At 67.6% G+C, this 57,671-nt stretch carries 50 protein-coding genes (2 of these 50 running past the window's edge); 36 read left to right on the top strand and 14 right to left on the bottom strand.

Features of this window, described 5'->3' with window-relative positions; translation table 11 throughout:
- The 3 genes in view from hemW to rph are tightly spaced (at most 14 nt apart) and all read right to left on the bottom strand, a layout consistent with a single transcriptional unit that may run on beyond the window.
- Positions 1-567, bottom strand: partial view of a radical SAM family heme chaperone HemW gene (hemW, locus tag AC1DOM_RS05795; protein WP_498961114.1) — the 5' portion only. It extends 597 nt beyond the left edge of the window; only the first 567 of its 1,164 coding nucleotides appear in the window; it begins with the start codon at positions 565-567; its stop codon lies off the left edge, out of view.
- Between the two features lie 14 nt (positions 568-581).
- Complete coding sequence (gene rdgB / locus AC1DOM_RS05790; protein ID WP_498961113.1) at positions 582-1,175, bottom strand: RdgB/HAM1 family non-canonical purine NTP pyrophosphatase; 594 nt, start codon at positions 1,173-1,175, stop codon at positions 582-584.
- Between the two features lie 5 nt (positions 1,176-1,180).
- Positions 1,181-1,909 (bottom strand): ribonuclease PH, encoded by a 729-nt coding sequence (gene rph, locus AC1DOM_RS05785; protein WP_498961111.1) that lies wholly within the window; start codon positions 1,907-1,909, stop codon positions 1,181-1,183.
- Positions 1,910-1,993: 84 nt separating this feature from the next.
- Here rph and AC1DOM_RS05780 point away from each other — a divergent pair, with 84 nt between their 5' ends.
- From AC1DOM_RS05780 to AC1DOM_RS05740, 9 genes are all read left to right on the top strand, one after another.
- Entirely contained in the window at positions 1,994-2,854 is an 861-nt protein-coding gene (locus tag AC1DOM_RS05780; protein ID WP_498961109.1) for a YicC/YloC family endoribonuclease, read from the top strand.
- A 21-nt stretch (positions 2,855-2,875) separates the two neighbouring features.
- Complete coding sequence (gmk, locus tag AC1DOM_RS05775; protein ID WP_498961298.1) at positions 2,876-3,493, top strand: guanylate kinase; 618 nt, start codon at positions 2,876-2,878, stop codon at positions 3,491-3,493.
- A gap of 104 nt (positions 3,494-3,597) precedes the next feature.
- Positions 3,598-3,897 (top strand): DNA-directed RNA polymerase subunit omega, encoded by a 300-nt coding sequence (rpoZ, locus tag AC1DOM_RS05770; RefSeq protein WP_498961106.1) that lies wholly within the window; start codon positions 3,598-3,600, stop codon positions 3,895-3,897.
- Positions 3,898-4,018: 121 nt separating this feature from the next.
- Positions 4,019-6,205: a RelA/SpoT family protein gene (locus AC1DOM_RS05765; RefSeq protein WP_498961104.1), complete on the top strand. Its 2,187-nt coding sequence runs from the start codon at positions 4,019-4,021 to the stop codon at positions 6,203-6,205.
- 47 nt (positions 6,206-6,252) lie between these two features.
- On the top strand, positions 6,253-6,636 hold the full coding sequence (locus AC1DOM_RS05760) for a RidA family protein (protein ID WP_498961102.1): 384 nt from the start codon (positions 6,253-6,255) through the stop codon (positions 6,634-6,636).
- 17 nt (positions 6,637-6,653) lie between these two features.
- A complete protein-coding gene (gene recG, locus AC1DOM_RS05755; protein WP_498961100.1) occupies positions 6,654-8,762 on the top strand; it encodes an ATP-dependent DNA helicase RecG in 2,109 nt (702 codons plus the stop codon).
- Positions 8,763-8,776: 14 nt separating this feature from the next.
- Positions 8,777-9,709 (top strand): nucleoside hydrolase, encoded by a 933-nt coding sequence (locus AC1DOM_RS05750; protein WP_498961098.1) that lies wholly within the window; start codon positions 8,777-8,779, stop codon positions 9,707-9,709.
- A 148-nt stretch (positions 9,710-9,857) separates the two neighbouring features.
- Complete coding sequence (locus tag AC1DOM_RS05745; protein ID WP_498961096.1) at positions 9,858-10,103, top strand: type B 50S ribosomal protein L31; 246 nt, start codon at positions 9,858-9,860, stop codon at positions 10,101-10,103.
- A gap of 218 nt (positions 10,104-10,321) precedes the next feature.
- Positions 10,322-11,611, top strand: coding sequence for a citrate synthase (locus AC1DOM_RS05740; RefSeq protein ID WP_331713306.1), 1,290 nt, complete (start codon positions 10,322-10,324; stop codon positions 11,609-11,611).
- A gap of 46 nt (positions 11,612-11,657) precedes the next feature.
- Here the strand turns inward: AC1DOM_RS05740 and AC1DOM_RS05735 are convergent, their stop codons facing one another.
- Together AC1DOM_RS05735 and AC1DOM_RS05730 are read right to left on the bottom strand one after the other, a co-directional pair.
- Positions 11,658-12,305, bottom strand: a complete 648-nt coding sequence (locus tag AC1DOM_RS05735; RefSeq protein ID WP_498961094.1) for a hypothetical protein — start codon at positions 12,303-12,305, stop codon at positions 11,658-11,660.
- A gap of 84 nt (positions 12,306-12,389) precedes the next feature.
- Positions 12,390-14,882: a penicillin-binding protein 1A gene (locus AC1DOM_RS05730; protein WP_498961092.1), complete on the bottom strand. Its 2,493-nt coding sequence runs from the start codon at positions 14,880-14,882 to the stop codon at positions 12,390-12,392.
- 220 nt (positions 14,883-15,102) lie between these two features.
- Between AC1DOM_RS05730 and AC1DOM_RS05725 the strand changes: the two genes are divergently transcribed.
- From AC1DOM_RS05725 to AC1DOM_RS05655, 15 genes are all read left to right on the top strand, one after another.
- The gene (locus tag AC1DOM_RS05725) at positions 15,103-16,161 is read left to right on the top strand and encodes a pilus assembly protein PilM (protein WP_498961090.1); all 1,059 of its coding nucleotides are present in this window, start codon (positions 15,103-15,105) and stop codon (positions 16,159-16,161) included.
- Positions 16,161-16,859 carry a PilN domain-containing protein gene (locus AC1DOM_RS05720; RefSeq protein WP_498961088.1) on the top strand — a complete coding sequence of 233 codons (699 nt, stop codon included), beginning with the start codon at positions 16,161-16,163 and terminating at the stop codon, positions 16,857-16,859. The genes AC1DOM_RS05725 and AC1DOM_RS05720 overlap by 1 nt, the downstream gene beginning before the upstream one ends.
- A complete protein-coding gene (locus AC1DOM_RS05715) occupies positions 16,856-17,542 on the top strand; it encodes a type IV pilus inner membrane component PilO (protein ID WP_498961086.1) in 687 nt (228 codons plus the stop codon). The genes AC1DOM_RS05720 and AC1DOM_RS05715 overlap by 4 nt, the downstream gene beginning before the upstream one ends.
- A complete protein-coding gene (locus AC1DOM_RS05710) occupies positions 17,542-18,075 on the top strand; it encodes a pilus assembly protein PilP (RefSeq protein WP_498961084.1) in 534 nt (177 codons plus the stop codon). Before AC1DOM_RS05715 ends, AC1DOM_RS05710 begins: the two co-directional genes overlap by 1 nt.
- Positions 18,076-18,087: 12 nt before the next feature.
- Positions 18,088-19,980: a type IV pilus secretin PilQ gene (locus AC1DOM_RS05705; protein WP_498961082.1), complete on the top strand. Its 1,893-nt coding sequence runs from the start codon at positions 18,088-18,090 to the stop codon at positions 19,978-19,980.
- Between the two features lie 122 nt (positions 19,981-20,102).
- Positions 20,103-21,107: an AAA family ATPase gene (locus tag AC1DOM_RS05700; RefSeq protein ID WP_498961080.1), complete on the top strand. Its 1,005-nt coding sequence runs from the start codon at positions 20,103-20,105 to the stop codon at positions 21,105-21,107.
- A gap of 2 nt (positions 21,108-21,109) precedes the next feature.
- Complete coding sequence (locus tag AC1DOM_RS05695) at positions 21,110-22,024, top strand: DUF58 domain-containing protein (RefSeq protein ID WP_498961078.1); 915 nt, start codon at positions 21,110-21,112, stop codon at positions 22,022-22,024.
- A 7-nt stretch (positions 22,025-22,031) separates the two neighbouring features.
- Entirely contained in the window at positions 22,032-22,478 is a 447-nt protein-coding gene (locus AC1DOM_RS05690) for a DUF4381 domain-containing protein (protein WP_498961296.1), read from the top strand.
- Complete coding sequence (locus AC1DOM_RS05685) at positions 22,475-23,476, top strand: vWA domain-containing protein (RefSeq protein ID WP_498961076.1); 1,002 nt, start codon at positions 22,475-22,477, stop codon at positions 23,474-23,476. Before AC1DOM_RS05690 ends, AC1DOM_RS05685 begins: the two co-directional genes overlap by 4 nt.
- On the top strand, positions 23,473-25,260 hold the full coding sequence (locus tag AC1DOM_RS05680) for a VWA domain-containing protein (RefSeq protein ID WP_498961074.1): 1,788 nt from the start codon (positions 23,473-23,475) through the stop codon (positions 25,258-25,260). The genes AC1DOM_RS05685 and AC1DOM_RS05680 overlap by 4 nt, the downstream gene beginning before the upstream one ends.
- Positions 25,257-26,915 carry a BatD family protein gene (locus AC1DOM_RS05675; protein ID WP_498961072.1) on the top strand — a complete coding sequence of 553 codons (1,659 nt, stop codon included), beginning with the start codon at positions 25,257-25,259 and terminating at the stop codon, positions 26,913-26,915. Before AC1DOM_RS05680 ends, AC1DOM_RS05675 begins: the two co-directional genes overlap by 4 nt.
- Before the next feature lie 55 nt (positions 26,916-26,970).
- Positions 26,971-28,281 carry a dicarboxylate/amino acid:cation symporter gene (locus AC1DOM_RS05670; protein ID WP_498961070.1) on the top strand — a complete coding sequence of 437 codons (1,311 nt, stop codon included), beginning with the start codon at positions 26,971-26,973 and terminating at the stop codon, positions 28,279-28,281.
- An 81-nt stretch (positions 28,282-28,362) separates the two neighbouring features.
- Positions 28,363-30,354, top strand: a complete 1,992-nt coding sequence (gene tkt, locus AC1DOM_RS05665; RefSeq protein WP_498961068.1) for a transketolase — start codon at positions 28,363-28,365, stop codon at positions 30,352-30,354.
- 316 nt (positions 30,355-30,670) lie between these two features.
- On the top strand, positions 30,671-32,533 hold the full coding sequence (locus AC1DOM_RS05660) for a ZirU family protein (RefSeq protein ID WP_498961066.1): 1,863 nt from the start codon (positions 30,671-30,673) through the stop codon (positions 32,531-32,533).
- 69 nt (positions 32,534-32,602) lie between these two features.
- On the top strand, positions 32,603-33,349 hold the full coding sequence (locus AC1DOM_RS05655; protein WP_498961064.1) for a ZirU family protein: 747 nt from the start codon (positions 32,603-32,605) through the stop codon (positions 33,347-33,349).
- A gap of 103 nt (positions 33,350-33,452) precedes the next feature.
- Here AC1DOM_RS05655 and AC1DOM_RS05650 read toward each other — a convergent pair whose 3' ends face one another.
- Genes AC1DOM_RS05650 through AC1DOM_RS05630 form a run of 5 tightly spaced genes read right to left on the bottom strand, consistent with a single transcriptional unit; the run spans position 33,453 to position 37,317 of the window.
- Positions 33,453-34,073 carry an ATP-binding cassette domain-containing protein gene (locus AC1DOM_RS05650; protein WP_498961294.1) on the bottom strand — a complete coding sequence of 207 codons (621 nt, stop codon included), beginning with the start codon at positions 34,071-34,073 and terminating at the stop codon, positions 33,453-33,455.
- 8 nt (positions 34,074-34,081) lie between these two features.
- Entirely contained in the window at positions 34,082-34,771 is a 690-nt protein-coding gene (gene modB / locus AC1DOM_RS05645; RefSeq protein ID WP_498961062.1) for a molybdate ABC transporter permease subunit, read from the bottom strand.
- A gap of 3 nt (positions 34,772-34,774) precedes the next feature.
- Positions 34,775-35,542: a molybdate ABC transporter substrate-binding protein gene (modA, locus tag AC1DOM_RS05640; protein ID WP_498961060.1), complete on the bottom strand. Its 768-nt coding sequence runs from the start codon at positions 35,540-35,542 to the stop codon at positions 34,775-34,777.
- Between the two features lie 3 nt (positions 35,543-35,545).
- The gene (locus AC1DOM_RS05635; protein WP_498961058.1) at positions 35,546-36,409 is read right to left on the bottom strand and encodes an MBL fold metallo-hydrolase; all 864 of its coding nucleotides are present in this window, start codon (positions 36,407-36,409) and stop codon (positions 35,546-35,548) included.
- A gap of 20 nt (positions 36,410-36,429) precedes the next feature.
- Complete coding sequence (locus AC1DOM_RS05630; protein ID WP_498961056.1) at positions 36,430-37,317, bottom strand: S1/P1 nuclease; 888 nt, start codon at positions 37,315-37,317, stop codon at positions 36,430-36,432.
- A 108-nt stretch (positions 37,318-37,425) separates the two neighbouring features.
- Between AC1DOM_RS05630 and gap the strand changes: the two genes are divergently transcribed.
- From gap to AC1DOM_RS05605, 5 genes are all read left to right on the top strand, one after another.
- Positions 37,426-38,430 (top strand): type I glyceraldehyde-3-phosphate dehydrogenase, encoded by a 1,005-nt coding sequence (gene gap, locus AC1DOM_RS05625; protein ID WP_498961054.1) that lies wholly within the window; start codon positions 37,426-37,428, stop codon positions 38,428-38,430.
- A 239-nt stretch (positions 38,431-38,669) separates the two neighbouring features.
- Entirely contained in the window at positions 38,670-40,322 is a 1,653-nt protein-coding gene (locus AC1DOM_RS05620) for a sensor domain-containing diguanylate cyclase (RefSeq protein WP_498961052.1), read from the top strand.
- Between the two features lie 56 nt (positions 40,323-40,378).
- Positions 40,379-41,554 carry a phosphoglycerate kinase gene (locus AC1DOM_RS05615; RefSeq protein WP_498961050.1) on the top strand — a complete coding sequence of 392 codons (1,176 nt, stop codon included), beginning with the start codon at positions 40,379-40,381 and terminating at the stop codon, positions 41,552-41,554.
- A 61-nt stretch (positions 41,555-41,615) separates the two neighbouring features.
- Positions 41,616-43,661, top strand: coding sequence for a DUF3857 domain-containing protein (locus tag AC1DOM_RS05610; RefSeq protein ID WP_498961048.1), 2,046 nt, complete (start codon positions 41,616-41,618; stop codon positions 43,659-43,661).
- Positions 43,658-45,973 carry a tetratricopeptide repeat protein gene (locus AC1DOM_RS05605; protein WP_498961046.1) on the top strand — a complete coding sequence of 772 codons (2,316 nt, stop codon included), beginning with the start codon at positions 43,658-43,660 and terminating at the stop codon, positions 45,971-45,973. The genes AC1DOM_RS05610 and AC1DOM_RS05605 overlap by 4 nt, the downstream gene beginning before the upstream one ends.
- Here AC1DOM_RS05605 and AC1DOM_RS05600 read toward each other — a convergent pair.
- Positions 45,952-46,461, bottom strand: a complete 510-nt coding sequence (locus AC1DOM_RS05600; protein WP_498961044.1) for a GNAT family N-acetyltransferase — start codon at positions 46,459-46,461, stop codon at positions 45,952-45,954. The genes AC1DOM_RS05605 and AC1DOM_RS05600 overlap by 22 nt on opposite strands.
- 33 nt (positions 46,462-46,494) lie before the next feature.
- Here AC1DOM_RS05600 and pyk point away from each other — a divergent pair, with 33 nt between their 5' ends.
- The 3 genes from pyk (at position 46,495) to AC1DOM_RS05585 (ending at position 49,748) form a co-directional block, all read left to right on the top strand.
- Positions 46,495-47,967: a pyruvate kinase gene (gene pyk, locus AC1DOM_RS05595; protein ID WP_498961042.1), complete on the top strand. Its 1,473-nt coding sequence runs from the start codon at positions 46,495-46,497 to the stop codon at positions 47,965-47,967.
- A gap of 120 nt (positions 47,968-48,087) precedes the next feature.
- Positions 48,088-48,654, top strand: coding sequence for an energy transducer TonB (locus tag AC1DOM_RS05590; RefSeq protein WP_498961041.1), 567 nt, complete (start codon positions 48,088-48,090; stop codon positions 48,652-48,654).
- 80 nt (positions 48,655-48,734) lie between these two features.
- Complete coding sequence (locus AC1DOM_RS05585) at positions 48,735-49,748, top strand: class I fructose-bisphosphate aldolase (protein ID WP_498961038.1); 1,014 nt, start codon at positions 48,735-48,737, stop codon at positions 49,746-49,748.
- Between the two features lie 45 nt (positions 49,749-49,793).
- On the opposite strand, the gene AC1DOM_RS05580 is transcribed toward AC1DOM_RS05585, so the two are convergent.
- Together AC1DOM_RS05580 and AC1DOM_RS05575 are read right to left on the bottom strand one after the other, a co-directional pair.
- Positions 49,794-50,423 (bottom strand): DUF6498-containing protein, encoded by a 630-nt coding sequence (locus AC1DOM_RS05580; protein ID WP_498961036.1) that lies wholly within the window; start codon positions 50,421-50,423, stop codon positions 49,794-49,796.
- Positions 50,420-50,938, bottom strand: coding sequence for an O-acetyl-ADP-ribose deacetylase (locus AC1DOM_RS05575; RefSeq protein ID WP_498961034.1), 519 nt, complete (start codon positions 50,936-50,938; stop codon positions 50,420-50,422). The genes AC1DOM_RS05580 and AC1DOM_RS05575 overlap by 4 nt, the downstream gene beginning before the upstream one ends.
- Positions 50,939-51,117: 179 nt before the next feature.
- Here AC1DOM_RS05575 and AC1DOM_RS05570 point away from each other — a divergent pair, with 179 nt between their 5' ends.
- Positions 51,118-51,660, top strand: coding sequence for a hypothetical protein (locus tag AC1DOM_RS05570; RefSeq protein WP_498961032.1), 543 nt, complete (start codon positions 51,118-51,120; stop codon positions 51,658-51,660).
- 14 nt (positions 51,661-51,674) lie between these two features.
- Here AC1DOM_RS05570 and cysK read toward each other — a convergent pair whose 3' ends face one another.
- Positions 51,675-52,628, bottom strand: a complete 954-nt coding sequence (gene cysK, locus AC1DOM_RS05565) for a cysteine synthase A (protein ID WP_498961292.1) — start codon at positions 52,626-52,628, stop codon at positions 51,675-51,677.
- A gap of 219 nt (positions 52,629-52,847) precedes the next feature.
- Here cysK and AC1DOM_RS05560 point away from each other — a divergent pair, with 219 nt between their 5' ends.
- The 3 genes in view from AC1DOM_RS05560 to AC1DOM_RS05550 are tightly spaced (at most 1 nt apart) and all read left to right on the top strand, a layout consistent with a single transcriptional unit that may run on beyond the window.
- Complete coding sequence (locus tag AC1DOM_RS05560; protein ID WP_498961030.1) at positions 52,848-53,924, top strand: efflux RND transporter periplasmic adaptor subunit; 1,077 nt, start codon at positions 52,848-52,850, stop codon at positions 53,922-53,924.
- Position 53,925: 1 nt separating this feature from the next.
- Positions 53,926-57,066 carry an efflux RND transporter permease subunit gene (locus AC1DOM_RS05555; RefSeq protein ID WP_498961028.1) on the top strand — a complete coding sequence of 1,047 codons (3,141 nt, stop codon included), beginning with the start codon at positions 53,926-53,928 and terminating at the stop codon, positions 57,064-57,066.
- Positions 57,063-57,671, top strand: the 5' portion of a protein-coding gene (locus AC1DOM_RS05550) for a TrmH family RNA methyltransferase (protein WP_498961026.1). 288 nt of this gene lie beyond the right edge of the window; only the first 609 of its 897 coding nucleotides appear in the window; it begins with the start codon at positions 57,063-57,065; its stop codon lies beyond the right edge, outside the window. Before AC1DOM_RS05555 ends, AC1DOM_RS05550 begins: the two co-directional genes overlap by 4 nt.

The following is a 57,671-nucleotide window of genomic DNA, read 5'->3' as shown; positions in this document are numbered from 1 at the left end:
CGGTTGCAGCGCGAGCGCGCGCTCGACGTCGTTCACCGCCATTTCGAGGGTTTGATCGGGCAGCGCGTACATCAGGTCGAGATTGATGTTGTCGTAGCCCGCGTCCTGCGCCAGTTTCACCGCGCTGTCGGCTTCGCGGCTGTCGTGGATGCGCCCCAGGCGTTGCAGGCAGCCGTCGTCGAAGCTCTGGATGCCGAAGCTCAATCGGTTCACGCCCGCGGCGCGATAGCCTTCGAAGCGCCCGTGTTCGGCGGTGCCCGGGTTGGTTTCCAGGGTGATTTCCAGCCCCGGCGCGAAGCGCAGGCGCGCGCTGGCCTGTTGCAGGAACGCATCGATCGCTTCGGGTGGGAACAACGAAGGCGTGCCGCCACCGAAGAACACCGAATGCACCACGCGTCCCCACGCGAGCGGCAGGTCCTGGTCGAGGTCGGCGATCAGGGCATCGACGTACGCATTGAAGGGCAGCACGCCGCGTTGTTCGTGCGAGTTGAAATCGCAGTACGGACATTTGCGCACGCACCACGGCAGGTGGACGTACAGCGACAGCGGTGGCGTGAGCAGGGACATCGAAATACGAAGACTTACAGTTCGTGCAGGCGCGCGCGCAACGTGGCAAGCGCCAACCCGCGATGGCTGCGTGCGTGCTTGGTCGGCGCATCCAGTTGCGCGGCCGAGCGGTCGAGCATCGGGTCGAGGAAGACCGGGTCGTAACCGAATCCGCCCTCGCCTCGTGGCGCATGCAGGATGCGGCCGGGCCAGCGGCCTTCGGCGATGATCGGTTGCGGATCGTCGGGCGTGCGCAGCAACACCACGACGGCGTGGAAGTGCGCGGTGCGTTGCGCGTCCGGGACATCGCGCAGTGCGTCGAGCAACTTGGCGATGTTCGCCTGCGCGTCGCCGTGCGCACCGGCATAGCGCGCCGAATACAACCCGGGCGCGCCGCCGAGCGCATCCACGCACAGGCCCGAATCGTCGCCCAGCGCCGGCAGGCCGGTTTCGCGCGCGGCATGCCGCGCCTTCAACAGTGCGTTCTCGACGAAGGTCAGCCCGGTCTCGTCGATGTCCTGCACGCCGAATTCGGACTGCGCGTGCAAGGCCAGGCCGGCATCGGCGAGCAGGTCGCGGAGTTCGACCAGCTTGCCGGTGTTGCCGCTTGCCAGGACCAATTTGCGCACCGCGTTCACTTTTGCGCCAAGGCCTCGCGTTGCGCGGCGAACAATTGCGCGATGCCGGTTTCGGCCAGCGCGAGCAGGCGGTCGAGTTCGTCGCGGCGGAAGGCGTGGCCTTCGGCCGTGCCCTGCAATTCGATGAAGCCGCCGCCGTCGTTCATCACCACGTTCATGTCGGTATCGCAGCCGCTGTCCTCGGCGTAGTCCAGGTCGAGCACGGGCACGCCCTTGTAGATGCCGACCGACACCGCGGCGACCGCGCCGAAGATCGGATCCTTGGTGATTTCGCGCCGCTGCTGCAACTGGCGCACCGCATCGACCAGCGCGACATACGCGCCGGTGATGGCGGCCGTGCGCGTGCCGCCGTCGGCCTGCAGGACGTCGCAATCGAGCGTGATGGTGCGTTCGCCCAGTGCGTTGCGGTCGACGCAGGCGCGCAAGGCGCGGCCGATGAGGCGCTGGATCTCCAGCGTGCGGCCGCCCTGCTTGCCGCGCGCGGCCTCGCGATCGGAGCGAGTGTGCGTGGCGCGCGGGAGCATGCCGTACTCGGCCGTGACCCAGCCCTCGCCCTTGCCGCGGAGGAAGGGGGGCACGCGGTTTTCGACGCTGGCGGTGCACAACACGCGGGTGTCGCCGAAGGACACGAGCACCGAACCCTCGGCGTGGCGGGTGAACCCGCGCTGGAGGGAGACGGCCCGCAGTTGTTCGGGCATGCGGCCGCTGGGGCGCACGACGGTCATGGGGATTCCGGGGGGAACGCAGGATGCGGGCCGCTAGATTACCATCCGCCCTCCATCGCCCCGCGCGACGCCATTGGACAGCCCGTGATCCGCAGCATGACCGCCTTCGCTTCCGGCGAACGCCCGACGCCCTGGGGCACGCTGTCGTGCGAGCTGCGCTCGGTGAACCATCGCTTCCTGGAAATCGGCACGCGCCTGCCCGACGACCTGCGCGCGCTGGAACCGGCGATGCGCGAGAAGATCAGCGCGCGAATCTCGCGCGGCAAGGTCGACGTCGGCATGCGCTTGCGCGCGCCCGAAGGCAGCGAGGCGCTGCGCGTGGACACGGCCGTGGTCGAGCAGTTGGCCGACATCGCCCGCGATCTGCAGAACCGCTTTCCGACCCTGCAGATCGGCTTCACCGAACTGCTGCAATTCCCCGGCGTGCTCGGCACGCGGGCGACGGACACGTCCGCGCTCCACGCCGAAGCGCTGTCGCTGCTCGATGCGGTGATCTCCGATTTCGTCGCCGCGCGCGAACGCGAGGGCGCCAGCCTCGCCGCCGTGATCGCCGAACGCAACGCCGGCATCGCGCGCATCGCCGCCGATGTCCGCACGCTCGTGCCGGCCATCCGCGCGGCGCTGAAGCAGAAACTCGAAACGCGCCTGGCCGATCTCGCGCAGCCGGTGGATCCGGGCCGCTTCGAACAGGAACTCGTGCTCGGCCTGCAGAAACTCGATGTGGACGAGGAACTCGATCGCCTCGACAGCCACGTCGCCGAACTCAAGCGCGCGCTGGGCCAGAAGGAACCGGTGGGCCGACGCCTGGATTTCCTGCTGCAGGAATTCAACCGCGAGGCGAACACGCTCGGCAGCAAGTCGGTCGATGCGCGGACCTCGAATGCGGCCGTCGAGCTCAAGGTGCTGATCGACCAGATCCGCGAACAGATTCAAAACATTGAATAGCCGGAACATCGAATGAGCCACATGCGCGGAACGCTGTTCATCGTGGCCGCGCCCTCGGGCGCCGGCAAATCCAGCATCGTCAATGCGTGCCTGGCGCGCGACCGCAACATCCGCCTGTCGATTTCGTTCACCTCGCGCGACCCGCGCCCGGGCGAGCGGCACGCCGAGCACTATCACTTCGTCAGCGCCGTTCAATTCCAGGAGATGGTCGCCCAGGGCGACTTCTTCGAACACGCACTCGTGCATGGCGACTGGAAGGGCACGGCGAAGCAATCGGTCGAACCGCAACTGGCCGCCGGCCACGACGTGCTGCTGGAAATCGACTGGCAGGGCGCGCTGCAGGTCCGCAAGCAGGTGCCCGAAGCGGTCAGCGTCTTCATCCTGCCGCCCTCGCGCGCAGCCCTCGAAGAGCGCATGCGCAAGCGCGCGCAGGACAGCGAAGCCACGATCCAGCGCCGCATCGCCGCCGCGCGTGACGAGATGTCGCACTACGCCGACTTCGACTACGTGATCGTCAACGAGCATTTCGAGACCGCGGTCGACGAGATGTGCGCCATCTTCGTGGCCAGCCGCCTGCGCCGGCCGATGCAGCAGGCGCGCCACGGGGCGCTGATCGCCGCCCTGTTGGCGGATTCGTGAACGCAACTCACTGATTTCAAAGGACCGGGCTTGCGGAGGCGACGGCTGCCCCCCTACAATCGCGCCCCTTCTGATCCAGCCTGGCCGCAAGGCCCCGGAGCCCCATGGCCCGCATTACCGTCGAAGATTGCCTGGAAGTGGTCGACAACCGCTTCGAACTCGTGATGATGGCCGCCAAGCGCGCGCGCCAGCTCGCCAACGGCGTCGAGCCCCGCATCGACAACACCGAAAACAACGACAAGCCGACGGTCCTCGCCCTGCGCGAGATCGCCGCCCGCCAGATCGACACCGATTACATCGACGCGGTCGACAAGGCCGAACGCGAGCGCAAGGAGCGCGAAGCCCTCGAATGGGCCGCCGCCGAAGTGGTCGCCGACGACGATATGTCCAAGGGCGACGACTAAGAACGACAAAAAGCCCCGCACAAGCGGGGCTTTTTTCTGAGTCCCCCTCCCCGCCCGCGGGGAGGGCAGGGGTGGGGACCCCCAAGTCGCGACGATTTCCCCAAAGCGTTAGTCTGGCCCCATGCCGTCCCCCGAATCCGCGCATCTGCTCGAACCCCCATCGACCCCGGTGGTCCCCGAGTACGTCCTCGCGTTGGAAAAGGCCGCGTCCTATCTGCCCGCCGACCAGCTCGGCCTGCTCCGCCGCGCCTGGGCCGTCGGCGCCGCCGCCCACGTCGGCCAGACCCGCAAGTCGGGCGAGCCCTACATCACGCACCCGGTCGCCGTCGCGACGGTGCTGGCGGAAGAACGCCTCGACGTCGAAACCCTGATCGCCGCGATTCTCCACGACACGATCGAGGACACCCCGCTCACGCGCCTGGCGATCGCCAAGGAATTCGGGGAAACCGTCGGCGACCTGGTCGATGGCGTCACCAAGCTGGACAAGCTCCAGTTCCGCGACCGCCAGGAAGCCGCCGCGGAGAGTTTCCGCAAGATGCTGCTGGCGATGGCGCGCGACCTGCGCGTGATCCTGATCAAGCTCGCCGACCGCCTGCACAACATGCGCACGCTGGGCGCGCAGAGCGTCGAAGCGCGTCGCCGCATCGCGACCGAAACCCTGGAGATCTACGCGCCCATCGCGCAGCGCCTGGGCATGAACCTGATCAAGGCCGAGCTGCAGGACCTCGGCTTCCGCGGGCTGCATCCGTGGCGGCACGCGGTGATCGAAAAGCGCATCCGCATGCAGCCGGTCGTGCGCCGCGAATCGCTGACGCAGATCGAAGCGCGCCTGGCCCAACGTTTGACGAAGGAAGGTTTCTCCTACCGGCTGGTCGGCCGCATCAAGTCGCCGTGGAGCATCTACAGCAAGATGCGCGCGGAAGGAAAGACGCTCGACCAGGTGATGGATGTGTTCGGCTTCCGCATCGTCGTGCGCACCGTGCCGGAGTGTTACCACGCGCTCGGTGTCGTGCACACCGCGTTCAAACCGCTGGATGGGCGCTTCCGCGATTTCATCGCGATCCCCAAGACCAACGGTTACCAATCGCTGCACACGGTGTTGTTCGGGCCCTACGGTTCGCCGATCGAAGTGCAGATCCGTACCGAGGAAATGGACCTGATCGCCGAACGCGGGATCGCGGCGCACTGGTCCTACAAGCATGGCGGCGAAACGCCGACCAGCGCGCAGAGCCGCGCGTCGCAGTGGATCGCGAACCTGGTGGAGTCGCAGCGTTCGACCGGTTCGTCGCTGGAGTTCCTCGAGAACGTCAAGGTCGATCTGTTCCCCGACGAGGTGTACCTGTTCACGCCGAAGGGCGCGATCCTGTCGTTGCCGCGCAATGCGACGGTGCTCGACTTCGCGTACGCGGTGCATACCGACGTCGGCAACAAGGCCGTCGCCGCACGCGTGGATCGCGCGCTGGTGCCGCTGCGCACCAAGCTGGTCAGCGGGCAGACGGTGGAGATCATCACCGCCAAATCCTCGACGCCCAAGCCGCAGTGGCTGGAGTTCGTGGTCTCGGGCAAGGCGCGCACCGCGATCCGCCACCAGCTCAAGCACCTGGAACACGAAGACGCCGTGCAACTCGGCCATCGGATGCTCGACCGCTCGCTGGAAACCTTGGGCACTTCGCTCGACCGGCTTCCGCAGCAGCACCTGGAATCGTATCTGTCCGAGCATCGCTATCCGCGCCTGGAAGCGCTGCTGGCCGACATCGCGCTCGGCAACCGCATGCCCTCGCAGGTCGCCAACGTGCTCGCGCGCCGCGCGCCGGACGTCATGGACAACAGCGAGCTGCTCGACGCCGCCGGCCTGTTCCGTCCCTCGACCGACCGCATCCTCATCACCGGCGCCGAACGCGGCGTCATCACCTTCGCCAACTGCTGCCTGCCGATCCCGGGCGACGAGATCATGGGTTACCACACCGCCGGCCGCGGCATCGTGGTGCACCGGATCGAATGCCCGAACGTGGTGGAGCTGCGCAAGAATCCCGAGCGCTGGGTGCCCGTGGGTTGGGATCGCGAGGTCAGCGGCGATTACCAGGCCGCGCTGAAGATCGAAGTCGACAACCGGCCGGGCGTGCTCGCGCAGGTCGCCGCCGCGATCGCGCAGGCCGAATCGAACATCGACCGCGTCGAATACGTCGAACGCGACAGCAACATCAGCGCGATCCGCTTCTCCATCGAAGTACACGACCGCAAGCACCTGGCCGACGTGATCCGCCGCGTGCGCCGCCTGCACGTGGTGCATGGCGTGCAGCGCCTGTAGAGGCCGCTACACTTCGCGCATCACCTTCTTGTCACGGAGCTCGACCGATGCCCCGCCAGCCCATCCATACCGACCGCGCGCCCGCGGCCATCGGGCCGTATTCGCAAGCCACGCGCGCCGGCGACACGGTGTTCCTGTCCGGCCAGATCGCGCTGGATCCCGCCACCGGCCTGTTGGTCGAAGGCGACATCGAAGCGCAGGCGCGCCGCGCATTCGAAAACCTCAAGGCCGTGTGCGAAGCCGCCGATGCCTCGCTCGCCGACGTCGTGCGCCTGGGCCTGTACCTCACCGACCTGGGGCAGTTCGCGGTCGTCAACCAGGTGATGTCGGAGTATTTCGACGCACCGTTCCCCGCGCGTTCGACCATCGAGGTGTCCGGGCTTCCGCGCGGCGCGCAGTTCGAAGTCGACGCCATCCTCGTCCTGCGCTGACGCATCGCACGCACCGCGTGGCGCGCGTCGCTCGACCGATTCCCGGATTCGCCGCCGCAGGCGATGCGCCGCTGTCCTCGCTCGGCGGCGTGGGCCCGCGCGTGGCCGAAAAACTCGCGACGCGCGGCCTGCTCACGCTGCAGGACCTGTGGCTGCACCTGCCGCGCCAATACGAAGACCGCACGTCGCTCACGCCGATCCGTGCCCTCAAGCCGGGCCAGCCGGCGCAGGTCGAAGGCGTCGTCGAAGCGGTGGATCGCGGATTCCGCTTTCGGCCTTCCTTGCGCGTGGCCATCGGCGACGACTCGCAGGGCACGCTCCTGCTGCGCTTCTTCCATTTCCGCGCGCAGCAGGCGGCGCAGTTCGCGCCGGGCACGCGCGTGCGCTGCTACGGCACGCCGCGCGCGGGGCAGAAGGGCATGGAGATCGTGCATCCGAGTTACCGCGTGGTCGGCGATGCCGACGATGCGCTCGGTGAATTGCTCGACCCGGTGTATCCGGCGATCGAAGGCATCGGCCCCGGCGCCTTGCGCAAGTTGATCGGGCAGGCGCTCGACAAGTTGCCCGACGCCGACGCGCTGGAATTACTGCCGTCGGCGATGCGCGCCGAATTGAATCTGCCTTCGCTCCGCGACGCCTTGCTCACGATGCATCGCCCGCCGCGCGATGCGGACATCAATGCCTTGCTCGCAGGCACGCATCCTGCGCAGCAACGGCTCGCGCTCGAAGAATTGCTGGCGCACAACCTGAGCCTGCGCCGCCAGCGCATCGCCTTGCAGCGGCATCGCGCGCCGGTGCTCGACGCGCCCGGCGTCTTGGCCGACCGTTTGCAGGCCTCGCTTCCGTTCGCGCTCACCGGCGCGCAGGCACGCGTGTATGCACAACTGCGCCACGATCTCGCGCAACCGCATCCGATGCTGCGCCTCGTGCAAGGCGACGTCGGCAGCGGCAAGACGGTCGTCGCCGCGCTCGCGGCGATGCTCGCGGTCGAAGGCAGGCGGCAGGCCGCGTTGATGGCGCCGACCGAATTGCTTGCCGAACAACACCTGGTCAACCTGCGCGGCTGGCTTGAACCGCTCGGCGTGCGGGTGGCCTGGCTGGCGGGCAAGGTGACCGGCAAGGCGCGCACGCAGGTGCTCGCGGCGGTGGCCTCCGGCGAAGCCCAGGTCGTCGTCGGCACGCATGCGTTGATGCAGGAAGGCGTGGTGTTCGACGACCTCGCGCTGGCCATCGTCGACGAGCAGCATCGCTTCGGCGTGCACCAGCGGCTCGCCTTGCGCGACAAGGGCGCCGGCGGCGACAGCGTGCCGCACCAACTCGTGATGACGGCAACGCCGATCCCGCGCACGCTCGCGATGGCGGCCTACGCCGACCTCGATGTCTCGGCGATCGACGAACTCCCGCCGGGCCGCACGCCCGTGCAGACGGTGGCGCTGAGCAGCGATCGCCGTCCGGAGTTGATCGAACGCATCCGCGCGGCGTGCGCCGAAGGTCGCCAAGCCTACTGGGTGTGCACGCTGATCGACGATTCCGATGAAGTGATCGCGCAAGCCGCGCAGTCGACGTTCGAGACGCTGTCCGCGGCATTGCCGAAGGTGCGCGTCGGGCTCGTGCACGGGCGCATGAAGGCCGCCGAGAAACAGGCGACGATGCGCGCGTTCAAGGAAGGAACGCTCGAAGTGCTGGTGGCCACGACGGTGATCGAAGTCGGCGTCGACGTGCCCAATGCGTCCTTGATGATCATCGAGAACGCCGAACGCCTCGGCCTTTCGCAGTTGCACCAGTTGCGTGGACGCGTGGGGCGGGGCAGCGCGGTGTCCTCGTGCGTGCTGCTGTATCAATCGCCGTTGTCGCTGATGGCCCGGCAGCGCCTGGAAACGATGCGCGAAACCAACGACGGTTTCGTGATCGCCGAGAAGGACCTGCAACTGCGCGGGCCGGGCGAATTGCTCGGTACGAAGCAGACCGGCCTGGCCGCGTTCCGCGTCGCCGACCTGGCGCGCGATGCGGCGATGCTGCCGCAGGTGCGCGCGCTCGCCGATCGCTTGCTCGCCGACGATCCCGCGCTGGCCGATCGCGTCATCGATCGTTGGGTCGGCGGCGCGGCGCGCTACGCTTCGGCATAGAACTTGAGGAACACATGACCCGCATTCCCCTCCTGATCGACACCGATCCCGGCGTCGACGACGCGCTCGCGCTGCTGATGGCCTTCGACGATCCTCGGCACGAAGTCGTCGGCTTGACGATCGCCGCGGGCAACGTGGGGTTGGCGCACACCGTGCGCAACGCGCTGAAACTGTGCGAAGTCGCGCAGCACCCCGTGCCGGTCTTCGCGGGCACGCAGGCGCCGCTGCTGCATCCGGCGCGCGACGCGGGCTACGTCCACGGACTCGACGGCTTCGGCGACATCGCCTACGACGCGCCGGTCCGCGCCGCCGAAGCCGAACATGCGGCGCTCGCGATCCTGCGCCTGTCGCATGCGCACGCCGGTAAGTTGTTGCTCGTCGCGCTCGGCCCGCTGACCAATCTCGCGCTCGCGTTGAAACTGGATCCGACGCTGCCCACGCGCATCGCGCGCCTCGTCGTGATGGGCGGCGCGGTCACCGCGCACGGCAACATCACGGCGGCGGCGGAGTTCAACATCGCCTTCGATCCGGAAGCGGCGCACATCGTGTCCTCCTCGTTCGCGCGCACCGAGCTCGTCGACTGGGAAGCGGTGATGGCGCACGGGTTCCCGCACGAACGATTCGAGCAGTGGCTGCAGGCGGATTCGCCGCGCGCGCGTTTCTACGATGCGATCTCGCGCCGCACGCGCGACTGGGCCGCCGCGCGCCGCGGGGAGAACTGGCATTCGGCCGATGCCCTGGCGATGGCCCATGCCCTGGAGCCCGCGGGGGCGATCGACATTGCCGAGCGCCCGATGACGATCGAACTGGAAGGCCGCCACACGCGCGGCGCCACGATCGTGGACTGGCGGCGTGAAGAAGGCCGGCCCGACAATGTCGCGATCCTGCTGCGATACGATCAGGCGGCATTCGAGGCCCGCGTGGCGGCGGCGCTGGCTGCCGGGTAGGCGTCGTGGTTATCCCCCTCGAGCGCGCTTTGCGCGCTCGATCCCCCTTGGAAGGGGGATTCAGGCTTTTGCGGGGTGGATGGGTTGCGCCCAGCTCAGCCGGCCGGCTAGAATGCCGCTCTTTCCTAGCTCAGACCCGGTGGCAGCCATGAAGGCCGGCATCCATCCCGAATATCGCGAAGTGGTTTTCCACGACGTGACTTCCGATTTCAAGATCCTCACGCGCTCGACGCTTGCCTCCAAGGAAACGACGAAGTGGGAGGACGGCAACGAGTATCCGCTGATCAAGGTGGAAGTCTCGTCGGCCACGCACCCGTTCTATACGGGCAAGAACAAGCTCGTCGACACGAGCGGTCGCGTGGACAAGTTCCGCAAGCGTTACGCGCAGAAGTAATCCGCGGCGTGCCTCCGGGCCCGCATGCAGACGACGGCCGCCCCAGGGCGGCCGTTTTCGTTTCCGGCCCCGGTGCGCGGGGGCTGTTTTTTAGTGCATTCCTTCAAATCCGGCGCAACGCCGTAGGTCGAAAGTCGCGCGTCGGGAAAACGGTTCCCATGCAATAATTCCGGCCTTCCGCGGCCGCCCGCGGCTCTACGTTTTCGAAGGAGCGTCTTGTGTCCAAACTCGACCAGGTGACGTTGACCGCCGGCGACAAGAACGTCGCGCTGCCGGTGCAGCATCCCGTGCTCGGCCAGCCCTGCATCGACATCGCGAAGCTGCCGAAGGAAACCGGCTGTTTCACCTACGATCCGGGCTTCACCGCCACCGCCGCGTGCAAGTCGGCGATCACCTACATCGACGGCGACGCAGGCGTGCTGCTGTATCGCGGTTACCCGATCGAGCAGCTCGCCAAGAACTCGAGCTTCCTCGAGGTGGCCTACCTGCTGATGCACGGCGAACTGCCGTCGAAGACCGAGTTCGAAGCCTTCGACCACGAGGTCACGCATCACACGATGATGCACGAGGCCTTCCGCACCTTCCTCTACGGCTTCCGCCACGACGCGCATCCGATGGCGATGATGGTCGGCATGCTCGGTTCGATGGCGAGCTTCTACCACGGCTCGCTCGACCTGGAAGACGCCGAACAGCGCCGCCTCGCCGCGATCCGCCTGATCGCGAAGGTCCCGACGATCGCCGCGGCGTGCTACCGCTACTCGATCGGCTGGCCGATCCGCTATCCGAAGAACAACCTCGAATACACCACGCGCTTCCTGCACATGATGAAGGAAGTGCCGAGCGAGCCGTTGGAGCTCAGCCCGACCGCAGCCAAGGCGCTGGACCTGCTCTTCATCCTGCACGCCGACCACGAGCAGAACGCGTCGACCTCGACGGTGCGCCTGGTCGGTTCCACCGGCGCGAACCCATACGCGTGCGTCGCCGCCGGCGTCGCCGCGCTGTGGGGCCCGGCGCACGGCGGTGCGAACGAAGCCGTGCTCAAGATGCTCTCGGAGATCGGCCGGCCGGAAAACGTGGGCTCGGCCGTCGCGAAGGCGAAGGACAAGGAATCGGGCTTCCGCCTGATGGGCTTCGGCCACCGCGTGTACAAGAACTTCGATCCGCGCGCCAAGATCATCCGCGAGATGACCTTCAAGGTGCTCGACGAACTCGGCGTCAACGATCCGCTGCTCGACGTGGCGGTGAAGCTCGAGGAGGCCGCGCTGAAGGACGACTACTTCGTGCAGCGCAAGCTCTACCCGAACGTCGATTTCTACTCGGGCATCATCTACAAGGCGCTGGGCATCCCGACGGAGATGTTCACCGTGATGTTCGCCATCGCGCGCACCGCCGGCTGGGTGTCGCATTGGCTGGAACAGCAGACCGATCCGGAAGCCAAGATCGGCCGCCCGCGCCAGATCTACACCGGTTACGCCGAACGCGATTACGTCGACCTGGCCAAGCGCTGATCGATCGATGCGAAAACGAAAAGCCCCGCATCTGCGGGGCTTTTTTTTATTTCCCGCCTTCGTAACCGGCGATCTCGTCTTCGGCGATCAACTCGCGCAATTGCGCCAGCGACGCGCGCTTCATCGGCTTCTCGTCGATCGACGACAACGGCGACTGCCGCAGCGCATCGCGCGGCAGCACGGTCAGGTCGAAGGTCAGGTCTTCGGCGCTGAACACCCACACTGGCACGTCGTCGGCGCGTTCGCGATCGAAGCGGATGCGCCGTGAACGCGATTCGGCGGGGATCAGGTGTTGGTCGAGGTAACGCACGACCGCTTCTGCATCGTCGGTGTACAGATGCAAGGCGACGGGCGAGTAGCGATCGGCGGTGCCGTCGAGGACCGGGCCGACGAGGCGCGCGTCGAACACCGCGAAGAATTCCAGCGCGCGCAATGCGGCGTCGCGACGCGCGCGCAAGCCGGCGGCCTGCGCGTCGCCCTGGAACAGGCGCTGGTATTCGCGCAACGCATCTTCGATCTCGCGGTTGCGCGGCAGCGATGCGTCGTCGTGGATGCCCAGGCGCTCGGCGGCCTTGCGCTTGGCCTGGTGGAAATCGCGGATGCCGCTTTCGGCCATCAGGCGCGCGGCCTCGTGGGCGAGGCGGCGGCGGCGTTCGAGGGTTCGGGTCTGCGCGTGTTGCTGGGCGTGGTGCATGGTGCGTCTCCCGAGTCGACCCGGGCCGACTGTAACGCATCGACCCGCGCGCAAACCGTCACGCCGGCCGTGGCCGGCGCGGGCTCAGAAGATGTCGTAGGTGTCTTCGCTCGGGGCCTGGTCGTCGGGGCCGTAGTCGACGTAGCTTTCCATGCGTTCGAGGTCTTCGGCCTTCACCCATTCGGTGATGCCGCCGGTGCTGCCCGGGATGAGGTGACCGCCCGGACCCACGGCGACTTCCACCATGCCCTCGGGCGGATCGTTCGCCATCACCGGGCGGCCTTCCAGCGCGACGCGCATGTAGTCGATCCAGATCGGCAACGCGGCCTTGCCGCCGTACTCGCGGTAGCCGAGCGATTTGTAGTCGTCGCGGCCGACCCACACGGTGGTCGCCATGTTGCCGCCGAAGCCGGAGAACCACGCGTCGCGATGGTCGTTGGTCGAACCGGTCTTGCCGCCGACGTCTTCGCGGCCGAGGACCTTGGCGGCCGTGCCGGTGCCGCGCTGCACGACGTCGCGCATCATCGACACGAGCTGGTAGGCCGTGCGTTCGTCGATGGCGCGCGGCGCGAGCGTGGTGCCTTCGGCGAGCTTCACCGGTTCGGCGGGCTTGGAGGTCTTCACCGTCGAGGGCGATGCCGGCGCATTGCCCAGGTCGAAACCGTCGACGACCGTGGAGGTCACCAACTGCCCGTTGCGCATGCCGCAACCGCGGCAGGCCACCAAGGGCTTTTCCTTGAAGATCACCTTGCCGCTGCGGTCTTTCACGTCGTCGACGAGATAGGGCGTGACGAGGAAACCGCCGTTGGCGAACACGGCGTAACCGCGCGCGACCGCCAGCGGCTGCAGCGACGAACTGCCGAGCGACATCGACAGGTTCGGCACCAGTTGGTCGATCGGGAAACCGAAGTGGCTGATGTATTTGCGCGCGTAGTCCACGCCGATCGCATCGAGCAGGCGCACCGAGACCAGGTTGCGCGACTGCACGAGCGCTTCGCGCAGACGCATCGGGCCGGCGAAGTTGCCCGAGTCGTTCTGCGGGCGCCACAGGTGGCCGACGCGGTCGCGGAACACGACGGGCGCGTCGAGCACGATCGACGCGGGGTTGTAGCCACGGTCGAACGCCGCCGCGTACAGGAAAGGCTTGAAGCTCGAACCGGGCTGGCGACGCGATTGCGTGGCGCGGTTGAACTTGTTCGCGGCGAAGCTATAGCCGCCGACGAGCGCGCGCAACGCGCCGGTGTCGGCTTCCATCGAAATCAACGTCGACTGCGCGCGCGGCACCTGGTCGAGCGCGTACGTGGTCGTGGCATCGGCCGGCGGCGGCACCGGCTTGCCGTCCTTGTCGAGCGTGGCGCGCGGGATGTCCTTGCGCACGCGCACGATGTCGCCCCGCTTGAGCAGCTCACCCGGCGATTTGCCGGTCCACTGGCTCGACTTGGCGTCGAGCGTCAGTTCGGTGCCGTCGCCGAGCATCACCGTCGCGTTGCCGCCTTCGGTGCCGGTGACGAGCGCGGGGAGCAGATTGGCCTGGGTGATCACGCCGCGCAGATGCGCACGCAACGCTTCGGGCGATTCGTTCGCCTGCAGTTCCACCTGCTTCTCGGCGCCGCGCCAACCGTGGCGATGGTCGTACACCGCCAGGCCGTCGCGGATCGCCTGGTCGGCGGCGGTCTGCAGCGTCGGGTCGATCGTCGTGGTGACGTGGTAACCCTTGGTGAGCACGTCGCCGCCGAAACGCGCGACCATTTCCTGTCGCACCATCTCGGCCACGTACGGCGCGTACACCTCGATCGGGCGCTCATGCGGCGTGGCGTGCATCGCCACCGCGGCGCTGGCCTGTTCCTCGGACGGCGAGATGAAACGCAGCTCGCGCATGCGCTGCAGCACGTAGTCGCGGCGGATCTTCGCGCGTTCGGGATTGGTGATCGGATTGCCGCTGGACGGGAATTTCGGAATCGACGCGAGCGTGGCCATCTCGTCGAGCGAGAGCTGGTCGAGCGACTTGCCGAAATAGAACTCCGCCGCCGCGGCGACGCCGTAGGCGCGATTGCCGAAGAAACTCTTGTTGAGATAGAGCTCGAGGATCTCGTCCTTGGTCAGCTCCTTCTCCATGCGCATCGCCAGCATCATCTCGGCGATCTTGCGCGAGTAGCTGTACTCGGAGCTCAGGAAGAACTGGCGCGCCACCTGCTGGGTGATCGTCGAACCACCGGGCACGCGCTTGTCGTTGGTGGTGGCGAGCAGCCACACCGCACGCGCGACGCCCTTGTAGTCCACACCGTGGTGCTCGTAGAAGCGCGAGTCCTCGATGGCGATGAAGGATTGCTTCAGGCGCGGCGGGACCTTCTCGATCTGGATGGGGTAGCGCCGCGTTTCGCCGAACAGGGCCATCAGGCGCCCGTCGCGCGCGTACACGTACATCGGCTCCTGCAGAGCCACGTTCCGGAGCTGGTCCACGTCGGGCAGCTTCGGCGCGATCAGGAAGTACAGCAGCCCGAGCCCCAGGACCCCCAGGACGGCCGCACCGAGAAAACCCACCAAACCCCAACGCAGCACACGACGAAAACGAGACATCAAACCAATCCGATTGCGGGCTTCTTGGGACAAGGAGTATAGAGGAGGCGTGGGGAATGCCTCGGCGGCCGGAAGTGACCGCCAAGGCCGTTCAGGAAGGGGAATGTCGGACTTGTGATGGGCGCCCGGGGTAGGGGAGGTTGCCAGATCGTTTAAAGTCCGTTATTTAATGCTTCGGGGCACGAAGTGCGCGTAAGCGCCCGTGAATAGGGGAGAAAACGTGGGATTGATCACAAACAGTCAGCCGCCGCTGATCGGGGTCGACATCAGCTCGACCGCCGTCAAGCTGCTGCAGCTCTCCCGATCCGGGAACCGTTACCGCGTGGAGCACTACGCGGTCGAACCTCTGCCGCCCAACGCCGTGGTGGAAAAGAACATCGTCGAGGTGGAAGCCGTCGGCGAAGCCATCAAGCGCGCCGTGAACCGCTCGGGCGCCCGCGCCCGGCACGCGGCCGCGGCCGTCGCGGGCTCGGCGGTGATCACCAAGATCATCCCGATGCCGGGCGACCTGGACGAGACCGACCTGGAATCGCAGGTCGAACTCGAAGCGGTCAACTACATCCCGTACCCGATCGAGGAAGTGAACCTCGACTTCGAAGTGCTGGGCCAGATGCCGGGCAACGCGGACATGGTGCAGGTGCTGCTCGCGGCCTCGCGCACCGAGAACGTCGATGCCCGCGTCGCCGCGCTCGAGCTGGGCGGCCTCACCGCGAAGGTGATGGACGTCGAGGCCTTCGCGATCGAGAACGCCTTCTCGCTGCTCGCCGACACCCTCAGCGCGCCGCGCGACGGGATCATCGCGCTGGTCGACACCGGCGCGACGATGACCACGCTCAACATCCTGCGCAACGGCCGGAGCCTCTACAGCCGCGAACAGGTGTTCGGCGGCAAGCAGCTCACCGACGAAGTGATGCGCCGTTACGGGCTGAGCTACGAAGAAGCCGGCCTGGCCAAGCGCCAGGGCGGCCTGCCGGAAAGCTACGACATCGAAGTCCTGGAGCCCTTCAAGGAAGCGATGGTCCAGCAGGTCAGCCGACTGCTGCAGTTCTTCTACGCCGGCAGCGAATTCAACCGCGTCGACCAGATCGTCCTCGCCGGCGGTTGCGCCTCCATCCCCGGCATCGCCGCGATGGTCGAAGAGCAACTCGGCGTGCCGACGGTGATGGCCAACCCGCTGGCGCAGATGACGCTCGGTCCGCGCGTGCAGGCGCACGCGCTGAACCAGGACGCCCCCGCGCTGATGATCGCCTGCGGCCTGGCCATGAGGAGCTTCGACTGATGGCACGGATCAACCTCCTCCCGTGGCGCGCCGAGCGCCGGCGCCAGCGCCAGAAGGAATTCATGGCGATGGTGGGCGCGGCCGCGCTGAGCGCGGTCGTCCTCTCCTTCCTGATCTACATGTTCTACAACGCGCAGATCGACGGTCAGACCGATCGCAACGCCTACCTCGAAGGCGAAATCACGAAGGTCCAGGCCAAGATCGACGAGATCAAGCTGCTCGACGACAAGAAGGCCAAGCTGCTCGCGCGCAAGACGGTGATCGAAGAGCTGCAGGCCAACCGCTCGCAGATGGTCCACCTGTTCGACTCGCTGGTGCGCACGATCCCCGACGGCGTCACGCTCGCCTCGATCCAGCAGAACGGCGAGATGCTCACGCTCAAGGGCCGCTCGCAGTCCAACGCGCGCGTCTCCACCTACATGCGCAACCTCGAAAGCTCGGGCTGGATGACCAACCCCGAACTCTCGGTGATCGAAGCGCGCGGCACCAACAAGGGCTTGCCGTACGAGTTCGACCTGCAGGTCAAGCTCGCCAATCCCAACGCGCCGAAGGATGAAAACAAGGACGGCATCCCCGATGCCGCGCCCACGGTCGCGCCGCCCACCGGCGTCACGCCCGCCAGCGCAGGGACCGCCGCCGCTCCGGCCAAGGCCGCGCCGGCGCCCGCCGCCGCCCCGACGAATGGAGCCGCGCCATGAGCCAGAAGAAGATGGCGCTGAAGGACATCAGCCTCAACAACACCGCCGCTTGGCCGCAGTCGTACAAGATCGCCTTCTGCGCGTTCATCGCGGCGGCCATCATCGGCCTGGTCTGGTACTTCGTGATCACCGGCCAGCGCGAGCAACTGAACGAGCTCGACCGGAAGGAAGCCGAACTGCGCGGCACGTTCGAAGAGAAGCAGGGCCAGGCGGCCAACCTCGAACCGCTCAAGCTCCAGCTGGCGCAGATGGAGCAGCAACTGCAGCAGATGCTGCGCCAGTTGCCGAGCAAGACCGAGATGCCGGACCTGATCATCGACATCTCGCAGACCGCGCTCGCCACCGGCATCACCAACGAACTCTTCCAGCCGGGTCCGGAAGCGCCGAAGGAGTTCTACGCCGAGAAGCCGATCCAGCTGCGCATGGTGGGCACCTACCACCAGTTCGGCGCGTTCGTGAGCGGCGTGGCTTCGCTGCCGCGCGTGGTGATCATGACGATGCACAACATCGTGCTGACCCCCCGCAATCCGACGCCCGGCGCCAAGATCGGCCCGAACAGCATCCTGCAGCTTGCCGGTACGGTGAAGACTTACCGTTATCTCGACGACAACGAGACGCCCGGTGCCGGTGCCCCTGCCAAGGGTGGCAAGAAGGCACCTCCGCCGAAGGGAGGGAAGAAGTGATGACTTCCAAGCACACCTCCCGCGTCCTGCTGGCGATCGCCTTGCTCGTGCTCGCCGCCTGCGGCCGCAGCGTCAACAGCGGCCCCGAACCGGCGAGAGACCTCGAGAAATGGGTCGCCGAAGTGAAGGCGCGTCCTGCGCCGCCGCTCGATCCGCTGCCCGTGATGCAGCAGTTCGAGACCTTCGAATACGCCGCCCAGGCCTTGCGCGATCCCTTCAGCGAAGCCTTCAGCGACATCAGTGGCGGCAGCGGCCCGCGCCCGGACCCGAACCGCCCGAAGCAGACGCTCGAACAGTTCCCGCTCGACAGCCTCGACATGGTCGGCACGCTGGGGACCGGGTCCAACCTCATCGCGCTGGTCATGGCGCCGGACAAGGTGACGTATCGCGTTCGCCCCGGCGTGTATTTGGGGCAGGCCGACGGTCGCGTGACCGCGGTCTACGAAGACCGGATCGAACTCGTGGAATTGGTGCCGGATGGTGCGGGCGGCTGGCTGGAACGCCCTGCGACCGTCGCGCTCGAAGATCAATAAGGGGAAAGGACGATGACCTTGCACAACGCCACACCGATGCGGCCTGCACGGCGCCCCTTCCTTCGGGCCGGGGTGCTCGGGCTCGCGATCGGGCTCGTGACGGCCTTCGGCGCCGCCGATGCCGCCCAGGCATCGCGCGTCCTCGCCGCGCAGTCCGCAGCCACCGCGGCCACCGCGCCCACGCCCAACGTCGATCCGAGCAAGAACGTGCCGGGCACGATCTCCGTCTCCAACATCGACTTCAAGCGCGGCGACGGCGGCTCCGGCCGGCTGAGCCTGCGCTTCAGCGGCTCGGGCGCGGTCCCGGACATCCGCAATGAAGGTTCGCGGGTGATCATCGACGTCGGCAACGCCAGGTTGCCGGCCTCGCTGGCCAAGCCGCTGAACGTCGCCGACTTCGCAACGCCGGTGCAGCGCATCGAAGCGCGGGCCGACGGTGCGGGCACCAAGCTGGTGCTGGCCACCAACGGCCAGTACGAGTCGATGGCCTACCAGACGGGCAACGAATACGTCGTCGAAGTCGTGCCGCGCGCCGCCGCCAAGCCGGGCTCGAACGCCGCCGTCGGCGCCACCACGTCCAACGCGCCGGCCAAGGTTTACGGCGGCCGCCCGGTGACCTTCAACTTCCAGGACGTGCCCGTGCGCACCGTCCTGCAGCTGATCGCCGAGGAATCCAACCTCAACGTCGTCGCCTCCGACACGGTGTCGGGCAACGTCACGCTGCGCCTGATCAACGTGCCGTGGGACCAGGCGCTGGACATCGTCCTGCGCGCCAAGGGCCTGGACAAGCGTCGCGACGGCAACGTGGTGTGGGTCGCCCCGCAGGACGAGATCGCCAAGTACGAGCAGGCGAAGGAAGACGCGCGCATCGCGATCGAAAACCGCGCCGAGATGATCACCGAGTACATCCCGATCAACTACGGCAACGCCGAGGACATCGCCAAGCTCCTCACCGAAGAAAGCAAGTCCAGCTCCGGTGGCGGTGGCGGCGGCGCGAACGCCCAGCGCGGCTTCCTCTCGCCCCGCGGCAGCATGAGCTTCGACCGCCGCACCAACACGCTGCTGATCATCGACATCCCGTCGAAGGTCGCCGAAGTGCGCCGCCTCGTCGGCCTGCTCGACAAGCCCGTCGACCAGGTGCTGATCGAAGCCCGCATCGTGATCGCCACCGAATCCTTCGCCCGCGAACTGGGTGCGAAGTTCGGCATCGCCGGTGCCAACGACAACGTGCTGTTCAACGGCAACGTCGCCAGCAACACCGCCAACAGCGGTGCGGTGCGCCCGGTCCCGCCGGCCAAGTCGCTCAACGTCGACCTCCCGGTCGTCGGTGCGGCCGGCTCGCTCGCCCTGTCGATCATCAACGCCGGCTACGTGCTCGACATGGAGCTCTCCGCGCTGCAGACCGAAGGCCGCGGCGAAGTGATCTCCAACCCGCGCATCGTCACCAGCAACCAGAAGGAAGCGGTGATCCGCCAGGGCCAGGAAGTCGGCTACGTGACGATCGCGCAGCAGCAGGGCTCCGGTGCGGCGATCCCGAACGTGCAGTTCAAGGACGTCCTGCTCGAGCTCAAGGTCACCCCGACGATCACCAACGACGGCCGCGTGTTCCTCAACATGGCCATCAAGAAGGACGAGATCGAAGGCTTCATCGATACCGACATCGGTGAAGTGCCCCAGATCAACAAGCGCGAAATCAACACCGCGGTGCTGGTCGACAACGGCCAGACGGTCGTGATCGGCGGCGTGTACGAGTTCCGCGACCGCGCCGACGTGACCAAGGTGCCGTGGCTGGGCGACCTGCCGGTGATCGGCAACCTGTTCAAGAAGAAGGGCCGCACGAAGGAGAAGGCCGAGCTGCTGATCTTCGTGACGCCGAAGGTGATGATGGTCTCCCAGCGCGGTTGATCTTCTTCGCCAAAGGATGAATGCAACGGGGCCTCATGGCCCCGTTGCCGTTTCCGGGTGAACCAACGGGCCGCGAACCAGTCAAACTCGGCCCGACACCGCCCGGGATCCCCCGCCCCAGCATGGACAATCGCGCCGACAGCCACACCGCACCGCCGTCCCGCCTGCACGCGGCCTTTTCCGCGTTGCGCGACCAACTCTCGGCCGAGATCGTCGGGCAGGGCGAACTGATCGAACGCCTCCTCATCGCACTGCTCGCCGACGGGCACCTGCTCGTCGAAGGCGCGCCGGGCCTGGCCAAGACGAGCGCGATCCGCGCACTCGCCGCGCGCCTGGATGCCGCCTTCGCCCGCGTCCAGTTCACGCCCGACCTCTTGCCCGCCGACCTCACCGGCACCGAAGTCTGGCGCCCGCAGGACGGCCGCTTCGAATTCCAGCCCGGCCCGATCTTCCATCCCATCCTGCTCGCCGACGAGATCAACCGCGCGCCGGCCAAGGTGCAGTCGGCCCTGCTCGAAGCGATGGGCGAACGCCAGGTCACCGTCGGCCGGCAGACCTATCCGTTGCCGGCGCTGTTCCTGGTGATGGCGACGCAGAACCCGATCGAACAGGAAGGCACCTTCCCGCTGCCCGAAGCGCAGCTGGATCGTTTCCTGATGTACCTGCGCATCGGCTATCCGGCCGCGGCGGCGGAAACCGAAATCCTGCGCCTGGCGCGCGAACGCGCGCGCAATGTGTTGCAGGCGACCACCGAAGCGGTCGAGCGCATGCCGATCGACGATGTCTTCGAAGCGCGCGCCGCCGTACTCGACCTGCACCTGGCGCCGCCGGTGGAGCGTTACCTCATCGAACTCGTGCTCGCCTCGCGCGAGCCGACGCGCTACGACGCCTCGCTCGCCCGCCGCATCGCGTGGGGCGCGAGCCCGCGTGGTTCGATCGCGCTCGAACGCTGCGCGCGTGCGCGGGCATGGCTCGCCGGACGCGACTTCGTCACGCCCGAAGACGTGCGTGCGATCGCACCCGACGTGCTGCGCCATCGCGTGTTGCCGAGTTACGAAGCCACCGCCGAAGGCTGGGACGGCGACCGCCTCGTGCGCGCACTGCTCGACAAGGTGCCCTTGCCCTGACCATGCCTCGTGCCGTGCCCCCGCAGGAAGGCATCGTGCCCACGCTGCAGGAACTGGTCGGGCTGCGTGCGCTCGCACTCGGGCGGCGTGCGCCGCGTCGCGGCCGGCATGGCGTCACCGGGCATGCGCTCTCGCCGATGCGTGGGCGTGGCATGGAATACGCCGAATCGCGCGAATACGCGATCGGCGACGACGCACGCCACATCGACTGGCGCCTCACCGCGCGCAGCGGGCGCCCGCACACCAAGTTGTTCCAGGCCGAACGCGAGCGCCTGACGCTGATCGTCGCCGACACCGCGCCGACGCTGTATTTCGGCACGCGCGTGCGCTTCAAGTCGGTGCAGGCCGCGCGCGCGGGCGCGATCGCCGCGTGGGCCGCATTGCGCGACGGCGACCGCGTCGCCGCCTTGCGCGGCAGCCAGCGCGAAGCACCGATTCCCCCGGCGGGCGGGCCGCGTGGCGCATTGCGCGTGCTGGATGCACTCGTGCGCTGGTATGCCGTGCCGCCCGAAGACGACGCGGGCCTGGCGGTCGCACTCGACCAGGCACAGCGCGTGCTGCGTCCCGGTTCGCGCCTGATCGTCCTCGCCGATCCTGCGAGCATCGCCGCGATCGATCCGCATCGCTGGCCGGCGTTCGCGCTGCACCACGACACGACGGTGCTGCTGCTCGTCGATCCGCTGGAGCGCGATCCGCCGAAAGCAGCGCTGCCCTTCGCAACGGGCGATCACCGCGTCGAACTGGATCTGGCGACCGCGTCCCAACGCCAGCGTTGGCGGGGCGAGTTCGTCGCGCCCATCGAGGCGGCCTTGCAAGCCTTGCCTGCGCGCGGCGTGCGCGTGGACGTGTTGTCGACCGATGCCACCAGCGACGCGTGGCTCGGTGCCTGGGGCCGCCCGCAGGCGAGCGTGGCCTGACATGCGCATGACGCCCGATCTCGTGTTGCGCGATGTGCATGCCGCTCCCGCGACGTCCTGGTGGCCGCTGGCGCCCGGCTGGTGGCTCGTGCTCGCCGCGTTCGTCGCAGTGATCGGCGTGATCGCGTTGCTCGCGCATCGCAAACGCGCGCGCCGCCGCGCGATCGTCGGCGTGTTCGACCGGGCGCTCGCGCGCGCGACCACGCCCGCCGCGGAAGTGGCCGCCATCTCCGAACTCCTGCGCCGCGCCGCGCGCCGCAAGGATCCACAAGCCGACCGCTACGAAGGCGATCGCTGGCGCACGCACCTGGATGCCGGCGCACGCGAACCCTTGTTCGATGGACAAGCCGGGGCCGTGCTGCTGGAAGGCGCATTCCGGCGCGACGTGGATCCGGCGGACGTCGCCGATCTGCGCGAGCGCGCGCGCCGCCGCTACCTGGAGTGGATGCGGTGAACGCGCTCGCGCAATGGCTCTCCACGTTCGCCTGGCCGCTCGCGTTGCTCGCGATTCCCTTGCCTTTGCTCGCGCGATGGTTGCTGCCGCGTCGGCGTTCGGGCGCGGCCGCCTTGCGCGTGCCCTACGGCGCGCACATCGACAAGGTCGCGCAGGCGGGCAATGGCCACGCCTTGCGCGGCCGCGGCGCCGGGCTGCTCGCGTGGCTGGCGTGGATCGCGTTGTGTTTCGCGTGCGCGCGCCCGCAGGAACTCGGCCCGCCCATCGCACCGCCGCAAGTGGGGCGCGATTTGATGCTCGCCGTCGACCTGTCCGGCAGCATGAGCGAAGAGGACATGGAACTCGGTGGCAACGTCGTCGATCGGCTGACCGCCGCGAAGGCCGTCCTCGCCGACTTCCTCGATCGCCGCGGCGGCGATCGCGTCGGCCTGCTCGTGTTCGGCCAACGCGCGTACACGTTGACGCCGTTGACACTCGACCTGACGACGGTGCGCCAGCAACTCCAGGACAGCGTCGTCGGCCTGGCCGGGCGCGAAACCGCGCTCGGCGACGCACTCGCACTCGCGGTGAAGCGCCTGCAATCGCAGCCGTCCGAACAACGCGTCGTCATCCTGCTGACCGACGGCGTCAATACCGCGGGCGTGCTGGATCCAGCGAAGGCCGCCGAACTCGCGCGCGACGCGAAAGTCCGCGTGCACACCATCGCCTTCGGTGGCGAAGGCGGCGTGTCGCTGTTCGGTTTCCGCCTGCCCGGTGCGGGCGATTCGGAAATCGACGAAGCGGGCCTGCAACGCATCGCGCAGATTACCGGCGGTCGCTTCTTCCGTGCGCGCGATACCGAGTCGCTCGCGGGCATCTACGCGGAGATCGATCGGCTCGAACCGATCCGCCGCCCGGGACAGGCGGTGCGTCCGCGCATCGAGCGCTATCCGTTGCCCCTGGCGATCGCACTCGGCCTCGCAGCGCTGGGCGCCGTGCCCTTGCGGAGGCGCGCATGAGCGGCTTCGACCTCTTGCATTTCCTGCGCCCCGCGTGGCTGTGGGCCTTGCTCGCGCTGCCACTGATCGCGTGGCTGTGGTGGCAACGCACGCGTCGCGACAATGTCTGGCGCGCGTCCGTCGATGCGCACTTGCTGCCCTTCTTGCTCGAACCGGCGTCGAACGTGCGCACGCGCGGCACGCTCATTGCCGTGCTACTCGCCTTCGCACTTGCGGTGTTGGCGCTCGCGGGTCCCGCATGGAAACAGGTCGCGCAGCCGGCGTGGCAAAGTCGGACGCCGCTGGTGGTCGCGCTCGATCTGTCGAGCAGCGCGCTGGCAGCGGACTTGCCGCCTTCGCGCTTGCTGCAGGCGCGCGCGAAACTCGCCACCCTGTTGCGCGAGCGCGCAGGCGGGCAGGTGGGCTTGCTGGCCTTTGCCGACGACGCGTACACCGTCGCGCCGCTCACCGACGACGCCGCGAATGTCGTGCTCTTCCTCGACACACTCGCGCCCGACGTGATGCCGGTCGACGGCCATCGGCCCGATCGCGCCATCGCGCGCGCGGTCGACCTGATGCGCCAAGCCGGCTTCGACCACGGCGACATCCTCGTGCTCACCGACCATGGCGACGCCGCCGCGAATGCCGCCGCCGCGCAAGCGATGAAGCGCGGCATGCGCGTCTCCGTCCTCGGCCTGGGCAGCGAGCAGGGCACCGTCGTGCAACAGGTGGGTGGCGGGATCTCGCGCGTGTCGCTCGATCCGGCGTCGCTGCGGTCGCTCGCCAATGCGGGCGGCGGGCGCTACGCAGCCTTGTCCATCGATGATGCGGACCTGCGTGCATTGGACATCCTGCATGCCGATCCCGCGAGCGCGACCTCCACGCAGGGCCGCGCGGGCCGCAGTTGGGAAGACGCGGGTTACTGGCTCATTCCGCCCTTGATGTTGCTGGCGGTCTTCGCGTTCCGGCGTGGCGCGGGCGTGGCTGCGATGCTGGTCGTGTTGTGCGTGCCGATGGGATTCGCACACGCGCAGGACAAGCCGCAGGGAACACTGTGGCGACGCGCCGACCAGGTCGCGGCGCAGCGCATGGCGTCGGGCGAGGCGGCTTATCACTCGGGCAAGTTCGACGCCGCGGAGCAGGCCTTCGACGGTGTGCCCGGCGCCGATGCGCAGTACAACCTCGGCAACGCACTCGCCAAGCAGGGCCGTTACGAGGACGCCCTGGCGGCCTACGATCGCGCGCTGCGGGCGCATCCGAACATGGAAGACGCCATCGCGAATCGGAAGGCAGTCGTTGCGGCGATGAAACGCAAGCCGCCCTCCGGCGATAGCAAACGCAACGATCCGCGCGCGCAAGGCAAGCAGGACGGAAAACAGCAACAACAAGCCGGCCAGTCGCAGTCGCCGAAACAACAGCAGCAGCAACAATCCGCGCAGCAGCAGGGCGGGCAGCCCAAGCCCTCGCAAGGGCAGCAACAGGCGGGCCAACAACAAAGGCCATCGCAACAGTCCGGCCAGTCGCAGCAACAGGCGCAGGCCAAACCGCAATCGCCGCAGGAAGCACAGGCGCAACGCGCCGCCGATGCCGCGCAACGCGAACGCATGCAACGCGCCCTCGCCAAGGACAAGAACGGCAAGCCGCAACAAGGCCAGGCCCAGGCGCGCGCGGAAACCCCGGCCGAGCGCGAACGCCGCCTCGCGAACGAAGCCTGGCTGCGCCGCGTCCCCGATGATCCGGGCGGCTTGCTGCGCGCGAAATTCCGCCTCGAATACGAACGCCGCCAACTGGAGGGCGGTGAATGATGCGCAAGTGGGCCTTCGCCACCCTCGTTCTGTTCGCGATGCTTGCGCCATCGGCGCATGCGCAGGTACGCGCGTGGCTGGATCGCGACCGCATCGAAGCCGGCGAGACCTCGACGCTGAACATCGCCGCCGATTCCGCACAGGGCGGCCCCGACTACGCACCCCTCGAACGCGACTTCATCCTCAGCGGGCATTCGAGCCAACGCAGCGCGCGCGCGGAGAACGGCCACATCACCGTGAGTGCGCAGTACACGGTGTTGTTGCAACCGCGGCGCGAAGGCGTGATCACGATTCCCTCGCTGCACATCGGCGCGCAGACCACGCCGCCGCTCACGCTCACCGTCGCGCCCCTGAGCCGCGTGCCGACGAAAGCAGGCGACGATACGTTCATCGAGGCGGAGATCGACGACGGCGATCCGTGGGTGCAACAAGCGGTCGGCTTGAAGGTGCGCTTGTATACCGCCGTCCCGCTGGTGTCGGGCGCGCTCGAACAATCCGAACCGGAGGGCGCGACGCTGCGCAAGGTCGGCCAGGACTTGCAGTACACGCAGGAAATGGGCGGTCGGCACTACAATGTGATCGAACGCCGCTTCCTCGTGATCGGCGAACGCAGCGGTCGCGTCGTGTTGCCGGGTGCGCGCTTCCGCGGGCAGGGCGTCGGTGGCTTCTTCGACGATCTGCTCGGCGATGGCCGCCGTCCGCTGGCCGCCGATGCGCCGGATCGCGTGCTGCAAGTGCGCGCGATTCCCGCGAACGCACCGCAGCCGTGGCTGCCGTTGACCGACTTGCGCCTGCGATACGTCACGTTGCCGCATGCCGCGCGCGCGGGCGAATCGGCGACCGTGCAGATCGAAGCGGTCGCCGACGGTGCGGTCGCCGCACAGATGCCCGAACTGCAACTGGCGTCCAACGGTGCGGCGCAGGTCTTCCCCGCGGCCGTGCAGGCCGACGAATCCTTTACCGAAGCGCGCCCGCGCACCACCTTGTCGCGCACGTTTTCGATCGTGCCCACGCGCGCCGGTGCGTTGCGCATCGATCCGCCGCAGTTGGAATGGTGGGACGTGCGCGCAGGCGTCGCTCGCACCGCGACCTTGCCGCCGATCGATCTGAAAGTCGCGCCCGGCACGGGCGTGAACGCGGCCGCGCCGCCGGACGCGGGCGCACCGGTCGACGTCGCCGATGCGACGCAAACCGCCGACGGCCGCATCTCGATTCCCGGCATCCAGGGGCGCGTCCTGCCGTGGGCCGCCGCCGCGGCCGCCTTCGCGCTGCTCTGGCTGTTCACGCTGTTGTGGTTCCTGGGCCGCCACCCACCGAAGCTCGCAACCGATGGCGTCGCACCGGACAAGCCCGCCTCCCCACGCCCCGACCTCAAGCGCGCATTGGCCGACGGCGACCTCGGCGACATCGCCGAAACGCTTTGCGCCGCCGTGCAACCGCCCGCCGCCGACATCGACGCCTTGCGCGCACGCATCGCCGACACCGACCAACGCGCAGCCCTCGACGCCTTGCAGCGTGCGCGTTGGGCAGGTGGCGACCCGCGCGCCGCGCGCGAGGCCCTGCGCCGCGCATTCGCCCGCGGCGTGCGCGTCGCCACGGCCGAGCGCACGGCGAACGTCCGCGATCCGCTGCCACCGCTCTATCCGCCGGCCTGAGCCGCGCGTTAAAGTCGCATTCGTTCCGCGGGGGGTCCGCGGCCCAGGAATCCGCATGGCCACGCCCACCGCGCGCAAGCGCCTTCCGCTGCACACGAAGATCGCGATCGGCTTCATCGCCGGCATCACGGCGGGCCTGCTGGTCCATGCCACCGGCAGCGACGCCGCCTGGGTGCAGCTGTTCACGACCTACGTCACCACGCCGTTCTCGAAGATCTTCCTGTCGTTGATCTTCATGCTGATCGTGCCGCTGCTGTTTTCGGCGCTGGTCGTCGGCATCGCCGAGATGGGCGACGTACGCGCGCTGGGCCGGATCGGCTGGAAGACCTTGTTCTATACGGTGGTGCTTTCGGCGGTGGCGGTGCTGCTCGGCCTGGTGCTGGTGAACTGGCTCAAGCCCGGTGCGGGCGTCGACCCGGCGCTGGCGCAACAACTGCTCGCCGACAACGCCGACCGCGCGAAGGAAATCGTCGCCAGCGTCGGCGAACAACCGCGCGGCATCGACATGCTGGTGTCCATCGTGCCCGACAACGTGGTCGCGGCGGCCGCGAACAACGGCACGATCCTGTCGCTGATGTTCTTCGCGGTGATGTTCGGCATCGGCCTGGTGCTGACGCGCACGCCGCAGACCGACGTCCTCAAGCGCGGCATCGAAGGCCTGTTCGAAATCTCGATGACGCTGATCGGCCTGGTGATCCGACTGGCGCCGATCGCGGTGTTCTGCTTCATGTTCAACCTGGTGTCGATCTTCGGGTTCGACCTGCTCCTGCGACTGGGCGCGTATGTCGGCGTCGTCGTGCTCGCGCTCGCGCTGCACCAGTTCGTGAGTTATTCGGTCGCGCTGAAGCTGGCCGGCCACTCGCCGATCCGCTTCTTCAAGGGCGCGCAGGAAGCGATGGTGATGGCGTTCTCGACGGCCTCCAGCAACGCCACGCTCCCGACCGCGCTGCGCGTGGCGGAGGAAGAGCTCGGCTTGCCGCGCCGCATCGCGCGCTTCGTGCTGACCGTCGGCGCCACCGCCAACCAGAACGGCACGGCCTTGTTCGAAGGCGTGACGGTCCTGTTCCTCGCGCAGTTCTTCGGCGTGGACCTCAGCCTTGGCCAGCAGGCGATGGTGATGGTGGTCTGCATCCTCGGCGGCATCGGCACGGCCGGCGTGCCGTCGGGTTCGCTGCCCGTGGTGGCGCTGATCTGCGCGATGGTGGGCGTGGACCCCGTCGGCATCGGCATGATCCTGGGCGTCAACCACTTCCTGGACATGTGCCGCACCACGCTCAACGTGACCGGCGACCTCACGCTCGCTACGCTCGTGGCCGCGGGCGAACCGGACCTCGGGGCTGGCGAAACAGCCGCTGACAGCCCCTGAGTCCGCGAGGCCCGGAGCATCGCGAACCCCGGGCATGGGACAATTCCGTTCCTGCCCGCCGATTCCGACCCCGCCCCCGCCATGCCGACGCCCAGCCGCCGCGACCTCGCCAACGCCATCCGATTCCTCGCCATCGATGCGGTGGAGGCCGCGAAGTCCGGCCACCCGGGCATGCCGATGGGCATGGCGGACATCGCGGAAGTCGTCTGGAACGACTACTACCGCCACAACCCGAACAACCCCTCGTGGTTCAACCGCGACCGTTTCGTGTTGTCCAACGGCCACGGCTCGATGCTGCATTACGCGTTGCTGCACCTGTCCGGCTACGCAATGACGATCGATGACCTGAAGTCCTTCCGCCAGCTCGAGTCCAAGACGCCGGGCCATCCGGAAAACTTCATGACGCCGGGCGTGGAAACCACGACCGGTCCGCTCGGCCAGGGCTTCGCGAACGCGGTGGGCATGGCGCTCGCCGAAAAACTCCTCGCGCAGCGCTTCAACCGCCCCGAGTTCGAAGTCGTCGACCACCACACCTGGGTCTTCATGGGCGACGGCTGCCTGATGGAAGGCATCTCGCACGAAGCGGCATCGCTCGCGGGCACTTGGGGCCTCAACAAACTCATCGCCATCTGGGACGACAACCACATCTCGATCGACGGCGACACGCAGGGCTGGTTCACCGACGACACCGGCAAGCGGTTCGAAGCCTACGGCTGGAACGTGGTGCGCGGCGTCGACGGGCATGATGCCGAGGCGATCAAGCGCGCAGTCGATGCGGCGCTCGCATCGAGCGACAAGCCCACGCTGATTTGCGCACGCACGACAATCGGTTTCGGTTCGCCGGGCAAGGCGGGCAAGGAGTCCTCGCACGGCGCGCCGCTGGGCAAGGATGAAATCGTCGCCACGCGCGCTGCGCTGAATTGGCCGCACGACGCATTCGACATTCCGCAGGAAATTCGCGACGGCTGGCGCGCCGGCAACGCGGGCCTGGTGCGCGAAGATCAATGGAACACCTTGTTCGACAAGTACGCCGCGCGATACCCCGAACTCGCCGACGAACTCGTGCGCCGCGCGCGCAACGAACTGCCGGACAACTGGGCGTCGGCGGCCGATGCGTACATCGCGAAGCTCCAGGCCGAAGGCCCGGTCGTCGCCTCGCGCAAGGCCTCGCAGATGGCGCTGGAAGCCTACGGCCCGCTGCTGCCGGAACTGATCGGCGGCTCGGCGGACCTCGCGCATTCCAACCTCACCTTGTGGAAGGGTAGCAAGTCCGTCACCAGCGACGACGCCAACGCCAACTACATCTACTTCGGCGTGCGCGAATTCGCGATGACCGCGATCAGCAACGGCCTCGGCCTGCACGAGTGCTTCATTCCGTACGACGCGACCTTCCTCGTCTTCAGCGACTACGCGCGTAACGCCGTGCGCATGAGCGCGCTGATGGGCGCGCACGCGATCCACGTCTACACGCACGACTCGATCGGCCTGGGTGAAGACGGCCCGACGCACCAGCCGATCGAACACGTCGCCTCGCTGCGTTACATCCCCGGCAACGACGTGTGGCGCCCCTGCGACGCCGTCGAATCGGCCGTCGCGTGGCGCGCGGCGATCGAACAACACGACGGCCCGTCGTGCCTGGTGTTCACCCGCCAGAACCTCGCGCACCAGCCGCGCACGACGCAGCAGGTCGCCGACATCCGTCGCGGCGGTTACATCCTGCGCGACAGCAAGGGCGCACCGCAGTTGATCCTCATCGCAACGGGCTCCGAAGTTGACCTCGCGATGCAGGCCGCCGCGCAACTCGGCGACGGCGTGCGCGTGGTGTCGATGCCGAGCACCGACGTGTTCGACCGCCAGGATCCGGCGTACCGCGAAACCGTACTGCCGAACGCCTGCCGACGCCGCGTGGCGATCGAAGCCGGCGTCAGCGATTTCTGGCGCAAGTACGTCGGGCTGGACGGCGCGGTCATCGGCATCGATCGCTTCGGTGCGAGCGCGCCTGCGGAGAAGTTGTTCCTGCACTTCGGGTTCACGGTCGAGAATCTCGTGCAGGTCGCTAAAAACCTTGCGTAAATCGCGCGCACGCAACGCATAGCAACGAGGCCCGCATTCGCGGGCCTCGTCGTTTCTGCGTGGCCATTCGACAACGACGCGCCTTCGCGTGCGTTGCGTGGACGCATTGCGTCCGACGCCAAAAGTTCCCTGCGCGCATTTCATTGCCCCTTGGGTCTATAGCGCCCCATGGCCGCTTGCTGTTCCCTTTGCAGGGAATGTTTCGCACAACGCGCGCAGTCATTTCTTACGGGGCGAAGGGGATTCGCCTCATGTCGGGCGTAGGACCCGACCACAAGAATGCGCCCCACTTTCAGCGTCGTAGGGGACGCGTCAGATGACCATGCATCCACGGAAGCAACACCGTTCCAATTTCCTGTCCAAATCGATCGCCCTGGCGCTCACGTTCCTGCTCGGCAGCCCTGCGGCGCTCGCCGAGGAGGAGGATAAGAAAAAGAAGGTGGACGAAGCGCAGCGTTCGTCCAGTGTCGAGGCCAATTCCCGCGCGCAGACCAAGAACGTGCAGGACAACCTGCCCGACATCGGCGGCGCGGAGCAGGGCCCCAACAAGGCGAAGGAAACAGCCGATGCGCTGACCGCCAAGGCGATCAGTGCAGCGCAGTCGGCGGCGAAGAGCTCGTCGACCAACCCCAGCGCCAGCAGCACCAACGCGACCGACCAATTCAAGACCGACGTCGCCAATGCCGCCATTTCCTCCGGCCTGAGCACGCTCAAGGATTCCGACAACCAATACCTCCAGCGCCTCGAAGGCGGCATCACGCTGGGCTCGGAAGGCGACGTCGACGTCAATCTGAAAACAATGGGCATGCTTTACGGTGGCGAAGACAAACGCCACTACCTGCTTACGCAGTTCGGCGTGCACAACGAAGGCGATCGCGCGACGGCGAACGTCGGCCTGGTTTATCGCTGGATCGCGCCCGGCGACGCCTGGTTGCTCGGCGCCAATGTGTTCTACGACCACGATTTCGACAACGGCGCGCACCGCGTCGGCCTGGGCGTCGAGGCTGCGACGAAATCGCTGCGCTTCTTCGCCAATACCTACGCCCCGGCATCGGATGCGTGGAAGACGATCGACGAAGCCCCGGATTTCGAAGAACGCGCGGCCAGCGGTTACGACCTGGGCATGACGTGGAGCCCGACGCGCGCGCCGGGCCTTGACCTCACCGTCAAGGGCACGCGCTGGCACGGCGACCAGGTCGACGTGTTCGGCAGCGGGCAGACCTACAAGGATCCCTTCGTCCTGACCACCAAGATCGCGTACTCGCCGGTGCCGCTGTTCGACATCGCGCTCGAGCACGACAGCGCGATGGGCACCGGCACGCGCGACACGCGGATCTCGTTCAATTTCAAATACCAGCTCGACGAATCGCTGGGCGCGCAGAAGGCGCGCAAGAACGTCGCCCAGAAAAACGATATCCGCAAGCGCGCGACCGACTTCGTCGAACGCGAAAACAAGATCGTCACGGAGATCCGCGAGAAGGACGTTCCGCTCGCGTTCGTCGGTCCGTCGGTGGTCAACGACAGCGTGATGTCGGATGCGACCTACAGCTACCAGCTGCAGGTCACCGGCGCGAAAGAGGGACACAAGTACACCTTGGCCGGTGCCGACGCGGCACTGTTCACACTGGTCGGCAACGAGCTGCGCCTGGACCCGACGAAGATGACCTCCGCCGACCTGGCGAAGGACAACCGGTTCGAGGCGACGGTGAACGTCGTCGACGGCCGCGGCCGTGTCGCGCAGCAGCACTTCATCATCGACGTGATCGACATCGATCCCGACGGCGATGGCCTGAGCAACGAGCAGGAAGAAAAACTCGGCACGGATCCGAACAAGCCCGATACCGACGCCGACGGCATCGACGACAAGACCGAAGTCGACAGCGGCACCAATCCGCTCGATCCGAACGATCCGGGCACCGGCAACACGCCGACCGGCGTGGAAGTGCATTTCAACGGCAGCCCGCTGACGGGCGCGCCGATGGTGGGCTCGGTCCTCAACGCTTCGGTGACCTGCGCCGGCGGCGGCAAGTGCACGACGCCGCTGGTTTACCAGTGGCAGATCGAAAGCGCCGTCGGCTCGGGCACGTACATCGATCTCCCCGGCGCGGTCGCGGAGACCTACACCGTCACGCGCGGCGACCAGAAGCGACGCATCCGCGTGCTCGCCACCAAGCCCTGATTTTTTCTGCGCTCGCTTCGGCGAGCGCAGTGTTTTGCAAGGCCCGCAACATCAACCGGAGATCCCCAGATGCAACGCAACAAAACTTCCAACAACACGCTGCGCAGGACGCTACTCGCGACCTTCCTCGGCCTGTCGTTGTCGGGTCTGGCATTCGCGCAGACCGTCGTCACTTCCCCGGAAACCGCAACGGTCAAGGGTCGCGCACCGGTCGTCGCCACGGCGACGATCACCGTGACGCCCTCGGGCGCCGGTGGCCAGGTGCTTGCAGGCGACGTGCTGACGGCGGCCTTCACCGTCACCGACCCCGACACCGACACCATCGATCTCGCCGCGACCAACGCGACCGTCCAGTGGACCGTCGACGGTGTGAGCGCCGGTGCGCCGGGCGCCATGACTTACACCGTGCAGGCGGCCGACGCCGGCAAGGTCATCACCTACACCCTGATCCCGCACACCGATGCGGCCGTCACCGATCCCTACCAGGGCGTGCTGACGATCGCGGCCAACATCGGTACCGACGGCAGCGGCGGCGGCACCGGCCCKGGCGGCGGTGGCGAAATCAACCCGGCCGATCCGACGGCGCTGCTCTCCGTTGCGGTCACCCCGACCGGCAATCCGATCGTCGGCACCTTGCTCACCGCGACCCCGACCTGCGTCACGACCTGCGGTGCCGGCATCACGTACCAGTGGCAGATCGAATCGGCTTCTGGCTCCGGCACGTACGCCGACATCGCCAGCGCGACCAGCGCGACGTACACGCCGGTCAAGGGCGACCAGAAGCGGAAGATCAAGGTCGTCGCGAGCCAGCCATAACGACATGCAGGCGGGCCTGCATGTCAGGCCCGCACTGCGCTGGAATCCGGTTGAGAACCACTTCATGGCCCCGAATTTCGGGGCCCTTTTTTTGTGCGCAGCCTCAATCCAACCGATGCACCGCATCGGCCAAGCGCGCAGTGTCTTCCTGCGAATGACTGACCCACACCATCGGCAACGCGACTTCGTCGCGTAGGCGTTGCAGCCAGGGCAGCAGTTCGTCCTTGCGTTCGGGGTCGAGCATCGACAGGGGTTCGTCGAGGAGCAGCAATTCGGGTTGCGAGAGCAGCGCGCGGCCGATCGCGACGCGCTGTGCTTCGCCGCCGGAGAGGCCATCGACGTGGCGTTCGAGCAAGTCTCCGATGCCGAGCAGTTCGACGATGTGGTCGAAGACGAAGCGCACTTCGCCGCCGCGTCCGCGCGGTGCGCCGTAGCGGAGGTTTTCGCGCGCGTTCAAATGCGGGAACAGGCGCGCGTCCTGGAAGACGTAACCGATGCGGCGATGATGCGCCGGCTCGTCGACGCGCGTCGACGAATCGAAGAGGCACCGTCCACCGATCGCGATGCGCCCGCGCGCGGGCCGCACGAGGCCGGCGATCGCGTGGAGCAGCGACGTCTTCCCCGCACCCGAGCGGCCGACGAGCGCGATCACGCGCCGCGTACTTTCGAATCGCACGTTGCGTTTGAACGCGCCGCGCACCAGGTCGACGTCGATGGAAAACATCGGCGCGCTCATTGGTCGACTCCGCGCCGCTGCCGCTGCACGAGCCACTCCGAACAGAACACCGCGGCGAAGGAAATCGCGACCGCGACCACGCACAGGCGCCACACGCCCGATTCGCCACCGGGCACCTGCATCAATCCGTACATCGCCGACGACAGCGTTTGCGTCTCACCGGGAATGCTGGAGACGAAGGTGATCGTCGCGCCGAACTCACCGAGCGCCTTCGCGAAGGCCAGCACCGCGCCGGCGACGATCCCCGGCCACGCGAGCGGGACGGTCACGGTTAAGAACACGCGCCACGGTGGCGCGCCGAGTGTCGAAGCCGCTTGCTCCAAGCGTGCGTCCACGGTTTCGATCGCGATGCGAATGGCGCGCACCATCAGCGGAAAGCCCATGATCGCGCAGGCGAGTGCGGCGCCGGTCCAGCGGAAGGCGAGCACGATGCCGAAGGTGTCGCGCAGGAACATGCCGATGGGGCCGCGCGCGCCGAAGGCCATCAACAGCACGAAGCCCGTCACCACCGGCGGCAGGACTAGCGGCATCACGAGCAAGGTGTCGAGCGCCAACTTGCCCGGGAAGCGTTTGCGCGCGAGCAACCATCCCAGCGCGATGCCGAACGGCAGGCTGCACGCGACCGCCGTCGCCGCCACCTTGAGGCTGAGCGCGATCGCGGCGGTTTCGGCGGGCGTGAGTTGCACGTGTCAGAGCGACCGGAAACCGTGGCGCAGGAAGATCGCGCGCGCATCCTTCGTCTGCAGCCATTGCACGAACGCGCGCGCATTCGGATGCCGGCTCGCGGCGATACGCGCGATCGGGTACACGATGGGCGCATGCGATGTGTCGGGGAAGGTGCCGACCACTTTGACCTTCGGCTCGGCCAGCGCGTCGCTGCCGTAGACGATGCCGAGCGGTGTCTCTCCACGCGACACAAGCAGCAAGGCCGCGCGCACATTCTCCGCTTCGGCCGTGCGCGACTTCACACCCTCCCACGCACCAAGCGCGATGAGCGATTGCTTCGCATACTTGCCGGCCGGCACGCTGTCGACGAGCGCGACGGCGAGGCGCCCATCGCCCAGCGCCTTGACCAGGTCGAGGCCGGGTTGCAGCGCGATCGGCGCAGTCTTCGCATCCGCGGGCGCGACGAGCACGAGCGTGTTGCCGAGCAGGTTGCGGCGCGTCGCCGGATCAATGGCCTTCGCGCGCGCGAGATAATCCATCCACTCCACGTCGGCCGAAACGAACACGTCCGCCGGCGCGCCCTGTTCGATCTGGCGTGCGAGCGCAGAACTCGCGGCGTAGGAGACGCGCACGGGCTGCCCGGTCTTCTGCTCGTAGGCGTGTGCGGCTTCGTCCAGCGATTCCTTCAAACTCGCGGCGGCAAAAACCGTCAGCGGTTCGGCGGCGAATGCAGGGGCCAGGCATGCGATCGCGAAAATCAGGAACAGCACGCCGCGGGCGATGAAACGCATTCGTCAAATCCTGTCGAGGGGGATACGCAGATACCGCACGCCATTGTCGGACGCGTCGGGCAACACGCCGGCACGCAGGTTGACCTGCAGCGACTGCAGGATCAACGCCGGCATCGGCAGGGTCGCATCGCGCGCCTTGCGCAACGCGACGTACTCCGCTTCGCTGGTGTCGTCGCGCAGGTGGATGTTTTCGCGCTTCTGCGCGCCGATGGTGGTTTCGCCGGCGACGGCGCGGCCATTCGGGCCGTAGTCGTGGCAGACGAAGACGCGCGTGTCGTCGGGAAGGGCGTAGAACGATCGGATCGTGCGATACAAGGTGGCCGCGTCCGCATTCGGAAAATCCGTGCGCGCAGTGCCCGCATCGGGCATGAACAACGTGTCGCCGCAGAACAGCGCATCGCCGATGCGATAGGCGACGCAATCGGCCGTATGGCCGGGTGCGCCGATCACCTCAACGTCGATTCCGCCGATTGCGAACCGGTCGCCCGCTTCGAACAATCGCCCGAACTGCGAGCCATCCTGCGCCACGTCGTCGCCGAACCCGAACACCGGCGCGAAGCTGCGCTGCGTTTGCACGATGCCGCGGCCGATGCCGAGCGTCGCACGCGGAAAGCGTTCGAGCAGCCATTGCGCATCCGACAGGTGATCGGCGTGCGCGTGCGTTTCCAGGAGCCACTGCACGTCGAGCGTGTTGGCCTGCACATGGTCGAGCAGCTTCTGCGTCGACGCGTGGGCGGTGCGCGCGGACTTCGCGTCGAAGTCGAGGACCGGATCGATGATCGCCGCCGCGCGCGTCGCCGGGTCGGACACCACGTAGGTCCACGTGCCGGTGGCGGGATCGTGGAACGGGGCGACGTCGGGGCGCATGGGGGGTGTTCCTGCGGATGTCAGCGCGCGGGCGCGCCCAGGGTGTCGTCGAGCAGTTTCGCCAGGCGCCATGCGGCCTGGCGAACGCGTTGCTCGGCGAAGGGGCGCATCGTGTCGAGGTAGGTCTGATCGAGCTTGTGGCCCGTCGGATACAGCGAACGGCCATCGACGGCGCGGCAGGACTCGCCGGCCCACGCCAGCGGCGGGCTCACCGCGCCGGATTCCGGCGGCCACGGCATGGCATCCAGGCGATCGGCATAGCCCTTGAGGCCGAGCCCCGGATGTCCCTTCCGGTCAACGCCCACCTCGCCGAGGATGTAGTAATCCCAGATCGAATGCAGGTTGGTGCCCATCACGCCGTCGACGTAATTCTTCTTCGCGTAGGCCTCGGGCTCGAGCTTCGTCGCCAGGCTGATCTGGTAATCGTTGCCGCCCTTGTCGGGATGGTTGGACGCATGCATCGGCTGGTGCACGTCGCCGACGAAATGCACGAGGAACTTCAGTGCTTCGCGACGCGCCTGGATCGGTTGCGTGCGGTCGGCGAGGATCGCCCGCTGCTTCTCGATCGCACCGACCACGCACTGGCCGTCCGGGCAGTCGCGCGCCAGGTCGAAGTTGCAGGTGCCGTCGTTGGTGTTGATGTAGTGCCAGCGCGAGGTCGCCCGGAAGCGCTCGCCGTCGCTGTTGCGCAAATCGTCGGCCCAGGTGGCCACGCCGGCGAGGGTGGGGTCCTTTTCGCCCGCCAGCAGCGCGTCGATCTGCGCCTGCGTGGCCGGCTGGACGTGCCGCTGCGCCAATTCCCCCACCATCCGGTGCCCCAGCGCGCTCCAGGCCTGGGCTTGCGGGGCCGCGACCAGGGCGCCCACCAGCAGGGCAAGGGGGGCGAGGGCGTGCGGAAGTCGGGGCATCACGGTAGCCGTGGGGGAGGGTTCCTCTAAAATACCGGGCTTTCCCGGACGCGGGCCACCGCGGCCCGGTTCTTGTCCGGTTTTCCCTTCCCAGCTCCAGGAGTCGAAATGGCGATCAAGGTTGGCATCAATGGCTTCGGCCGCATCGGCCGCAACGTGTTGCGCGCTGCCGTGCAGAACTTCGGCAACGACATCGAGATCGTCGCCATCAACGACCTGCTGGAGCCGGACTACCTGGCCTACATGCTGCAGTACGACTCGGTGCACGGTCGCTTCAAGGGTGAGGTGAAGGTCGAAGGCGGCGCGCTGATCGTCAACGGCAAGAAGATCCGCCTGACGCAGGAACGCGACCCGTCCAACCTCAAGTGGAACGAAGTCGGCGCCGATGTCGTCATCGAATCCACCGGCCTGTTCCTCGACAAGGCCACCGCGCAGAAGCACCTGGATGCCGGCGCGAAGAAGGTGTTGCTGTCGGCGCCGTCGAAGGACGACACGCCGATGTTCGTCTACGGCGTGAACCACCAGAAGTACAAGGGCGAGGCGATCGTTTCGAACGCATCGTGCACGACCAACTGCCTGGCGCCGCTGGCCAAGGTGCTGCACGACAAGTGGGGCATCAAGCGCGGCCTGATGACCACCGTGCACGCGGCCACCGCAACGCAGAAGACCGTCGACGGCCCGTCCAACAAGGACTGGCGCGGCGGCCGCGGCATCCTGGAGAACATCATCCCGTCGAGCACGGGCGCGGCCAAGGCCGTGGGCGTGGTGATCCCGGAGCTCAACAAGAAGCTCACCGGCATGTCCTTCCGCGTGCCGACCTCCGACGTCTCGGTCGTCGACCTGACCGCCGAACTCGAAAAGCCGGCGACCTACGCCGAGATCTGCGCCGAAATGAAGGCCCAGTCGGAAGGCGCGCTCAAGGGCATCCTCGGTTACACCGAAGACAAGGTCGTCGCCACCGATTTCCGCGGCGACGCGCGCACCTCGATCTTCGACGCCGACGCCGGCATCGCGCTGGATTCGACCTTCGTCAAGCTCGTGAGCTGGTACGACAACGAGTGGGGCTATTCCAACAAGTGCCTGGAAATGGTCAAGGTCATCGCCAAGGGCTGACCCCTGCGGCGGCCCCGTCCCCGCGCGGACCGGGTCACGGACATGTCTTCACATGCGACCCCGCTTTTGCGGGGTCGCGCATTTCTGCGACGTAGTGCCGCCGCCGACGGGCGTTTCCCCGTTGCCGACCCCGCGCGGCCCCGGTAGCTTGCGAGGCTATGGCGGCGGCAGTTCCCCTCGAAATCCGGTCGGCAGGGCCCGACTGGGCGCTGCGGCGAGACTTCGCGCGCCTGCTGGTCGTGGCCGTCGTTCTTCCGGCGCTGATCCTGTGCGCCCTGCTGGCCTGGAGCCAGTCCACCTCGCAACGCGCCGATGCCGCCGCGAACCTGCATTCGGCCGCCGAGATCACCGCGCGCGACTTCGACGACTCCCTGCGCATGCACGGGGCCGTCGCCGCGGTACTGGCCGCGCGCCGCAGCAGCGAAAACACGCTCGGCGATCGCGCGCGGTGGGTCGACGACCTGCGCCGCCTGCGCGACCACTATCCCGCCTTCGCCACGATGCGCGTGCTCGATGCCCAGGGGCGCGTCATCGCCGCCGATCCCGCCGAGCGCGCGACGTCCGATCCCGGCCCCTGCTTCGCCACCGCGCAGGGGCAGGACGCGCCGACGATTTCCGACGTCTACCGCGCCGCCCCCAACACCCCGCCGCTCTCCTGCGTCGCCGCGCCGCTACGCGCGAACGGGCGCTTCGCCGGCATCGTCGAAGGCGCGATGCGCGTGGAGAATTCCGGCCAGCGCATCGCCTGGCTGCGCATGCACGGCTACGAAGCGGTGCTGGTCGACCGCCAGGGCCAAGTGGCCTACGCCAGCAGCGGCCTGCCGCTCGCACCGATGGAGCGGCTCGACGCAACGCCGAACGGGAAGGTCCTGCGCGCCGTCGAACCCGGCGATTCCGACGCCGGCTGGAACCGCGTCGACAGCGTGTTGCACGACGGCGAAGACGCCTATGCCATCGCGATGCCGCTCGAATCCGGCTGGCGCTTGCTGGTGCTGATGCCGAAGTCGACGCTCGATGCCGAACTGTTCCGCACCATCGCCACGATGCTCGGCCTGCTCATCGCCGTCGCCGCCGGCGTGCTCGGCATCGCGTGGTGGCAGATGCGGCGCCTGTCGACGAGCGTGCACCGGCTGCTGGTGCAGATGCAGCGCTTCGCACTCGAACATGCGTCATCGCCGATCTCCGCCGCGTCGATGCCGCAGGAACTGGCGCCGCTCGCCGAAGCGATGAACCAGCTCAGCGATCGCATGGCCGACGCGTACCGCGCGACCAGCCGCAGCCTGGAAGAACAACGCCGCCTGCGTTCCTCGCTCGAACAGGTCGTCGATGCGCGCGAGCGCGAGATCGCGCTGCGCACCGCCGAATTGCGCAACGCCGTGGCCGAACTCGATCGCCTCAGCCGCACCGACGCACTCACCGGCTGCCTCAACTATCGCGGCTTCCGCGAAGTCGCCAACCAGTTGTGGCGCGATACGCACGGGAAGGGCGGCATGTTGTCGGCGCTCGCGCTGGATATCGATCACTTCAAGGCCTACAACGATCGCTACGGCCATCCGCGCGGCGACAACGCGCTGAAGCGTTTCGCCGGCGCCGTGCGCAGCGCGCTCTATCACCGCGAAGACGTCATCGTGCGCCCGGGCGGCGAAGAGTTCATCGTCTTCCTGCCCGAAACCACGCTCGAGCAGGCGATCCGCGTCGGCGAACGCATCTGCGCCAACGTGCTGCATGCCGACATCGCGCACGCCGGTTCGCCGATGGGCGTGCTGACGGTGAGCATCGGCGTGGCGACGAACCTGCCGGAAGACGGCGACGACCCGGAAGTGATGCTGGCCCGCGCCGACGCGGCGCTGTACCGCGCCAAGCACGCCGGGCGCAATCGGGTCTCGCTGTAGGGGCCACCCGCGCCCCGCTACAATGTGCGCCCCCGAAAGACCCCAAGGCGCCAAAGATGCCCATCGTCCGGATGTCCGAGATCGACCTGCGCAACAGGCGCGTCCTGATCCGTGAAGACCTCAACGTGCCGATCAAGGACGGCAAGGTCGCCTCCGAACAACGCATCACCGCCGCGCTGCCCACGCTCGTCGCCGCGCTCGACCAGGGCGCCGCGGTCATGGTCATGTCCCACCTCGGCCGCCCGACAGAAGGGCACTTCACCGAAGCCGATTCGCTCAAGCCCGTCGCGCAACGCCTGAGCGAGAAGCTCGGCCGCGAAGTGCGCCTGGTGCGCGACTGGCTGTCCGCCGACTTCTCGGTGAAGCCCGGCGAGATCGTGCTGCTCGAGAACTGCCGCATGAACATGGGCGAGGGCAAGGACGACCCGGCGCTCGCGAAGAAGTACGCCGAGCTGTGCGATGTGTTCGTCATGGATGCCTTCGGCACCGCGCATCGCGCGCAGGCGTCCACGCATGGCGTGATCCAGCAAGCGAAAGTCGCCGCCGGTGGGCCGCTGTTGATGGCCGAACTCGACGCGCTCGCGCGCGCGCTCGAAGCGCCGAAGCGCCCGCTGCTCGCGATCGTCGCCGGCAGCAAGGTCTCGACGAAACTCGAACTGCTCGGTTCGCTCGCGCAGAAGGTCGACCAGCTCATCGTCGGCGGCGGCATCGCCAACACCTTCATCGCCGCGATGGGCCACGGCGTGGGCAAGTCGCTGTACGAAGCCGACCTCATCGACACCGCGCGCAAGATCATGGCCGAGGCGAAGGCGCGCGGCGCCGACATCCCGTTGCCGAGCGACGTCGTCGTCGCGCCCGCGTTCGCGGCCGATGCGCCGGCGACGGTGAAGGCGGTCGACCAGGTCGGCGCCGACGAGATGATCCTGGACATCGGCCCGGACACTGCCAAGCGCTACGCAGAACTGATCAAGCAGGCCGGCACCGTGGTATGGAACGGCCCGGTGGGCGTGTTCGAATTCGACGCCTTCGGCAAGGGCACCGAAGCGATGGCGCGCGCGATCGCGGCGTCCGATGCGTTCTCCATCGCCGGCGGCGGCGACACCCTGGCGGCGGTCGACAAGTACGGCATCGCCGACCAGGTCGGTTACATCTCCACCGGTGGCGGCGCGTTCCTGGAGTTCCTGGAAGGCAAGACGTTACCAGCGGTAGCGGCTTTGCAAGACCGGGGCTGACGCCACCCAAGATGGCGCGGCGCTGGTGTAGGCTGCCCCCGGGGAATTCCGGAAGTTCGGCATGAAGCGCTGGTGCGTTGCGGTCTTGGCGTGTGCGGGTTGGGTCGTCTCGGGGGCGTGCTGGTCGGCTGACGTCGAACACAAGCGCGGCGATTTCAAGTTCTTCGTCGGCGATGCGCCCGCGTTCGTGGTGCCGCACCAGGTGCCCGCGCAGTGGGATGCGAAGGCACCCGGCGCCGACGACAACGTCTGGCGCAACTGGCTGTTCGATCACCAGGTCGATCGCCGTGGCGGCAAGGTGGTGGCGTACACCGACACCGTGTACGAAGCCATCGCCTCGTCCAACCTCGGCGAAGCCGGCAAGTTCACGATCGAATTCAATCCCGAATACCAGCGGCTGGTCCTGCAGCGCGTCGCGATCCGCCGCGACGGCGCGTGGCACGATCGCCTGCTGCCCGACAAGATCACGCTCGCGCGCCGCGAGACCGATTTCGAATCCGACATGGCCGACGGCCGCGTCAGCGCGCTGATCGTGCTCGACGACGTCCGCGTGCGGGACGTGGTGCGCGTGACCTACACCATCGAAGGCGCGAACCCGATCCTCGCAGGCCACGGCTACGATTCGCTCGCCACCGCGTGGCGCGCACCGATGCTCGACGACCACTTGCGCGTGTTGTTCGATCCGGGCACGCACGTGCGTTCGCATCGCACGCTCGATTCCACGGCGCCCGTCGTGCGCGAAAACGCCGACGCTGTCGAAGTCACGGTGGATACGCACGGCCCCACGCCCGTCATCGATGAAGGCAGCTACCCAGTGTGGTTCGATCCGAAACCCCGCACGCAGATCGGGCCCGACCGGACGTGGGCGGATGTCGTCGCATGGGCGTTGCCCTTGTATCCCGAAGTCAAGACGCTGCCGGCCGACCTGGAAGCGCGCATCGCGCAATGGAAGAAACTCCCCGACGCGAATGCGCGCGTGCGCGCGGCGACGCGCGCGGTGCAGGATGAAGTGCGCTACTTCGGCGTGGAGATGGGCAGCAGCACGCATCGCCCGGCCGCACCGTCGGAAACCTGGACGCGCCGCTACGGCGATTGCAAGGACAAGACCTACCTGCTTGCGACGATCCTGCGCCGCATGGGGATCCAGGCCGTCCCCGCGCTGGTGTCGACCGACCGCGGCCGCGCGACGCGCGAGCTCGTGCCGACCGCCGCCGCGTTCAACCACGTGATCGTGCGCGCGACCGTCGAGGGCGCGACCGTGTGGATCGACGCGACCATGTCGCAACTGGGCGGGCAACCGCGCGACCGCGACCTCAGCGCTTACGGCGCCGTGCTGCCCATCGTTGCGGGCACCACCGCACTGCAGGACATCGCCGCGCCTGCCAGGACCACGCGTGCGATGCGTACGGTCGAAACCTACGTGCCGCAGGTGAAGGACGGCGCGGTGCGCCTGGACATCGAAACCGTCTACGAAGGCGAGCTGGCCGACGACGTGCGCCGCAGCCTGTCGCGTTCCCGCAGCGAAGACGTGCTGCGCAGCCGCACCGATTATTTCCGTCGTCGCTACGGCGAAGCCGATGCCGTCGGTGGCCTGGGCACGCGCGACGATCGCGAAGGCAACACCTTCGTCGTCACCGAGTCCTTCCAGCTCAAGCATCCGTTCAAGGACGATGCCAAGCCGGCGCTCGAGGTCTACGGGCTGACGCTGGACGATGCGAGCGAACTGCCACGCACGATGTCGCGCAAGGGACCGTTGCTGGTTGGCAGCCCCGCGGCGTACCACCACGAAATCCGCGTGCAGGTGCCCGAAGGCTGGCATCCGACCTTCTCACAGGAAAAGGCCGCGCGCAGCTCGTCCGCGTTCACCTACGCGCGCACGCTGAAGATCGAACCGAAGGTCGCCACCCTGGTCTACGACCTGCAGATCACCCAATCCGATCTCGACGCCGCGCAGGCGACCTCGCACCTGGGCGAACTGCGCCGCGTGCGCGACGAACTCTCCGCGGTGCTGCGTTTCCAGCCGGACCAGCGCCTCGACCCGAAGGCCCGCGATGCGCGCCTGAAAGCTTTGCTCGAAGACGTCGACCAGGAAGGAACCGCGCAATGACCCCTCGTTTTTCCCGGCGCGCCGCCCTCGGCGCCGCGCTCGCCCTGGGCTGTGCGTTCGCACAGGCCGCGACGCCCGCGATGCCCGACGTCGCCACCGATCCGGCCGGCGCATGGACGTGGCTGGTCGAACATGGCGACCACGAGGCGATCTGGCCCGCCTACGACATCCTCGACAAGCTCGAGTACGACAGCACCTCCGCCGAAGCCGACAGTTGCCGCGCGAACGGCGATGCGCTGCGCGACGCGGTCGCGAAGGTGCCCGTGTCGATCGTGCTGCGTCGCGTCGCGATGTTGTGCGCCGAAGCGCTCGGCGACGATGCCGCCGCCGAGCGCGCACTGGCCCCGCTCGCCGCGTTGTCGAAGCATGCGCTGTCCGGCGTGACCGACAATCCGCAGGGCGCGGTGATCCGCGTGCTGCGGCACGCCGATGTCTACGGGCTCGTGGCCACGATGGGTCTGGAGTGGCGCTACGAGTATTACGAGTCCTACCACATGGCGCGCACGTTCCCGCTCGTCGTCGCCGCGTGGGATCCGCAGAAAAAGGTCGAACGGCATCTGCGATTCGATTGGGTGGATGCGACCACGCGCATGGTGGCCAGCGACCCCCAGGCGCGCTATCCGCACTTCCGGTCGGAACTGGTCGAGGTGGGCGTCCAGGGCAGCGCCAAGCAAAACATGCCTTCTGCCGTCGACCTCCTTGCGTGGCGCCAGTCGCGCACGGCCGGCGCCGTCCCGGCACGCGTCGATCGCCTCCGCCAGGGCACGCTGGCCGGCGGCGTGCAGTCGCCCCATGTCTGGTTGCTGGTGTGCGCGTTCAACCCGCAGGACAAGCACTGCGGCGATGGCTTCGTCGACGCCGTGCTGCCGCTGGCCGAAAAGAAATTCGCGTTGCCGATGACCTTGCTCGCCTATGCCTACAACGAAGGCGTCGGCGTGCCGAAGGATCCGGCGGCGGGCAAGCAATTGCTCGATGCGGCCGACCAGCGCTGGGATCGGAAGGGCGCGAGTGCGTATTACGCCAATCTGTGGCACGACGCGCACAAGAACGAGGTGGCGTTTCCGGCCGACATCGCCGCGCGCCTGGATGCGTCGGTGGCCGCGGGCAACGAGTGGGCCAAGCGCACGCAACTGCTCGATCGCCGCCTGCACGCCCCCCAGGGCGCGCTGGCGCCGGCGGAGATCGCGCTGCTGTCGTCCAGGCCCCAGAACGGCGCGGGCCAGGGATTCAACCTCCTTGCGGCATATGCCGACGCCACGGACCAGCACGCGCAGAGCATCGAGTACTCGCGCCGCGCGGCGGAGATGGGCGATCCCGGCTCGCAAGCGCGCTACGGCTATTTCCTGAAGAACGGCAAGGACGGCATCAAGCAGGACGACGCCGCGGCCGAAGCGATGTTCGTGCAGGCCGCGCATGGCGCCGACGAATGGGCCGCGCGGCAGCTCGCACTGCGCGCGACCCTGCGCGAGGACTACGAGCAAGCCTGGCACTGGTTGAGCGATCCGGCCAACAACGATGACGTCTCTTCGTTGATCTGGATCGCCGAAATGCTCATCGACGGGCGTCCGGGTCCGAAGGGCAAACCCAGCGACGGTGTCACCGTATTGCGCAACGTCGGCAAATGGGGTTCGGCGGAAGCCAATCGCGTGCTCGCGCTCGCCCTGATCGACGGACGTGGCGGCATCGACAAGGATCCGGCGGAAGCACGACGCCTGTTGACGATCGACGCCGACAAGGACGACCACGAGTCGCAGTCGCTGCTCGGCTATCACCTGTTGCACGGCACGTTCGGCAAGGTCGACGAAGTCGAAGGCACGCGTGTCTTCGAACGCGCGATCGCGGCCAAGGATGCAAGTGCCGCCGATGGTCTCGCGTACTGGCTGTTCTACACCAAGAAAACGCCCGAAGCGCGCAAGCGTGCGCTGGAGATCTGGCGCGCGGGCATGGCGTACGAAGACGTGAGCAACCTGGCCAACAATTACGCGTGGGCGCTGTGCACGTTCGACGATCCGACCTTCCGCGACGGCAAGGCCGGCCTGGCGGTCTCGGCGAAGATCGAAGACCCGACCGTGGGCCAGATCGACACGATCGCCGCGTGCCATGCCGCGGCCGGCGACTTCGCGACGGCGAAGAAAAAGCAGCAGGAAGTCGTCGACGGGTTTGTCGCGTTGCTTGCCGAGCAGGACAAGAGCACCGGCGGAAAGGCCGTGGCGAAGGACGTCCGGAAGCAGCGGGATGCGCAGATGGCCGAGTTCAAGTCTCGCCTGGCGCTCTACGCCGCAGGCAAGGATTACCGCACCGACAAGCAGTAACGATCCTCGGCCACGCGCGCGAAGCCCGCGCGCGCCAGCAACTGTTGCGAGGCCACGTTCGCAGGCGCGACCGTGGCCTCGATGCGTTCCAGCGCCAGCGTCCGGAACGCCCACGCGGTCGCCGTGCGCACCGCGTCGCTCGCAAGCCCGCGCCCACGATGCGCAGGCAACAGCGCGTAGCCGATCGACGCGCTGCGTCCGGCTTCGATGTCGTACAGCGTGCACGTGCCGATCGCATCGCCGGCTTGGGGCAGGGTGACGATCCAGTCGATGCGCTCGCCGCTTTCGAAATGCCCGGCGCATTCGGCGATGTAAGCGGCCGCCTCATCGATGCGCTGCATCGGCGCGCGCGGCCAGTGGCGCATGGTGTCGGGATCGGAGAACAGCGCGAAGACCGGCGCGGCATCCTCGGGCGTCGGCGCGCGCAAGCGGACGCGTCTCCCTTTCAGCGCGGGGAAGCCGGGGATGGAAAACGTATGCAACGCCATGGCCGCTTCGGGTGGCTGTGGTAGAAACACGGTATGACCCAGAGTACACAACGTCGCCGCACCCGCATCCTCGCCACCCTCGGCCCGGCCACCGATCCGCCGGGCGTCCTCGACGCACTGCTGAAGGCCGGCGTCGACGTGGTCCGCCTGAACTTCTCGCACGGCGATCCTTCCAGCCAGGTGGCGCGTGCGAAGTCCGTGCGCGAGGCCGCGCAGCGCGTCGGCGTCGAAGTCGGCCTGCTCGCGGATCTGCCGGGACCCAAGCTGCGCATCGAGCGCTTCGCCGAAGGCCGCGTGCAGCTCAAGGCCGGCGAGCCCTTCGACTTGGTCGCGCGCGCCGATGCGCCGCCCGGCACCGCGCGCGAAGTCGGCATCAGTTATCTCGGCCTGGTGAACGACGTGCACGCGGGCGACACCCTTTTGCTCGACGATGGCCTGCTGCAACTGCGCGTGGACAGCATTCAGGGCGATCGCATCCGAACGACGATCCTCAACGATGGCGCGCTGTCCGATCGCAAGGGCCTCAACCGCCTTGGCGGCGGCTTGTCGCTGGGCGCACTCACCGATCGCGACCGCGAACTCATCGGCGTGGCCGCGCAGATCGAAGCCGACTTCATCGCCGTTTCCTTCTGCCGCAACGCGGCCGACATGGAAGAAGCACGGTCCATCGCACGCAGCCACGGCAGCGATGCCGCGCTGGTCGCGAAAGTCGAACGCGCCGAAGCGATCGAAAACCTGGGCGAAATCGTCGATGCCAGCGACGTGGTGATGGTGGCGCGCGGCGATCTCGGCGTGGAAATCGGCGACGCCGAATTGCCGGGCCTGCAGAAGAAGATCATTCGTGAATCGCTGGCGCGCAACAAGGTCGTGATCACGGCGACGCAGATGTTGCAGTCGATGGTCGAAAGCCCGATTCCGACGCGCGCCGAAGTGCTCGACGTCGCCAACGCCGTCATCGATGGCACCGACGTGGTGATGCTTTCGCAGGAAACCGCGGCGGGCGCGTATCCGCTGCGTGCCGTCGAAGCGATGTCGCGCATCTGCCTGGGTGCCGAGCGCCAGTTCGAGATGGACACGGATTTCGAAAAGGCGCCGCGCAACCTGGAGCGCGTCGACCAGGCGATCGCGATGGCGGCGATGTTCCTCTCCGAACACATCGGCGTGCGCGCGATCATCGCGATGACAGAATCGGGCGGCACCGCGCGTTTCCTCTCGCGCTTCCGTTCGCCCGCGCCGGTCTACGGGCTGTCGCGCTTCGTTCGCGCACGGCGCCGCATGACGATGATGCGCGACGTGTTCCCGGTCGAATTCGACAGTCGCGGCCTGGCCTCGCGCGACGCGGCGCGCAAGGCGCTCAAGCTGCTGTACGACCAGGGCCACCTGGATGTGGGCGACCGCGTCATGTTCACCAGCGGCGACCACATGGAACACCACGGCGCGACCAACACGCTGCGCATCCTCAAGGTCGGGCCCGACGGCGGCGCCGAAGGCCTCGGCGATCTCTGAACGGCAATCCTCCGGGGCAATGGCTCCAGCCGGTTCCCGACAAGCGGTCGTTGCCCGCCGCAACCGCCGGTGCTATTCCGGACACACGGAGACTCCGCAGGGAGATCGACGATGTGCAAGGTGCGATTGGCAGTCCTGTTCATGCTCGCCCTCGCGGGGCCCGCGAGTGCGCTGGACAAGATCGAAGTGACGAACGAAGGCGGCATCCGGGACCACTGGATGCTGGCGCCCGGGGTTCCGCTGGCGGTCCCGCAATATCCCCCGCAATTCGCGCACCGACACGACACGGTGTGCATCGGCGTGGGTTATCTGCTCAAACCCGACGGAACGACCTCGGACTTCGCGCTGTTGAAAGGCTGGACCAGCGCCGGCAGCAGTGAACCCGAGGCAGGCTACTGGTCGGCGTTCGCCGAATCGGCGGCCGATGCGCTCAAGCAATGGCGCTTCCAACCGCGGCCCGAAGTCGCGCAGGCCAAGCCCGTCTACACGGTGGCGACCTTCGTTTTCGGCAACGGCCCGGGCGTGGCGGCGGCCCAGCGTTCGAAATGCGCCGTCCCCAACCTGGTCGCGCGCCTGCGCGAATTGAAGGCCTCGCGCGACCACCGCACCGCGACGGGCGACGTGCTCGACGATCTCGACCTGCAAACCCGCGGCTACCAGAACGACGTGGCGGGCATGCGCCCGTAAGCCTCCGGGCCGCGTCGGCGGCGGCGTCACGGGGGAGGGGCGGTATAATTCCGCCTTTCCCCAACGCCGTCAGGACGCCAATGAGCATCGAACAGCTTGCCGAAACCGCCCAGGCCATGGTCGCCGCAGGCAAGGGCATCATCGCGATCGACGAATCCAATGCCACCATCGCCAAGCGTTTCGCCGGCGTGGGCATCGAGAACTCCGAGGAAAACCGTCGCGCCTACCGCGAGATGCTGCTGACCACGCCGAAGCTCGGCGACTACATCTCCGGCGCGATCCTGTACGACGAAACCCTGCGCCAGTCGACCAAGGCCGGCGTGCCCTTCACCCAGGTCATGGTGGACAACGGGATCATCCCGGGCATCAAGGTCGACAAGGGCACCTTCCCGCTCGCCGGCTTCCAGGGCGAAGTGGTCACCGAAGGCCTCGACGGCCTGCGCGCGCGCCTGGAGGAGTACTACAAGCTCGGCGCCCGCTTCGCCAAGTGGCGCGCGGTGATCAACATCGGCGACGACATCCCCTCGGGCACCTGCATCGAAGCCAACGCCCACGCGCTCGCGCGCTACGCCGCGCTGTGCCAGGAGCAGGGCATCGTGCCGATGGTCGAGCCGGAAGTCCTCATGGACGGCGACCACGACATCCAGACGTGCTACGAAGTCACCGAAGTGACGCTGCGTTCGCTGTTCGACGCGCTTTACAACCAGAACGTCATGCTCGAAGGCACCATCCTCAAGGCCTCGATGATCGTGCCGGGCAAGGACAGCGGCGAGAAGGTGAGCGTCGAAGACGTCGCCGAGAACACCCTGATGTGCCTGAAGACCGCCGTGCCGGCGATCCTCCCGGGCATCGTGTTCCTCTCCGGCGGCCAGAGCGACGAAGCGGCCACCGCGCACCTGGACGCGATGAACCGCATGGGCCCGAATCCGTGGCCGCTGTCGTTCTCCTACGGCCGCGCGATGCAGTCCGCCGCGCTGAAGATCTGGTCGCAGGACCTGGTCAACAACGTGCGCAAGGCGCAGGAAACCGTCTACGCCCGCGCCCGCGACAACGGCCTGGCCGCGCTGGGCCAGTGGAAGCAGAAAGCGGCGTAACGCCCGTCTCCCTCCCCTGCTCCGCAGGGGAGGGACGGGGTGGGGTCACGGCGGCGAAGCCGCCGTTTCGTCCGCTTCGACGCGATCGGCGTGCTTCTCCGCCAACCGCCGATCCACCGCATCCATCCCCACGTCACTCGCCGTCTTCAACACGGTGAACAACACCAGCAACCCCGCGCCACCGCCGAGCGCCGCGCCCAGCAGGATCGCCAGGTGCATCGGCAGCACGCGCAGGTAAGGGGTGAACATCAGCGTGCCGAGGTTCGGCCTGCCGCGCAGGTCGGCGTCGTGCTGCACCGCGTAGGTCTGCCGCTGCGACAACACGAACGACGCCGCGCACGCACCGAGCACCAGCAGATCCCAACCCGCGGTCAGCGGATGCTCTGCGCACAGGAAGATCAGGTAGCACAGGTGGAAGAACCCGTAGTGCAGGGTGAAGAAGTTCGCCGTCGATCGCTTGCCTTGCGCGTTCTCGGGCACGGGTTGGTCGTTGGAGGTGAACCCGTCGGTGCTGAAGCGATACAGGCCCAGCATGCGCTTGCGCGCGAACCAGCCGATCACCACGCTCTGGATCCAGTACGGCCACAGCAACCAGCCCGCGGGCCACTGCAACAGCAGGGCAGCCACCAGCGTGCCGGCGTTGGCGAACAACAACGAGCGCGTGGACGGACTCATGCGAGCGCGAGCATCGCGCGGTAGCGCGCGGCCATGCCGGGGTCGAAGCACGAGAACACCACGCGCGACGGTTTCGCGCCCGTCCACGCACGCACGGTGCGCACCGCGATCGGCACCGCGAGTTCGACCGGATAGCCGAACACGCCGCAGCTGATCGCCGGGAACGCGATGGATTCGACGTCGTAATCGGCCGCCAGCGCGAGCGATGCGTTGTAGCAGGCCGCCAGTTGGGCGGGCTCCCCGCCACGGCCGCCGCGCCAGACCGGACCGACCGTGTGGATCACGAATTTCGCGGGCAGGTCGTGCCCGTGGGTGATGCGCGCCTCGCCGGTCGGGCACCGCATGCCGGCGATGTAGGCGGGCAGGGCCTCGCATTCCTCGCGCAAGCCGGGGCCTGCGGCGCGGTGGATCGCCCCGTCGACCCCGCCGCCGCCCAGCAGCGCGTGGTTCGCCGCATTCACGATGGCGTCGACGGGCAGGGCGGTGATGTCGCCTTCCAGGACTTCGATCTTCATGCGGGAATCCCGGGCACAACGGCCGCTATCAGCGCATTCATGAGGATGGCGTGAAATCGTGGTGGAATGCGCGCCTCGTGGGGAATTCCAGAGTTGTGACGCGCCGCCCGGCGACGCGCCGGCCCCGCTGCGAACCTCGCCCCTGCAACCGCTCGCGCGTCGAACACGTCAGTCTCTCCATGAAGTCGCCCATTACATTCCTCAACGTCGACCGTCTGCAATCCAAGGTCGATGTCGCCGCACGCTTCCACCGCCTCGGCCTGGTCCTGTTCGTGCTCGCCTGCGTGTGCGTCACGCTGCCCAAGGGCATGGGTTTGCCGTCGTGGGTGCCGCTGGCGGGCTTCAGCGCCACGCTGCTCGGCTTCATCATCAAGGGCGCGGGGACGTTGTACGAAATCCGCCTGGCCGATTCGCTCGCGAAGGTCATGGGCCTGCCCTACCGCCGCGGTTTCCACGGCAAGGGTGTCGACCAGAGCGCATGGTCGGCGATCCGCAAGTACGTGATCGTCTCCGTCGCACTCACCGTCGCCGCCGCGCTGACGCCGAGCATGCTCGCCGCCAACGGCGAAACCGCGCTGGCCAACTTCACCGTCGCGATGAGCATGGCCGCGCTGGCCATCCAGTCCTTCGACAACCCGCGCCGCATGCGCAAGCGCGTCATGGCGATCTGCCACGGGCGCGTGGATCCGCATGCCGCCGAGGGCGGGACCTTCGTCGCCTGACGTCGGGCGGGTCCTCAGAGTCCCGCCAGCCAATCGTCGTCCGAACCTTCGTTGACGCCTTCGAACAGGATCGTCGAGAAGTAGCGTTCGCCCGTATCGGGCAGCATCGCCAGGATCACCTCGCCGTCCTTCGCGGACTTGGCCACTTCCAGCGCGCCGGCCACCGTGCCGCCCGCCGATAGCCCGACGAACAAGCCTTCTTCCTGCGCCAGCCGCCGCGCGACATCGCGCGCGAGGATCTCATCGATCTTCATCAGCGAACCGGCGACCTCGCGATTGAGCACTTCGGGCACGAAGTCCGGCGTCCATCCCTGGATCTTGTGCGGCACGAATTCCGCGCCTTGCAACAAGGCCGCGCCCGCCGGCTCGCATGTCGTGATCTTCACTTCGGGACGCGCCACGCGCAGCACTTCGCCGACGCCGGTGAGCGTGCCGCCCGTGCCCCAACCGGTGACGAAATGATCCAGGCGATCGCCGGCGAAGTCGCGCAGGATTTCCGCGGCGGTGGTCTGGCGGTGATACGCAGGGTTCGCCGGGTTGGTGAACTGGCGCGCGAGGAACCAACCATGTTGCTTCGCCAGTTCGTCCGCGCGACGCACCATGCCGCTGCCGCGTTCGGCGGCGGGCGTCAGGATCACCTTCGCGCCATACGCGCGCATCAGCTTGCGGCGCTCGATCGAAAACGAATCGGCCATCACCGCGACGAACTTGTAACCGCGCGCGGCGCACACCATCGCCAGCGCGACACCTGTGTTGCCCGAGGTCGCTTCGATCACCGTATCGCCGGGCTTGAGCAAGCCCTTCGCTTCGGCATCCAGGATGATCGCGATCGCGAGCCGATCCTTGACCGAGCCGCCCGGGTTGAACGACTCGACCTTCGCGTACAGCGTGACGTGCTTCGGTGCGATGTGGTTGAGGCGGACGACCGGGGTGCGGCCGATGGTGTCCAGGATGCTGTCGTAGCGCATGGTCTCAAGTCTCGTGGGGGATGGAGAGGAGAACGCGAAGTTGCCGCGCCGCAGGACGCTCGAACGCGGCGCGCCACTGTCATTGGTCATGGAACATCCGGGGTGGTTCGGGGTCAACCCCGGGCCCTCGCAGCCGTTCCCGGCAGGTTCGCGGGAGAGCACGCACTTTTCGTGCCCGCGGTAACCGAACCCTCGCACCGGACGGCCTAGAATTCGCGAATGAAGCATTTTCCTCGCTCCCTCCCGCTCATCGCCCTGCTCGCGCTCGCGGCCGGTTTGTCCGCCTGCGGCAAGGACGAAGCCGCCGCTTCCAACCGCGGCAAGGACGCCGCCAACGCGCCCGTCATCGTCACCACCACGGTGTTGCAGCCCAGGTCCTTCGCCGACTCGATCGTCGCTATCGGCACGGCGCGTGCGCGCGATTCGATCACCGTCACCGCGAAGGTGAGCGAGATCGTGCAGGCCGTGCATTTCGACAGCGGCGATGAAGTCGCCAAGGGCGCCGTGCTCGTCACGCTCAGCGGGCAGCAGCAGCAAGCCGCGCTCGCGCAGGCCGAAGCCGCGGCGAAGGAATCGCAGCAGATGTATGCGCGCCAGCAGGAACTCGCACGGCAGCAACTCATCGCCACCTCGCAACTGGACACGCAACGCGCCACGCGCGACCAGGCGCAGGCGCAGGTGAACCAGATGCGCGCGCAGCTGGGCGACCGCTCGATCCGCGCCCCGTTTTCCGGCGTGCTCGGCATTCGCCAGGTCAGCCCCGGCGCACTGATCACGCCCGGTACTGCCATCGCCACGCTCGACGATCTCTCGCACATGTACGTCGACTTCCCGGTGCCCGAAGCCGCGCTCGCGCAACTGGCCACCGGCCAACACGTGTTCGGTCGCACGGCAGCGTATCCCGATGCGCGCCTGGTCGGCACGGTGACGACGGTGGAAGCGCGCATTGATCCGGCGACGCGTTCGGTGACGGTGCGCGCCGATTTCCCGAACGACGAACGCAAGCTGCGTCCCGGTATGTTGGTGAACGTCGAACTGCAACGCGCGCAACGCACCGCGCTGCTGTTGCCGGAGATCTGCGTGGTGCAGGTGGGCGATCGCACGTTCGTGTATCGCGTCAAATCCGATGGCAGCGTCGAGCAGGTCGACGTGCAGATCGGCACGCGCACCGACGGCCAGGCCGAAATCCTGAAGGGCGTGCGCGCCGGCGACCGCATCGTCGTCGACGGCACCGGCAAACTGCGCCCCGGCGCGAAGATCGCCGACACGGCAGCGGCACCGGCGGCGAAGGGCTGACATGCGCCTGTCCGATCTCTCGATCAAGCGCCCGGTCTTCGCGACCGTCATCAGCCTGTTGCTCATCGTGCTGGGCGTCATGGCGTTCACGCGCCTGACGCTGCGCGAACTGCCCGCCATCGACCCGCCCGTGGTCTCGGTCGAAGTGAACTACACCGGCGCTTCGGCGCAGGTGGTCGAAACGCGCGTCACGCAGATCCTGGAAGACGCGCTGTCGGGCATCGAAGGCGTCGAGACCATTTCGTCGAGCAGCGTCAACGGGCGCTCGTCGGTCACCATCGAATTCACGCTGTCGCGCGACATCGAAGGCGCGGCCAACGACGTGCGCGGCGCGGTGAGCCGCGTGCTCAACCGCCTGCCGGAAGAAGCCGATCCGCCGCAGGTGAGCAAGGTCGAAAGCGATTCGGATCCCATCATCTGGCTCAACATGAGCTCGACGTCGATGGATTCGCTCCAGTTGTCGGACTACGCCGAGCGTTACGTGGTCGACCGCCTGTCGAGCATCGATGGCGTCGCCGCCGTCCGCATCGGCGGCCAGCAGCGTTACGCGATGCGCGTGTGGCTCGACCGCGACGCGCTCGCCGCGCGTGCGCTGACCGTGGAGGATGTCGAGAACGCGCTGAAGGAAGAGAACGTCGAACTGCCGGCCGGCCGCATCGAATCGGCCGAGCGCGACTTCACGCTGCGCGTGGCCCGCGATTACCAGAAGCCGGAAGACTTCGCGCAGATCCCGCTCGGCAAGGGCCCGGATGGCTACGTCGTGCGCCTGGGCGATGTCGCGAAGGTCGAACTCGCTTCCGCCGAGCGCCGCGCGTACTACCACTCCAACGGCGAAAACAACATCGGCCTGGGCGTCGCGCGCACCTCGACGGCGAACGCACTGGACGTGGCGCGCGCCGTGCGCGCGGAAGCCGAACGCATCGCGCCCTCGCTCCCGCAGGGCACGAAGATCTTCGTCGCCTTCGACACGACCACCTTCATCGACGCCGCGGTCGAACGCGTCTACCACACGCTGATCGAAGCGGTGGTGCTGGTGCTGATCGTCATCTGGATCTTCCTGGGCAGCGTGCGCGCCGCGCTGATCCCCGCGGTGACGGTGCCGGTGTGTCTGATCGCCGCCTTCCTGCCGCTGTATCTGTTCGGCTATTCGATCAACCTGCTGACGCTGCTCGCGTTGGTGTTGTGTATCGGCCTGGTCGTCGACGATGCGATCGTCGTGCTGGAAAACATCCAGCGCCGCGCGGACCTCGGCGAACCGAAGCTCGTTGCGGCGGCGCGCGGCACGCGCCAAGTGGCCTTCGCGGTGATCGCGACGACCGCCGTGCTGGTCGCGGTGTTCCTGCCGATCGGCTTCATGGAAGGCAACACGGGGCGCTTGTTCCGCGAGTTGTCCGTCGCGCTCGCCGGTGCGGTCGCGCTGTCGGCGTTCGTCGCGCTGACGCTCACGCCAATGCTGTCGTCCAAGCTCGTGCGCCCGCATTCGGAGGAGAAGGGCAACCCGGTCCATCGCTGGGTGAACAAGCGCCTGGACTGGGTGACCGCTCGCTACAAGCGCTTCCTCGAAGGCAGCGTCGAGCGGCCGCTGATGTTCGGCCTGGTGATGCTCGTGGCGCTGGCGGTGAGCTTCGTGCTGTTCAAGTTCGTGCCGTCCGAACTCGCGCCGCCGGAAGACCGCGGCAGCTTCAACGTCTCGCTCACCGGGCCCGAAGGCGCGGGCTACGACTACACCGTGCAGCAGGTGAAGCAGGCCGAGAAGATCATCGCGCCGGAAATCGGCCACGGCCCGATCGAACGCGCGAACGCGCGCGTGCCCGGCGGTTTCGGTGCCAGCGAAGAAATGCACACCGCGCGCTTCAGCGTGTTCCTGAAGGATTGGGCGCAGCGCACCGAGAACACGCAGGACGTCGCGCAGGAGCTCAAGAAGAAGCTCGACAAGATGCCGGGGATGAAGATCTCCACGCAGGTCGCCGGCGGCCTGGTGCGCACGCGCGGGCAGCCAGTGCAAATCGTTCTGGGCGGCCCGGATTACGCGGAACTGGCGAAGTGGCGCGATCGCCTCCTCGAACGCATCGAGAGCAACCCCGGTCTCGTCGGCGCCGACAGCGACTACAAGGAAACGCGGCCGCAGATGCGCGTGCAGATCGATCGCCAGCGTGCGTCGGATCTGGGCGTGAGCGTCGAATCGATCGGCCATGCGCTGGAAACGATGATGGGTTCGCGACGCGTCACGACCTTCGTGCGCGGCGGCGAGGAATACGACGTCGTCGTGCAGGCGAACAAGACCGGCCGCGCGACGCCCGCCGATCTCGCCGCGATCCAGGTGCGTGCGCGCGATGGTGCGTTGATCCCCTTGTCGAACCTGGTGACCTTGCAGGACGTCGCCGAAGCCGGATCGCTCAATCGCTTCAACCGCCTGCGCGCAGTAACCATCAGCATGGGCCTGGCCCCCGGCTATCGCATGGGCGACGCGATCCCCTGGCTCAACCAGGCCGTCGCGCAGGAATTGCCCGAGCAGGCGCAGATCGACTGGAAGGGCGAGTCGCGCGAATACCAGCAGGCGGGCGGCGCGGTATTGCTCACCTTCGCGCTCGCGTTGCTGGTCGTGTACCTGGTGCTCGCGGCGCAGTTCGAAAGCTTCATCCATCCCTTCGTGATCATGTTGACGGTGCCGCTCGGCGTGCTCGGCGCACTGATCGGCCTGTGGATCACGGGCGGCACGCTCAATCTCTTCAGCCAGATCGGCATCGTGATGCTCGTGGGCCTGGCGGCGAAGAACGGCATCCTGATCGTCGAGTTCGCCAACCAGTTGCGCGACGAAGGCCGCAACGTGCACCAGGCGATCGTCGAGTCCGCCGGCGTGCGCCTGCGCCCGATCCTGATGACCTCGATCGCGACGATGGTCGGTGCGGTGCCGTTGGTCGTCGCGGGCGGCCCGGGTTCGGCGAGTCGTGCGACGATCGGCATCGTGGTGATCTTCGGCGTCGGCTTCTCGACGCTGCTGTCCTTGTTCGTCGTGCCGGCGTTCTATGCGCTGCTCGCGCCCTACACCCGTTCGCCCGAAGCCGTGGCGCACGAGTTGAAGGAACTGGAAGCCACCGTGCGCCCGGTGGGCGACACGCATCCGGTCGAGGAGGCTTCGTGAGCGAGCGGGAATCCCCTTGGAAATCGCGTGGTCCGAAGCGGCCGCCGCAGGAGGCGCGTCCGCAACGCGAGGTGCGTGCGCCGCGCGAGACGCGCGAACCGCAGCCGCCGGTGCATCGCGAAGAGGTGCCGTCGGAAGGGCATCAGCATGCGCGCGAGCATCGCGACACCGAGTTGCGGTTGTACGGGGTGAACGCGGTGAAGGCCGCGTTCCATCGGCGGCCGGAGTCGTTGCGCAAGTTGTACCTGGTGAATGCGCGCATTCCGCAGTTGCAGCCAATGTTGCGTTGGTGCGTCGCGCATCGCATCGGGTATCGGGTGGTCGAGGACGACGAGGATCTGCGTCGCCTGACGGGCAGCGAGCATCACGAGGGTGTCGTCGCGGATCTGTTGCGCGAGCCGCAGGCGACGTTGACGACGTGGCTGCAGCATTTGCCGGCGGGGCCGGTGTGTGCGTTGTGGCTGGATGGCGTGGGCAATCCGCACAACGTCGGCGCGATCCTGCGTTCGGCGGCGCATTTCGGTGTGTCGGCGATTTTGTTGCCGAAGCATTCGACGTTGTCGTTGTCGGGTGCGGCGGCGCGTGTGGCCGAGGGGGGCGCGGAG

Source organism: Lysobacter sp. P5_B12 (assembly GCF_056400425.1).
Note: the sequence above shows the minus strand (reverse complement) of the source record. Positions and strands in the feature narration are given on the sequence as shown.

What these genes read in the sequence shown, in the direction of transcription:
- rph (WP_498961111.1), bottom strand. Translation starts at nt 1,909, where the DNA reads ATGACCGTCGTGCGCCCCAGCGGCCGCATGCCCGAACAACTGCGGGCC.
- gmk (WP_498961298.1), top strand. Translation starts at nt 2,876, where the DNA reads ATGCGCGGAACGCTGTTCATCGTGGCCGCGCCCTCGGGCGCCGGCAAA.
- rpoZ (WP_498961106.1), top strand. Translation starts at nt 3,598, where the DNA reads ATGGCCCGCATTACCGTCGAAGATTGCCTGGAAGTGGTCGACAACCGC.
- AC1DOM_RS05765 (WP_498961104.1), top strand. Translation starts at nt 4,019, where the DNA reads ATGCCGTCCCCCGAATCCGCGCATCTGCTCGAACCCCCATCGACCCCG.
- AC1DOM_RS05760 (WP_498961102.1), top strand. Translation starts at nt 6,253, where the DNA reads ATGCCCCGCCAGCCCATCCATACCGACCGCGCGCCCGCGGCCATCGGG.
- AC1DOM_RS05750 (WP_498961098.1), top strand. Translation starts at nt 8,777, where the DNA reads ATGACCCGCATTCCCCTCCTGATCGACACCGATCCCGGCGTCGACGAC.
- AC1DOM_RS05745 (WP_498961096.1), top strand. Translation starts at nt 9,858, where the DNA reads ATGAAGGCCGGCATCCATCCCGAATATCGCGAAGTGGTTTTCCACGAC.
- AC1DOM_RS05735 (WP_498961094.1), bottom strand. Translation starts at nt 12,305, where the DNA reads ATGCACCACGCCCAGCAACACGCGCAGACCCGAACCCTCGAACGCCGC.
- AC1DOM_RS05730 (WP_498961092.1), bottom strand. Translation starts at nt 14,882, where the DNA reads ATGTCTCGTTTTCGTCGTGTGCTGCGTTGGGGTTTGGTGGGTTTTCTC.
- AC1DOM_RS05720 (WP_498961088.1), top strand. Translation starts at nt 16,161, where the DNA reads ATGGCACGGATCAACCTCCTCCCGTGGCGCGCCGAGCGCCGGCGCCAG.
- AC1DOM_RS05715 (WP_498961086.1), top strand. Translation starts at nt 16,856, where the DNA reads ATGAGCCAGAAGAAGATGGCGCTGAAGGACATCAGCCTCAACAACACC.
- AC1DOM_RS05710 (WP_498961084.1), top strand. Translation starts at nt 17,542, where the DNA reads ATGACTTCCAAGCACACCTCCCGCGTCCTGCTGGCGATCGCCTTGCTC.
- AC1DOM_RS05705 (WP_498961082.1), top strand. Translation starts at nt 18,088, where the DNA reads ATGACCTTGCACAACGCCACACCGATGCGGCCTGCACGGCGCCCCTTC.
- AC1DOM_RS05700 (WP_498961080.1), top strand. Translation starts at nt 20,103, where the DNA reads ATGGACAATCGCGCCGACAGCCACACCGCACCGCCGTCCCGCCTGCAC.
- AC1DOM_RS05695 (WP_498961078.1), top strand. Translation starts at nt 21,110, where the DNA reads ATGCCTCGTGCCGTGCCCCCGCAGGAAGGCATCGTGCCCACGCTGCAG.
- AC1DOM_RS05690 (WP_498961296.1), top strand. Translation starts at nt 22,032, where the DNA reads ATGACGCCCGATCTCGTGTTGCGCGATGTGCATGCCGCTCCCGCGACG.
- AC1DOM_RS05680 (WP_498961074.1), top strand. Translation starts at nt 23,473, where the DNA reads ATGAGCGGCTTCGACCTCTTGCATTTCCTGCGCCCCGCGTGGCTGTGG.
- AC1DOM_RS05675 (WP_498961072.1), top strand. Translation starts at nt 25,257, where the DNA reads ATGATGCGCAAGTGGGCCTTCGCCACCCTCGTTCTGTTCGCGATGCTT.
- AC1DOM_RS05670 (WP_498961070.1), top strand. Translation starts at nt 26,971, where the DNA reads ATGGCCACGCCCACCGCGCGCAAGCGCCTTCCGCTGCACACGAAGATC.
- tkt (WP_498961068.1), top strand. Translation starts at nt 28,363, where the DNA reads ATGCCGACGCCCAGCCGCCGCGACCTCGCCAACGCCATCCGATTCCTC.
- AC1DOM_RS05660 (WP_498961066.1), top strand. Translation starts at nt 30,671, where the DNA reads ATGACCATGCATCCACGGAAGCAACACCGTTCCAATTTCCTGTCCAAA.
- AC1DOM_RS05650 (WP_498961294.1), bottom strand. Translation starts at nt 34,073, where the DNA reads ATGTTTTCCATCGACGTCGACCTGGTGCGCGGCGCGTTCAAACGCAAC.
- modA (WP_498961060.1), bottom strand. Translation starts at nt 35,542, where the DNA reads ATGCGTTTCATCGCCCGCGGCGTGCTGTTCCTGATTTTCGCGATCGCA.
- AC1DOM_RS05635 (WP_498961058.1), bottom strand. Translation starts at nt 36,409, where the DNA reads ATGCGCCCCGACGTCGCCCCGTTCCACGATCCCGCCACCGGCACGTGG.
- AC1DOM_RS05630 (WP_498961056.1), bottom strand. Translation starts at nt 37,317, where the DNA reads ATGCCCCGACTTCCGCACGCCCTCGCCCCCCTTGCCCTGCTGGTGGGC.
- gap (WP_498961054.1), top strand. Translation starts at nt 37,426, where the DNA reads ATGGCGATCAAGGTTGGCATCAATGGCTTCGGCCGCATCGGCCGCAAC.
- AC1DOM_RS05615 (WP_498961050.1), top strand. Translation starts at nt 40,379, where the DNA reads ATGCCCATCGTCCGGATGTCCGAGATCGACCTGCGCAACAGGCGCGTC.
- AC1DOM_RS05610 (WP_498961048.1), top strand. Translation starts at nt 41,616, where the DNA reads ATGAAGCGCTGGTGCGTTGCGGTCTTGGCGTGTGCGGGTTGGGTCGTC.
- AC1DOM_RS05605 (WP_498961046.1), top strand. Translation starts at nt 43,658, where the DNA reads ATGACCCCTCGTTTTTCCCGGCGCGCCGCCCTCGGCGCCGCGCTCGCC.
- AC1DOM_RS05600 (WP_498961044.1), bottom strand. Translation starts at nt 46,461, where the DNA reads ATGGCGTTGCATACGTTTTCCATCCCCGGCTTCCCCGCGCTGAAAGGG.
- pyk (WP_498961042.1), top strand. Translation starts at nt 46,495, where the DNA reads ATGACCCAGAGTACACAACGTCGCCGCACCCGCATCCTCGCCACCCTC.
- AC1DOM_RS05585 (WP_498961038.1), top strand. Translation starts at nt 48,735, where the DNA reads ATGAGCATCGAACAGCTTGCCGAAACCGCCCAGGCCATGGTCGCCGCA.
- AC1DOM_RS05580 (WP_498961036.1), bottom strand. Translation starts at nt 50,423, where the DNA reads ATGAGTCCGTCCACGCGCTCGTTGTTGTTCGCCAACGCCGGCACGCTG.
- AC1DOM_RS05575 (WP_498961034.1), bottom strand. Translation starts at nt 50,938, where the DNA reads ATGAAGATCGAAGTCCTGGAAGGCGACATCACCGCCCTGCCCGTCGAC.
- AC1DOM_RS05570 (WP_498961032.1), top strand. Translation starts at nt 51,118, where the DNA reads ATGAAGTCGCCCATTACATTCCTCAACGTCGACCGTCTGCAATCCAAG.
- cysK (WP_498961292.1), bottom strand. Translation starts at nt 52,628, where the DNA reads ATGCGCTACGACAGCATCCTGGACACCATCGGCCGCACCCCGGTCGTC.
- AC1DOM_RS05560 (WP_498961030.1), top strand. Translation starts at nt 52,848, where the DNA reads ATGAAGCATTTTCCTCGCTCCCTCCCGCTCATCGCCCTGCTCGCGCTC.
- AC1DOM_RS05555 (WP_498961028.1), top strand. Translation starts at nt 53,926, where the DNA reads ATGCGCCTGTCCGATCTCTCGATCAAGCGCCCGGTCTTCGCGACCGTC.